The sequence below is a fragment of the Microbacterium sp. MYb45 genome (genome assembly GCF_002979655.1).
GTDB lineage: Bacteria > Actinomycetota > Actinomycetes > Actinomycetales > Microbacteriaceae > Microbacterium.
Map to the genome: position 1 here is coordinate 1,078,299 of NZ_PCPG01000001.1, position 56,980 is coordinate 1,135,278.

Consider the following 56,980-nt stretch of genomic DNA (forward strand, 5'->3'; position numbering starts at 1 on the left):
TCAGATGAGCCTCGAGTGCTTGCGGCCTGCCGCCGCGGACCACGGCGGTCTCGAACACCCCGTCGCCGCGATTGACGCCGAGGTCGGTCGCCCTGACGATCGGCTCACGCGGGTCGATGGGGTGGATGCTCTCCTCGACGGCGGACGTGCCCGACAGGTCGAGGCGAAACAGCAGCAGCGCACGCATGATGGTCCTCTCCGGAATGGGCGTCTCACCCGTGTGTGAGCGCGGGATCGCGGACGGTGGTGTCGGCGGAATCCCAGGTGCGGAACGCGGCCCGCTCGATCCGCTCCACGAGGACGTCGTGGCCGATGCCCGCTCCGCGAGGAACCTGCACCCTGCCCTCCACCGCGGTGACGGGTGGGGCGATGATGTCGTCGACGTAGTACTTGTCGGAACCGGAGACGTCCGACGGGAGGAGGAACCCGGGCAGTGCCGAGATCGCGACGTTCGCCGCCCGACCGATCCCGAACTCGTGCATGCCCCCGCACCAGACGGGGATGCCGGCGTCGACGGCGAGGTCGTGCGCCGCCTTCGCGACGGTGAGTCCCCCCATCCGCGACACCTTGATGTTGAGGATGCGCGCGGCGGAGAGCCTGATCATCGTGCGCAGATCGCCGAGCCCGATGACGGACTCGTCCAGGCACACCGCCGTTCCGATCCGGGCCTGGAGCGTCGCGTGCGCCACCATCTCCCGCGGGGCGAACGGCTGCTCGATCATGGTCAGACCCAGTGCGTCGAGCTGTGTGAACACGGCAGCGGAGTCGTCGTCGTCGGGATACGCGCCGTTCGCGTCGACGTGGAGGTCGAGGTCGGGGTGCGCGTCGCGCACCGCTCGCACCGGCTCCACGTCCCACCCGGGGGCGATCTTGAGCTTCACGCGCGGATATCCTGCGGCGCGCTGCAGCTCCACCTGGCCCAGGAGCTCGTCGATCGACGGCTCGATGCCGAGCGAGACTCCTGCCACCACCTCGTCACGGGTGCCCCCGAGCGCCGTCGCGAGGGAGAGCCCCCGGCGGCGGGCGAAGAGGTCCCACACCGCGCCGGAGAAGCCGGCTCGGGCGAACTCGTTGCCGCGTACCCGCGCCCACGTCATCTCCAGATCGGCAGGTTCCTCACCCTCGGCACCGACGAGGGCCGGCACGAGGTAGCGGGTGGCGATCTCCCACGCCGTCGTGGTCGTCTCCGCGCCGAAGTACGGGTCGCTGGGCGCGGCGATCTCTCCCCAGCCACGACGGCCTTCCTCGTCGGTGGCCTCGACGATGATGTGCTCGATGCCCGATTTGCGATGCGAACTGGTCTCGAAGCTGTGCCGCAGGTCCTGACGCACCGCGAACAGCCGGATGCGGGTGATCTTCACGTCTCCACCTCCTCGTCGACCTCGGGCCGCGAGGGATCCGAACTGTACAGTCCCAGTCGTGCGACGAGCCGATCGCGCTCGGCCAGGCGACGGCGGGCTCCCTTCGCGCTCGCCGTCGTCAGCGCACTCAGCAGGTGGCAGACGGCCGCGACCGGGGTGGGCGAGTCCGCGTAGGACGCCGACCCGGTGCGCACCCGGATGAGCGAGGTCGCGAGCGGCGCCAGCGGGGCGTCCTCGCTGTCGGTGATCACCACGAGCTGCCCGCCGGCCTCCCGGAACAGCTGCCCGAGCCGCACGGTCTCCTCGCGGTAGCGCCGGAGGGAGAAGGCGATGAGCACGTCGGAGGCCCGTACATCCGTCAGCACGGTCAGCGGCTGCAGCGCATGCCCGTCGACGAGGAAGACGTTGGACAGCGTCGCGGACAGGTCGGCGTTGAGCAGCTGCGCGTAGGCCGCCGCCTTCCCCTCACCCGCGACGTAGCGTCGTCGGGCGCCCAGCAGCAGCGCCGCGGCCTGCGGCACCTGGGCCGACGTGCTCAGCTCCTCGAACGTGAGCGCGAGCGTGCGCAGCTCGGTCTCGATGATGCGCGCCTGGATGCTCTCCGCCGAGAGGTTGGTCCGGATGCGCTCGCCGAAGCGGTCCCGCGGTGAAACGAGCTCGCGGTCCTCGTGCTGCTGGTCGCTCATGCGATGGCCTTCCCTGATGTGGCGCGGTAGACCGCGGTGTGCTCGTCGACACGGGAGGCCGCGACGAGCACGTCGCCTCGCCGGAACACCTCCGTCATCGCACTCTCCAGCTGCCGCCGCAGCGCCGGGCGCTCGCCGGGGGCGAGCTCATCCGCACGCGCGGGGATCGCGATCCAATCGGCGTCGCCGACGTGCACGACGCGCCCCCAGTCCTCCCTGCCCAGTCCCGCCGGAACGCCCGATCGCGGCGCCCGGGGTGCGGTCGTGGTCGCGGTCAGATCCCAGGAGACCACGAGCCGGTCGGTGTCGGGCCGGGCGTAGTAGTCGCGTTCGAACGCGATGCCGACCGCACCGAGCGAGCTGAGGTTGAAGTGCGCGTTCCGCGCCAGCAGCGGATCGAAGGTCCAGCGCATGGACTGCTGCCCCCACCGGAGCGCGACGTCGCGTTGGGCGAGCTTGAGCGCCTGACCGACTCCGCGGCCCTGCTGCGCGGCATCGACCGCGGCCGCCTGCGAGTAGTGGAAGTGGGTCCCGCTCGCATCGCAGCCCGCGAAGCCGTACGCGAACCCGATGAGCCCCCCGTCGTCTGCGAAGGCCCCCACCGCGGATCCGCCGTTACGTGCGAGCGCGGTGAGCAGATTGGCGTTGAGCGCGTACTCCTGCTCGGTGTACGCGAAGACGCGCGCATAGAGTGCCGCCGCCTCACGGAACTCGGAGTACTGGGTCAGTTCGCGGCAGTCGTAACCGACGCCCGCGTCGGCGGCCACCGAAGAGTGAGGCACGATACGTTTCCTAAGATCGAACGAGTGATGCAGCTGGGAGCGATGTTATCGGCGGCTTGCACCTCAATCAAGAGGCAGATACGGTTCGTAACTGTGACCACTTTCCCGGCAGCTCCCGGAGCGGACCACCCTTCAGACGACATCATCGCACTCGTGCGCGAACTTGTGACCCGCGAGTCGCCCACCCGCGATGCCGTGGCGAGCCGCAGCATCGCCGATCTCCTCACCGGATGGTTCGAGGGCGTCGGCGGGGAGGTCCGCCAGGAGCCGACCGCCGCGGGAACGGATCTCGTCATCGACGTCGCCGGAGCCGGCGATCCGTACCTCCTGATCGGTCACACCGACACCGTGTGGCCGGAGGGCACCCTCGACGGCGCGCTGCCCTGGTCTCAGCAGGGCGACGTCGTGCGCGGGCCCGGCGCCTACGACATGAAGGCCGGGATCGTGGTCATGCTCGAAGCCCTGCGGCGACTTCAGCCGCTCCCGCGCGAACGCCGCAGAGCCGTGCGCATCGTCCTGGTCGCCGACGAGGAGGTCGGCTCGCCCGAGTCGGGTCCCCTGCTCGCCGAACGCGCACGCGGAGCTGTCGCGGCCATCGGATTCGAGTCGCCACATCCGGACGGCGCCCTCAAGGTCGGCAGGCGCGGGAGCGCACGGGTCAGGATCGCGGTCACCGGGCGCGCCGCACACGCCGCCCTCGACCCCGAGCACGGCATCTCCGCCGTGGACGAGCTCGTCGATCAGTTGATGCGGGTGCGAGAGATCGTCGCGGATCCCGCCTTGCCGGGACCCGTGCTCTGCAATGTGGGGACGATCTCCGGTGGCGCCCGCGCCAACGTGATCCCCGCACGGGCAGAGGCGGAGATCGGTCTCCGCTTCACCGATCCGGTCACCGAGGAGCGGGTGATGCGGGCACTCGCCGCACTGCGGCCCGTCCGCGCCGGTGCGGAGATCGTCGTCGAGACCCTGAGCGCCCGCCCTGCCTGGGTCGCCTCCGCGCAGGACGCCGCGCTGGTGGCGGCCATCGAACGGTCCGCCGCCGGCATCGGACAGCGCATCGAGGCGCGTCCGGCGGCCGGCGCGGGCGACACCAATCTGCTGGGCGCCCTCGGGCTGCCGACGGTCGACGGATTCGGACCCCGCGGAGGCGGCGCGCATGCGGAGGACGAGCACTTCCTGCGCTCCTCCCTCGGCGAGCGCATCGCACTCCTGCGTGCCGTGCTCACCCTGCCCGCGGAGTGAGGATACGATTCCCGTTTGCGCCCTGATCACGCTGATCCGAGGGATACGTTCCGGATCTCAGGACGGAAATACCGCATCTTCGAACTCCCTTCGCGTGGGGCGCATCCTTGCATCCGCATGTTTCCGGGCTGTTACACCCGGAAAGCAACCTGCGCCCAGATGCCGACTAGCGAAAAATCTTCGACGATACGCAACGAATCCCTTGACCCGGAGGCAGACTTCCGCTTGCATGGTCTCCACCGACCCGGCTTCATCGTGGATCCGGGCGGTGCCCGAAGGGACTTCTTCTATGCGTCTTGCCCCCCGCTCCAGAACAGCACGAAGTCTGACCGCCGCTGCGATCGCCTCCGCGCTCCTCATCGCTGCTCCCGCCGGTGCCGCTCAGGCGCAGTCCGTGAGTGCCGCGACCGAATCCCCCGCCTCCGAGACCACGTTGCGCATCGCGACGTCCGGCTTCGTCGACACGTTCAACCCGTTCATCTCGATCTACCTGACGCCGACGAACATCATCCGCTACGTGTACGAGTCCCTCGTGCAGAACGACGCCGAGGACGGTTCCCCCACCAAGGGCCTCGCCGACTCCTGGGAGGCCAGCGACGGCGGCCAGACCTGGACCTTCACCCTGCAGGACGATCTCACCTGGTCGGACGGCGAGCCGATCACCTCGGCCGATGTGAAGTACACCTACGACCAGATGATGACCGTGCCGGCCCTCGGGACCGCGAACGGCAACCTCGTCTCCAACTTCGACTCGGTCGAGACCCCCGACGACAAGACCGTGGTGATCTCGCTCAAGACGCCGCAGGCACCCAACCCCGGCTCCGAGATCCCGATCGTCCCGCAGCACATCTGGGAGGCGGTCGACGACCCGACCACGTTCGCGAACGACTCCGAGGTGGTCGGCTCCGGCCCCTTCGTCCTGGACAGCTACTCGGCCAACCAGTCGATCGTGCTCAAGGCGAACAAGAACTTCTGGCGTGGTGCCCCCAAGATCGACGCGATCCAGTACGTGTACTACACCAACTCGGACGCCCAGGTGCAGGCGCTGAAGGCCGGCGACGTCGACCTCGTCTCGGGCCTCACCCCGACGCAGTTCGAGGCGCTCGACGGCGTCGAGGGCATCACGACCCATTCCGGGATCGGCCGCCGCTATCACTCGATCAGCATCAACCTGGGCCAGCAGACCCGCGAGAACGTGCCCTACGGCACCGGTAACGCGGCGCTGAAGGACCTCGAGGTCCGACAGGCGATCCGCCTCGGCACCGACACGGAGACGCTGCTCGACAAGGTGCTCTCCGGCGAGGGCGTGCAGGCCACCAGCTTCATCCCCGCGTCCTTCCCGAAGTGGCACCTCTCGGACGACGACGAGGTGATCGTCGGATTCGACCCCGACGCAGCGAAGGCGAAGCTCGACGACGCGGGCTGGGTGCCCGCTGCCGACGGCATCAGGGAGAAGGACGGACAGCGTCTGAGCCTGCGCCTGCTGACGGACGCCGACGACTCGAACGAGCAGTCCATCGCCGAGTTCTTCGTCCCGTGGATGAAGGACATCGGGATCGAGATCGCGGTCGAGTCGACCGACTCGGACACCATCAGCGCGAAGGCCACGTCCGGCGACTACGACCTGTACTTCAGCGGATGGTCCGTCAACCCCGACCCCGACTACCAGCTCGGCATCAACACCTGCATGAACCTGCCCACGGCGACAGACGGCACCGGCGGCACCACGCAGGACGGCTACTGCAACCCCGAGTTCGACGAGCTGTACGCCCAGCAGCGCTCGGAGACCGACGAGGAGAAGCGCCAGGAGATCGTGCACGACATGCTGGCACTGAACTACACCGACACGGCGCAGGTCGCCACCTGGTACGCCAACTCGCTCGAGGCCTACCGCTCCGACCGCTTCACCGGCTTCACCCTGCAGCCCAAGGACGGCGGCATCATCGCGAACCAGGCCGGCTACTGGGGCTACCTCACGGTAGAACCCGTCGAGGGCGCGACCGCCAGCGGCACCGGCACGAACACCGGACTCATCATCGGAGGCATCGTGGTGGGAGTGGTCCTCATCGGAGGACTGGTCTTCTTCCTGATCCGTCGTCGCAACATCGCCGACGTCGAATGACTCCAGCGAGACGCCGCGGGCGGCGGGCATCCGCCCCCGCGGCGTCTCCCGGTCCGCTGTAAGGAGACTTCATGTCGAACGCGGTTCCCCCATCCACATCCGCCATCGCCACCAGCGCCGCAGCCGAGGAGCAGCCGAGAGGTCTCGGCGGCCTCCGCTACTTCCTGGTCAAGCTGGGCGGCGCGGCCATCAGCATGGCGATGGTCATCCTCCTCGGATTCTTCGCCTTCAAGATCCTGCCCGGAGACCCGGTCGCATCGATCGCGCGCGAGCGCGGCATGAGCGCCGAACAGGTGGCGCAGCTGCGCGAGCAGCTCGGCCTGAACAAGCCCCTGTGGCAGCAGTTCTTCGACTACCTCGGCAACGTCTTCACGCTGAACTTCGGCACGAGCTACGTGTACCGCACCTCGGTCTCCGAACTCATCGGCATGTATTTCTGGAACACGATCCTCCTCACCGGCACCGCGGCGATCATCGCCATCGCCCTCGGCCTGTGGCTCGGGCAGAAGGCCGCGTGGAAGCACGGCTCCACCTTCGACCGCATCGTCTCGGGCACCTCGCTGGTGTTCTGGTCGGTCCCGACGTTCTGGCTCGCCCTGCTGCTGCTGATGATCTTCGGCGGCACGCTGCACTGGTTCCCCACCGGCGGGATGGTCTCCCCCAACCCGCCCACCGATCCCGTCGGCGCCGTCCTCGACGTGATCTCGCACATGGTCCTGCCCGTGATCACGATGGTCGCCGTCGTCTATGCGCAGTACCTGATGGTGATGCGCAGCTCGCTCCTGGAGGAGATGGGCGCCGACTATCTCACGACCGCGCGCGCGAAGGGACTACGGGAAGACCTCGTGCGCCGCCGCCACGCCGTCCCCAACGCCCTGCTCCCGACCGTCACCCTCGTCTTCATGCACATCGGCGGGCTGATCGCCGGGGCGGTGACGGTGGAGACCGTGTTCTCGTGGCCCGGACTGGGCAAGCTCACCTTCGAGGCCATCTCCGGTCCCGACCTGCCCCTCCTGCAGGGCACCTTCGTGGTGTTCTCCACGATCATCATCGTGATGAACCTCATCGCGGACCTCATCTACCGTCAGCTCGACCCGAGGGTGAGGCGCGCATGAGCACGGCATCCACTTCCATCCGCTCGCCCCGCGCGCTCGCCTGGCACCGCCGTGGGGCGGCGTTCGCCGACTTCTGCCGCCAGTTCACGCACCACCGCGCGGGCATGGTCGGTCTGATCTTCCTGGTCATCGTCGCGGCAGTGGCGATCCTGGCACCGGTGATCGCACCCTCGAGCATGCTCGACGTCACCAAGCTCGTCGACCCGGAGCGGTTCGCGCCGCCCTCGTGGCAGCACCCGCTCGGCACCGATCAACAGGGCCGCGAGATCTGGGTCCGCATGGTGTGGGGGGCGCGCGTCTCCCTTCTGGTCGGACTCGCGGCCACCGCCATGTCGATGGTCATCGGCACACTGGTCGGGCTCTCCGCCGGTCACTTCACCGGCTTCTTCGGCGGCCTGATGATGCGCATCATCGACTTCTTCCTCGTGCTGCCCTCGCTCATCCTCGCGATCGTGCTCTCCTCGGTGCTCAGCCGCGGTGTCTGGACGATCATCATCGCGATCGGGCTCACCTCCTGGGCGGGCACGGCGCGCGTGGTGCGGGCGCAGACCCTGTCGATCGAATCGCGCGACTACATCGAGCGCTCGCGGGCCCTCGGCGCCGGCCACTGGCACATCATCATCAAGCACCTCCTCCCCGGCGTGCTGCCTCTGGTGCTCGCCAACACCACGCTCACAGTGGGTTCGGCGATCATCTCCGAGTCCACGCTGGCGTTCCTCGGGCTCGGCGACACCACGCTGCAGTCCTGGGGCTCGATCCTGAAGAACGCGATGGACGTGTCCGCGGCGACCAGCGGCTACTGGTGGTACGTGCTCGTGCCCGGTATCGCGATCGTCCTGGTGGTGCTGTCGTTCACCCTGATGGGCCGCGCCGTCGAGAACATCACGAACCCGACGCTGAGGAGCCGATGACATGCCCGATCTGATCTTCGACGACGTCTCGATCACCTACCGCACCGCCGGGCGCGCCGGGCGGGACGAGGTCGCCGCCGTCCGCAACGTCTCACTGACGCTGCCGGCGGGCCAGACGCTCGGCATCGCCGGGGAGTCGGGGTCCGGTAAATCGACCCTGGCGATGAGCGTGCTGCGCCTGCTGCCCCACAACGCACGCCTGAGCGGCCGCGTGCTCCTGGGCGACCAGGACGTCGCGGAGCTCTCCTTCGGCCAGCTCCGCGCGGTGCGCTGGGCGCAGACCTCCATCGTGTTCCAGGGGGCGATGCACTCGCTGAACCCGGTACGGACCGTGGGCTGGCAGCTGCTCGAGGCCCTGGAGCTGCACGCGTCGGATCGCTGGAAGAGCGAGAAGGGCCGCAAGCAGCGCATGGCGGAGCTGCTGGATGTCGTCGACCTCCCGCAGCAGAAGTCCGAGTCGTACCCGCACGAACTCTCCGGCGGCCAGAAGCAGCGGGTGATGATCGCGATGGCCCTGGCGTGCGACCCCGAGGTCATCATCGCCGATGAGCCGACGACCGCTCTCGATGTCATCGTGCAGAAGCAGATCCTCGACATGATCTCGCGGCTCGTCTCCGAGCGCGGCATCTCGATGCTGATGATCAGCCACGACCTGTCGGTCCTCGCGACGGCGTGCCAGCGCATCGCCATCATGCGCGACGGCGAACTCGTCGAGGTCGGTGAGAGCTACGCCGTCTGCACGCGTCCGACGCAGGACTACACCCGGCAGCTGGCCGACGCCTTCCCCACCATCGGCGACCCGGCCTCCCGCCTGGCGCCGGTGACCCGGCACGGGCAGGACGCCGACGAGGTGCCGGACATCGCCCATGGCGACGAGGTGCTGCTGGAGGCCCGCGGGGTCAACGTCACTTATCGATCGGGTAGTCGGCCGGTGCACGCCGTGCGCGACGTCGACCTCACCGTGCGTCGAGGCGAGATCGTCGCGCTCGTCGGACAATCCGGTTCAGGGAAGTCGACACTCGCCAGGGCGCTCATGGGCCTGCAGCCCGCCGACCCCGGCTCCCGGATCCTCTTCGACGGCGCGGAGATGCCCACGAAGGGCCGCGACCTCGCGCACTTCCGCTCCCAGGTGCAGCTCGTGCTCCAGGACCCCTGGGCCGCGCTGAACCCGAAGCACAGCGTGTACGAGTCGGTCGCCGAAGGTCTACGGGTGCAGCGCTTCACAGGCGACGAACGCGAGCGCGTGGCCCAGAGCCTCACTGATGCCGAGATGACGCCGCCGGAGAGGTTCTTCAGCGCCATCCCGCAGGAGCTCAGCGGCGGGCAGCGCCAGCGCGTGGTGATCGCCGGTGCCCTCGCCGTGCAGCCGCAGATGCTCATCGCCGACGAACCCGTCGCTTCGCTCGACGCCTCGGTGCGGGGAGAGATCCTCGGCCTGCTGCTCGACCTGCGCCGGCGGCTCGGACTCTCCGCGCTCGTCATCACGCACGATTTGGGTCTCGCCTGGAACATCGCCCACAGCGTCGCCGTGATGTACCGCGGGGAGATCGTCGAACGGGGCACGACCGAGGAGGTCCTGTTGAATCCACAGCACGAGTACACCCGGCATCTGCTCTCCGCAGCACCGCGCATCGAGGAGCAGCCGGCATGACCCGCACGACCTCTCCTTACCTCGACTCCGCCCCGCTGCAGCCCGGAGACACCGTGGCGATCGTCTCGCCGTCCGGGCCGGGGAACGAGGAGAACACGCAGCGCGCGGTCGACTACTACGAGTCATGGGGTCTGCGGGTGCGGGTGGGCGACCACGTGCTCACCCCGCACCCGCGCGCGTCGTACCTCGCCGGTCCCGACGATGTGCGCCGCTCGGATCTCGTCGATGCGTGGATGGACCCGGACGTGGATGCCGTCGTGGCCGCCCGGGGCGGGTACGGGGCACTGCGACTGCTCGACGGCATCGACTGGGCGGAGATGCGCCGCGGAGCGCTGCGGCGCGACGGTCGCCCGAAGCTCCTCACCGGCTCCTCCGACATCACCGCGCTGCACGAGACCATGCGCGCGCACCTGGACCAGGCGACGCTGTTCTGCCCGATGGCGGGCAACAACGTCTTCCGCGACTCGGAACAGGTGCGCGCCGACGTGCAGCGGTGGTTGTTCGAGCCCTGGCGCGGACGCGAGCTGATCGGCCCGAAGACCGAGGTGATGACACCGGGGCGCGCGGTCGGGCGTTTCACCGGCGGCAATCTCAGCCTGCTCGCCGCCGGGCTCGGCGCCCCCGAGGCTGCCGTGCCGGCTCCCGGCATCCTTTTCCTCGAGGACATCACCGAGGAGCCCTACCGGCTGGACAGCTTCGTGACGCAGCTGCGGAGGGCGGGGCGACTCGCGCAGGCGAACGGGATCGTGCTGGGCTCCTGGCACGAATGCGGCGACCTCGAGCTCGTGCACGCCCTCATGCGCGACGAGTTCCAGGACACCGGCGTGCCCGTGCTGTGGGAGCAGGGCTTCGGGCACGACCCGCACGCCCTGACGATCCCCCTCGGCGTCGACGGCGTCCTCGACGCGATGACGGACGAGCCGCGACTCACGGTGGGAGTGCCCGGATGATCGCCGTGCCGACCCTCGATCCCCGTATCACCTGGTCGGTGCGGATGATCGACGCCGACAGCGGCGCCACCCTCGCCGAGCACGACCCACACGTGCAGTGCGAGACCGCCAGCATCGGCAAGATCTTCCTCCTGCTCGAAGTCGCGCGCCGACTCGAAGACGGCACGCTCGATCCGGATCAGCCGGTCGCCATCCCGGAGGGGCACCGCGTGGAGGACTCCGGTCTGCTCTACCGGATGCGCAATCAGGGTATCGGCGTGCACGACGCCGCCCTCCTCGTCGGCGCGGTGAGCGACAACCTCGCCACGAACGCCCTCATCCACCTGTGCGGCCTCGAGTCCGTGCGCGCCGTCGCGCCGGCCCTCGGATACACGCAGACCTCGCTGCACGACTACATCCGCAACGAGCGCACGCCCGACCTGCCCTGGACACCGTCGTACGGCACCGCGGCGGAACTGGCCGACCTGATGCGCCGCCTCGGTGCCGGTGAGGCCTTCTCCCCCGCGGTGAGCGCACGCGTGCTCGACTGGCTGGCCGCCGACACCGACACGTCCATGACCGCCGATGCCTTCCTGCTCGACCCGCTCGCCCACGTGGACGCCGAGTACCAGGGCATGGTCCTGCGGCACAAGACCGGCAGCGTCGGATTCGCCCGCGTCGACACCGGCCTGCTCCGCGGCCCCGTCGCGACCGTCGCCTACGCGGTGGCCGCGAACTGGAAGCAGAGTCCGACCGATCTGCGCGCGCCCGTCATCGACGGTATGAGAGACATCGGAGAGCGGATCCGACTGCATGTCACCGGGCTCGCGCGTGACGAGACGGGGCTCGCATGAGCGTCATCGGCGCGGAACTGCCTGCGGATCACGGCGCGGTGTGGTCCATCCTGGTGAAGGACATCGACACCGGCGAGGTGCTGCTGCAGCATGAGCCCGAGGCGGCGCTCGATACCGCGAGCGTCGGCAAGATCTTCCTGCTTCATCGGCTGCTCACCGAGGTCGATGCCGGGACGCGGAGCCTGGAAGAGCGCGTGACGCGCCGCCCCGTGGAGTCCATCGACGACTCCGGGCTCTGGTACCTGCTGCAAGCGGCGGAGCTGTCGCTCCACGACGTGGCCGCCCTCATCGGCGCGGTCAGCGACAACGCCGCGACGAACACCCTGGGCCGGGTGATCGGGATCCCCGTGGTCCAGGAGCACACGCGCGCCCTCGGCTACACCTCCTCCGCGCTGGACGACATCGTGCGATGGCCGATCCCGCCCGGCGCTCCGACGACGCTGTCGCATGCGAGCGCCACCGAACTGGTGCGATTCATGACGCGTCTCGCCGACGGGACCGACCTGACCCCGGCATCGGCCGACACCTTCCGACGCTGGCTCGGCGCGGGCATGGACCTGTCGATGGTCGCGTCCGCCTTCGACCTCGACCCGCTCGCACACTGGGGCTTCGACCGCGGCATCTGGCTGCTCAACAAGACCGGCACGATCTCCCGGGTGCGCGCCGACACGGGCATCGTGATGTCGCCGGATCGCCGGATCGCCTATGCGGTGCTGGCGAACTGGGACCGCGGCGCGGACGGGCGCGGACCGGTGCTGGCCGCGATGCGCACGATCGGCGAGGGCATCCGCAGCGCGCTCGCCGGGTGAGTCCACGGCTGTGCACGCGGGTCAGACGGCCCCGGCGCGGGCGAGACGCGCCCGGACCTCGTCGATGGGCACCGCACGCGCGGTCCGACCATCGGGGCCGACGGTCGTCTCGGCGGCGAGCACGGAGTTGATCAGGGCCTCCTCCACGGCATCCATCGTGGCGGCGAACAGCGGCGACAGCAGGTCGTCCGCCACCGGCCCTCCGAGCGCCGGATCGTGCACCGAGAACGCGATCGCGTAGTCGCCGCTGCCCTGCGCGTAGTCGGCGCCGACGCCCCGCATCGCGAACACCGCACGGGCGGCCACCCGCCCGAGCTGGCGTCCGTCGACGGGCGCATCCGTCGCGACGACGATCATGCACGAGTTGCCGACGGGTTGAGCTGCGGCCTCGGCCAGCAGCTCCTCCGCGGGAAGCGGTACTCCCGCGATCCGCAACGTCCCACTGAAGTTGGTCTGCACCAGGGCACCGACCGTGCGCATCCGTCCGGCGACGTCGACGAGTCGGGACGACGTGCCGATGCCGCCCTTGTAGCCGAGCGCGACCGTCCCCGCACCGGCCCCGACGCACCCCTCCACGACGGGGCCGGCGGCCGCCGCCTCCAACGCCTGGACCACCTGCTCCTCGCCGACGGCCCGGCGCCGGATGTCGGAGAGGAAGCCGTCGTTCGTCTCACCCACGACCGGGTTCAGCGTCATCGTCCGCGCGTGGGACGGGGTCGCCAGCAGGTGTCCGAGCAGCGCGTCGGCGACGCGGAAGACCGACAGGGTCGAGGTGAGGAGGATCGGGGTCTCCAGTGCGCCGAGCTCGCGGAGCTGCGTGGCACCGACGAGCTTGCCGTAGCCGTTGCCGACCGAGAGGTTCGCGGGGAGGCTGCGGCGCTCCCCGGTCAGGGCATCGGGCACGATCGCGGTGACCCCGGTGTGGAGACCATCGCCGTGCAGCGTGGCGTGCCCGACCCGGACACCGCCGACATCGGTGATCGCGTTCTCCGCACCGCGCGCGAACGCCCCCGACGGGACGCCGAGGTCGGCGAGGCGGGGACGGGAGGAGGCGGACGACAGCGGTGTCATGCTCCGATCCTTCCAGGGGCGGAGGTGCGAACATCCGCGCCGCGCCGGGCGACTCCGCCGTGTCCAGCCGGCCTTCCGCTCGCTCGGTAGACTGGTCCGCACACCCCACACTCAGGCACGCTCACACAGTGCCGCATACATCGCTCGAGGAGACCCCATGCCTGCTTCCGAATCGATTCCCACCGGGATTCCCGACAAGCCCGTACTCGAAGGTCTCGAGGCGAAGTGGGACGCCGCCTGGGCGGAGCAGGGCACCTACCTGTTCGACCGTCTGCGCGCGGCACAGGCCGGCCGTGAGGGCGTGTACTCGATCGACACCCCGCCGCCGACGGCATCCGGAAGCCTGCACATCGGGCACGTGTTCTCGTACACGCACACCGACGTGAAGGCCCGCTACGAGCGCATGCGCGGCAAGACCGTGTTCTACCCGATGGGCTGGGACGACAACGGCCTTCCCACGGAGCGCCGCGTACAGAACTACTACGGCGTGCGCTGCGATCCCTCGCTCCCCTACGACGCCGACTTCACGCCCCCGTTCGAGGGCGGCGACAACAAGTCGAGCCGCGCGGCCGACCAGCAGCCGATCAGCCGCCGCAACTTCATCGAGCTCTGCGAGCGCCTCACCATCGAGGACGAGAAGCAGTTCGAGGCGCTGTTCCGTCAGCTCGGACTGAGCGTGGACTGGACCCAGACCTACCGCACGATCTCGGACGACACGATCCGCCAGAGCCAGCTCGCATTCCTGCGCAACATCGAGCGCGGCGAGGCCTACCAGGCACTCGCACCGACCCTGTGGGACATCGACTTCCGCTCCGCCATCGCGCAGGCAGAGCTCGAGGACCGCGACCAGCAGGCCGCGTACCACACGATCGAATTCCCCTTCGCGGACGGCTCGGGATCGATCGCGATCGACACCACGCGACCGGAGCTGCTCCCCGCATGCATCGCCCTCGTGACGCACCCGGAGGGTCCGCACAAGCACCTCATCGGGAGGAAGGTGAAGACGCCGTTCTTCGGCGCCGAGATCGAGATCCACGGACACCACCTCGCCCAGCCCGACAAGGGCACGGGAGCGGCGATGGTCTGCACCTTCGGCGACGTGACCGACATCGTGTGGTGGCGAGAGCTGCGCACCACCGAGAACGAGCCCCTGCCGAACATGACCACGATCGGCCTCGACGGACGCTTCCTCCCCGAGGCGCCCTCGTCCGTCGAGAACCCGGAGGCGGTCTCCTGGTACGCCGAGGAGCTCGCGGGCAAGACCGTGTTCAGCGCGCGCAAGGCGATCGTCGAGAAGCTGCAGGAGACCGGCGACATGACGGCCGTCGGCAAGCCGTTCAACCACGCGGTGAAGTTCTTCGAGAAGGGCGACCGTCCGCTCGAGATCGTGTCGACCCGCCAGTGGTACATCCGCAACGGCGCCCGCGACGGCGAACTGCGCGACACGCTCATCGCCCACGGTCAGGAGCTCGCCTGGCACCCGGAGTTCATGCGCGTGCGCTACGAGAACTGGGTCGGCGGCCTCACCGGCGACTGGCTGGTGTCGCGCCAGCGGTTCTTCGGAGTGCCGATCCCGCTCTGGTACGCGCTCGACGAGAACGGCGAGCGCGACTACGACCGTGTGCTCGCCCCCGACGCGGCGACGCTCCCGATCGACCCGACGACCGATGTCCCCGCCGGATACACCGAGGACCAGCGCGGCGTGGCCGGCGGGTTCGACGCCGAGGCCGACATCCTCGACACCTGGGCGACGTCGTCCCTCACGCCGCAGCTCGCGGGTGGCTGGCAGCGCGACGAGGAACTCTGGAACCTCACCGCGCCGTTCGACCTGCGCCCGCAGGGTCAGGACATCATCCGCACGTGGCTGTTCTCGACCATGCTGCGCTCCACTCTCGAAGACGACCGGACCCCGTGGCGTAACGCCGCGATCTCCGGCTTCATCGTCGACCCCGACCGCAAGAAGATGTCGAAGTCCAAGGGCAACGTCGTCACCCCGGCCGATGTGCTCGAAGCTCACGGCTCAGACGCGGTGCGCTACTGGGCGGCATCGAGCCGACTCGGCATGGATGCGGCGTTCGACCCGCAGAACCCGACGCAGGTGAAGATCGGCCGTCGCCTCGCCATCAAGGTGCTGAACGCGGCCAAGTTCGTGCTGTCGTTCCCCGTGCCCGAGGGCGCGCAGGTGACGCATGCCCTGGATGCATCGATGCTGACCGCCCTCGACGGTGTGGTGACCGAGGTGACCAAGGCGTTCGATCGCTACGACGCCGCCCGCGCGCTCGAACTGACCGAGGCGTTCTTCTGGACCTTCTGCGACGACTACCTCGAGCTCGTGAAGGAGCGCGCCTACAACCAGGCCGACGTGGGTCAGGCTTCCGCCGCGCTCTCGCTGCGCCTGGCCCTCTCGACGCTCCTCCGCCTGCTGGCGCCGGTGCTGTCCTTCGCCACCGAGGAATCGTGGTCGTGGTTCGAGGAAGGGTCCGTGCACACGGCGGAGTGGCCCACGCCGCTCGGCATCGACGGCGACCCGGCCGTCCTCGCTGCCGCGAGTGAGGCGCTGATCGGCATCCGTCGGGCGAAGACCGAGGCGAAGGCGTCACAGAAGACTCCGGTCTCGCGCGCCGCGATCGCCGCTCCGGCTGCGAAGCTCGAGGCGCTCCGTGCCGCCGCCGATGACCTCCGCGCCGTCGGCCGCATCGCCGAGCTCGAGTTCAGCGAGGCCGAGGAGTTCGCGGTCACCGCGATCGATCTCGCACCGGTCGAGGGTTCCTGATGCAGCTCGGCACTCGATGGGCGGCCGGATCCGAGGCACCGGCCTCGGTCCCCGCATCGCTGCGTCCCGCGATCGCCGCGGTGGAGGCGAAGGGCCTCACCGGCCACTGGACCCTCACCTGGCTCGAGGGCCGCGCCATCGCGGAGCTCGACGCCGGCTGGGAGGTCTTCCAGGCCGCATCCGGCGAGGTCGTCGCCCGCCCCTTCACGGACTGAGCCCGCCCGCACGGAGAGACTTCGGGCTCGTTCAGAACCGTGGGATGTCGAGCTGCGCGAGCGCGCGGGTCAACGACTGCGGATCCTGTGTCGGTGTCTGCTGCTGCCGCAGTCTGTCGAGAACGCGCGCGTGCCGCTCGGCCCGGCGGGCGACGCGGCGAGCGACCCATGCGGTGAGAGTCTCGGCCAGCCGAAGCAGCCGAGCCTCGGTGTGGGTCGGAGCCATCAGGTGAAGCGTTGCGGTGGTCATGATTCCTCCTCCGAGTCGGTGGCGGGTGCGGATGACGCGGTCGACGGTGTCGACAGGTCGAAGAGCTCGGTTCGCAGCGACACCCGCCGCACGTCCGGGCCGGTCTGACCCCGGTAGCGCTCGATCGCGCCCTCGACAATCGCCTCGAGCTCATCGCGGAGCGACACCGCCTGCTCCGGCGTCAGATCCAGGTGCGTGGTCATGATGACGCCGGTGTCGCGCCACTCCTCCGGCACGTCCGCCTGAGGGCGATTGACGTAGGCCATGAGGGTCTCGTGACGAAGACGGAAGAACTCCGAGTTGACGATCTGGGCCGCCGCGCGATTGGCGGGCGAGGTCATCTCGTCGGGACCGGGAACGTCGATCCGTCCCTTCGGCCGTTCCCACCACCGCTCGCGGGCGGTGCCTCGCCCCTCGACCTCGCGGATGAGGTCGTGCGCGGCGAGTGCGCGAAGGTGGTAGCTCGTGGATCCGGAGGTCTCCCCCACGAGGGCCGCCAGCGAACTGGCGGTCTGCGGGCCGCGAGCCGCGAGCAGGTCGAAGATCTTCACCCGCAGCGGGTGCGCGAGCGCCTTGAGTGCCCCGGCATCGAGCGTCCGTACCTGCGTCCCGTTCGTCATGTATGCAAAGATACCTTTGCAAAGCTTTCTTTGCAAGTGTTTCTTTGCAAGACTCTCCTGACGATTCCTGAGCTCTGATAACCTCGGTGGATAGGCTCGGAAGATGACCGACGCCACGAATCCGCTCCTCCAGCCGTCGACTCTCCCCTTCGGGCTCCCCGATTACCCCGCGATCCGGCCCGAGCACTATCTCCCGGCATTCCAGGCCGGGTTCGAGGAGCAACTCCGCGAGGTCGCCCGCATCACGATGGTGCGATCGATGCCGACCTTCGAGAATACCCTCGAGACGCTCGAACGCTCGGGCGAGCTGCTCGACCGGGTCGCGCACGCCTTCTACACGGTCAGCTCCGCGGATGCGACGCCGGAGATCCAGGAGATCGACGAGCAGCTCGCACCCCTCATGGCCGCCCACCAGGACGCGATCACCCTCGACGCGCAGCTGTACTGGCGCGTGCAGCAGGTGTTCGAGCAGCGGGATGCTCTCGGTCTCGACGCCGAGCAGCGCTACCTGGTGGAGCGCCACCACCGCGAGATGACGCACGCGGGTGCCGGCCTCGACGACCAGGCCAAAGAACAGCTGACGGCGCTGAACCAGAAGCTCTCGACACTCACGAACACGTTCGAGCGCAACCTGCTGAACGACACGAACGACCTCGCCGTCGTGTTCGACACCCCCGCGGAGCTCGATGGTCTGAGCACCGGAGAGCTTTCGGCCGCGGCGCGTGCCGCGACGGACCGCGGGCTCGACGGCAAGCTGCTCATCACGCTGCCGCTGTTCACGGGACACCCCGCCCTGGCCCAGCTGCGAGTGCGGGAGTCGCGACGGCGCATCATGGCCGCCTCTCTCGCGCGCGGATCCCGCGACAACGCGAACGACAACCGCCCGGTCCTCCTCGAGATCGTGCGGCTGCGGGCGGAGCGTGCGGCTCTGCTCGGGTACGAGTCGCACGCGGCGTACGTCACCGCCGACGAGACGGCCGGGACTCCCGATGCCGTCGAGCAGATGCTGCGTCGGCTCGCCGCGCCCTCCGCACGTAATGCGACGGCCGAGCACACCGCTCTGCAGGCGATCGTCGACGAGACCGAATCCACGCCGTTCGCCGTGGAGGCCCACGACTGGGCGTACTACACCGAACGGGAGCGCACGGCGCGGTACGACATCGACTCCAGCGCCCTGCGCCCCTGGTTCGAGGCGGAGCGCGTGCTGCAGGACGGAGTCTTCTTCGCCGCGACGCAGCTGTACGGTGTGACGTTCGCGGAGCGCGAGGACCTGGTGGCTTACCACCCCGGGACTCGCGTGTTCGAGGTGCGCAACGACGACGGAACTCCCGTCGGCCTGTACGTCCTCGACCTGTACACGCGCGATTCGAAGCGCGGAGGGGCGTGGATGAACGCGATCGTGAGTCAGTCCCGCCTGCGCGGCACCGCACCGGTCGTCGTCAACAACCTCAACGTGCCGCTGCCCGGCGACGGCGAGCCCACACTGTTGACTCTCGACGAAGTCACCACGCTGTTCCACGAGTTCGGACATGCCCTCCACGGACTCTTCGCGACGGTGACCTACCCGCACTTCGCCGGGACGAACGTGTTCCGCGACTTCGTCGAGTTCCCGAGCCAGGTGAACGAGATGTGGATCCTCTGGCCGGAGGTCCTCGACAACTATGCCCGACACCACGAGACCGGCGCACCCCTCGACCCCGCCATCGTCGAGCGTCTGCGCGCGACCGAGACGTTCGATCAAGGCCACGCGACGAGCGAGTACCTGGCCGCCGCATGGCTGGACCAGGCGTGGCACCGCGTGGGCGTCGACGCGGAGATCGGCGACGTCGCCGCGTTCGAGGCCGCCGCCCTCGCCGACATCGGCCTCGACGACCCGGCTGTCCCCACCCGCTACTCGTCCACATACTTCGCGCACGTCTTCTCCGGCGGGTACAGCGCGGGCTACTACTCCTACATCTGGAGCGAGGTGCTCGACGCCGACACGGTCGACTGGTTCCGGGAGAACGGCGGGCTCACCCGCGCCAACGGTGACCGGTTCCGCGGGCGCTTGCTCGGGGTCGGCGGTTCGAAGGACCCCCTGGAGGCGTACCGCGACTTCCGGGGTCGCGACGCCGAGATCGAGCCGCTGTTGAAGCGCCGTGGTCTCGGCGGCTGAGTCGTGAGACCCTGAGGGCATGAACGCATTCCCCGACGCACCGTTCGGCCCGGCTGACCGTCTGGACCTCGACGCCGTTCCGCTCGCGGTGATCCGTCACAACGGCATCCGCATCGCCGACCTTTCCGACGCGTTCGACGCGGGCTACTCGGCGATCGCCCTGACGTTCGCCGGCGACGTGCTGACCCCGGCCGGCCCCGCGCTCGCGATCTACCACGGCGACCCGATGGACGTCTTCGATCTCGAACTCGGCTACCCCGTGGTCTCCCCGCCGGAGAATCCGATCCCCACGGCGAGCGGGAGTGTCATCATCGGCTCGGCCCTGCCGTCGGGGCCCGCTGTCGCGACGACCGTGTTCGGCTCCTACGAGGAACTCGGTGCCGGGTGGGCGGGTCTCGTCGAACGCGCCGGAGCGCAGGGATTCCGTACCGGAAGTGTCTGGATCGAGGTGTACGTGTCCGATCCGAGCACAACGCCGGCAGAGCTGCGCACCGACCTCATCTTGCCGCTGGCCTGATCGAGGTCACGCGCTCTTGCGCTTGCGCTCCATCACGATGGTGGGCGGCGCGCCTTCGTCGACGGCCGCGCGGGTCACGATGACCTTGGCGACGTCTTCTGCCGAGGGGATCTCGAACATGATCGGCCCGAGGACGTCTTCGAGGATGGCGCGGAGCCCACGGGCACCGGTCTTGCGCTCGACGGCGAGGTCGGCGATCGAACGCAGCGCGTCTTCTTCGAACTCGAGCTGCACGCCGTCGATCTCGAACATGCGCTGATATTGCTTCACCAGCGCGTTGCGCGGGCCGGTCAGGATGTCGATCAGCGCGGCCTGATCGAGCGGCGAGACCGACGTGACGACGGGAAGACGGCCGATGAACTCGGGGATCAGGCCGAACTTGTGCAGGTCTTCGGGGAGCACCTCGCTGAACAGGTCGAGGTCCTTGCCCTTGTCGTGCAGCGGCGCACCGAAGCCGATCCCGTGCTTGCCGACACGTGCGGACACGATGTCCTCGAGCCCGGCGAAAGCCCCGGCGACGATGAACAGCACGTTCGAGGTGTCGATCTGCAGGAACTCCTGGTGCGGGTGCTTGCGGCCACCCTGCGGCGGAACCGACGCGACCGTGCCCTCGATGATCTTCAGGAGCGCCTGCTGCACGCCCTCACCCGAGACGTCACGGGTGATCGACGGGTTCTCGGCCTTGCGGGCGATCTTGTCGACCTCGTCGATGTAGATGATGCCCTGCTCAGCGCGCTTGACGTCGTAGTCGGCGGCCTGGATGAGCTTGAGCAGGATGTTCTCGACGTCTTCGCCGACGTACCCTGCCTCGGTGAGCGCGGTGGCGTCGGCCACGGCGAAGGGCACGTTCAGGCGCTTGGCGAGCGTCTGCGCGAGGTAGGTCTTGCCGCAGCCCGTCGGACCGATGAGCAGGATGTTGCTCTTCGCGATCTCGACCTCTTCGGCCCGCTGCTCGGCGGACTGCAGAGTGCCGAGTGCACGAACGCGCTTGTAGTGGTTGTAGACGGCGACGGAGAGAGCGCGCTTGGCGGGCTCCTGACCGACGACGTACTCCTCGAGGAACGAGAAGATCTCACGCGGCTTGGGCAGCTCGAACTCCGCGACACCGTCGCCGGAGGACTCGGCCATCCGCTCTTCGATGATCTCGTTGCAGAGCTCGACGCACTCGTCGCAGATGTACACGCCGGGTCCGGCGATCAGCTGCTGGACCTGCTTCTGACTCTTTCCGCAGAATGAGCATTTGAACAGGTCAGCGCTTTCACCGATGCGGGCCATGCGCGTCCTCCTATGGGGGATCAGAGATCGTCCTTCGAGCCTAACCGCTGCATACGACACTGGGCCGCATTGGACCGTACTCGGCATCGGGTCGCGACACGTGAGGAGTCAGGAACCGCCGCTATCCCCGGTTCCGAGGCGGCGATTCCCGACCCCTCACGAGATCTGCAGAGCCGCGTCAGACCATGCTCTTGGTGTGCCAGACCGTCTTCACCTCGGTGAAGACGCCGATCCGCTCGGGAGAGGCGACGACCTCACCCGGAGTGAGCACACGCTTGAGGGTGTCGGCGGCCGCGATCTGCATGTCGACCCAGTCGAGGTCGCCGGCACCCGCGAGGTCGAGGGCGTTCACATCCTGGTGCGACGCCAGCCACGGGGCGACCTCCGCAGGCGAACCCGTCAGCACGTTGACGACGCCGCCCGGCACGTCACTCGTGGCCAGGACCTCGGCGAGGCTGATGGACGAGAGCGGATGCCGTTCGCTGGCCACCACCACGACCGTGTTGCCCGCCACGAGCGCCGGAGCGACGACCGAGACCAGCCCCAGCAGCGCGGAATCCTGCGGCGCGATGATCGCGACGACGCCCGTCGGCTCCGGAACCGAGATGTTGAAGTACGGGCCCGAGACCGGGTTCGCGTTACCCGCGACCTGGGCGTACTTGTCGCACCACCCGGCGTACCAGACCCAGAGATCGATGGCCTCGTCCACCTGCGTGGCCGCAGCGGAGGACGAGAGCCCCTGCTGGGCGACGATCTCGTCGATGAACTGCGCGCGCCGCCCCTCGAGCACCTCGGCGACGCGGTAGAGCACCTGGCCGCGGTTGTAGGCGGTCGCCCCGGACCAGCCCTTGACCGCGGCGCGCGCGGCCACCACGGCGTCACGGGCATCCTTGCGGGAACCCTTCGCGGCATTGGCGAGGAATTCACCCTTGGGCGAGAGCACCTCGTACGTGCGACCTGACTCGCTGCGCGGGAAAGCCCCGCCGATCGCGAGCTTGTACGTCTTCGGGACGGTCAGACGCTTGCTCATGCTGCAGCTCCCTTGAGGTAGGCGGTGAGACCCTGACGTCCGCCCTCGCGGCCGTATCCGGACTCCTTGTAACCGCCGAACGGGCTCGACGGATCGAAGCGGTTGAACGTGTTGGCCCAGATCACCCCGGCGCGGAGCCGGTCGGCCACCGCGAGGATGCGGGATCCCTTGTCGGACCAGATGCCCGCCGACAGCCCGTAGGGCGTGTTGTTCGCCTTCGCCACGGCCTCGGCCGGTGTGCGGAAGGTGAGCACCGAGAGCACGGGACCGAAGACCTCGTCACGCGCGATGCGGTGCGACGCCTCGACTCCGGTGAAGATGGTCGGAGCGAACCAGAACCCCTGCTCGGGGATCGCGCAGTCGGCCGTCCAGCGCTCCGCACCTTCGGCCTCGCCGATGTCACTCAGCTCGCGGATGCGGGCCAGCTGGGCGGCGGAGTTGATCGCACCGATGTCGGTGTTCTTGTCGAGCGGGTCGCCGAGGCGCAGAGTCGACAGGCGCGCCTTAAGCCGGTCGACGACCTCATCGTGGATCGACTCCTGCACCAGCAGGCGGCTCCCTGCGCAGCAGACGTGGCCCTGGTTGAAGAAGATGCCGTTGACGATACCCTCGACGGCCTGGTCGATCGGAGCATCGTCGAACACGATGTTCGCGGCCTTGCCGCCGAGTTCGAGGGTCACCTTCTTCTTGGTACCGGCCACCGCGCGCGCGATGTCGCGACCGACACCGGTCGAACCCGTGAAGGCAACCTTGTCCACATCGGGGTGACGCACGAGCGTCGAGCCCGTGGCTCCCGCTCCGGTGACGATGTTCACGACACCGGCCGGAAGGTCGGCCTGCTGCAGGATCTCGGCGAAGATCAGCGCCGTCAGCGGCGTGGTCTCGGCGGGCTTGAGCACGACCGTGTTCCCGGCGGCGAGAGCGGGCGCGATCTTCCACGCGAGCATGAGCAGCGGGAAGTTCCAGGGGATGATCTGTCCGGCGACGCCGAGAGCGCGGGGGTTCGCGCCGAGCCCGGCGTGATCGAGCTTGTCCGCCCAGCCCGCGTAGTAAAAGAACCAGGAGGCGACGAGCGGCACGTCGACGTCGCGACTCTCCTTGATCGGCTTGCCGTTGTCGAGGCTCTCCGCGACGGCGAGCTCGCGAGCACGCTCCTGCACGAGGCGGGCGATGCGGAAGAGGTACTTGCCGCGGTCGCGGCCGCTCATCCGCGACCAGGTCTTCTCGTAGGCGCGACGCGCCGCCTTGACCGCACGGTCCACGTCGTCGTCACTCGCGGAGGCGATCTCCGCGATGTGCTTCTCGGTCGCCGGGGAGATGGTGTTGAAGGGCGTGCCCGACCCGTCGACGAACTCGCCGTCGATGAACAGCCCGTAGCTGTTCTTGAGGTTCAGGACCGCAGTGGACTCCGGTGCGGGAGCGTATTCCAGAAATGACATGTTCGTCTTCCCGTCAGTCGATCGTGACGTAGTCGGGGCCCGAGTAGTGGCCGGAGCTGAGCTTCTGACGCTGCAGGAGCACATCGTTGAGAAGGCTGGACGCACCGAAGCGGAACAGGTGCGGCTGCAGCCACTCCTCCCCCACGGTCTCGGCCACCGTGACGAGGTACTTCACCGCGTCCTTCGAGGAGCGGATGCCGCCGGCCGGCTTCACGCCGATCTTCTCACCCGTGCCGCGGTGCCAGTCGCGGACCGTCTCGAGCATCAGCAGCGTGGTCGGCAGGGTCGCCGCCGGCTGCACTTTTCCGGTCGACGTCTTGATGAAGTCGCCTCCCGCCAGGATGCCGAGCCAGGAGGCACGCTTGATGTTGTCGTAGGTGTTCAGTTCACCGGTCTCGAGGATCACCTTGAGGGAGGCGGACGAACCGTCTTCGCGGCGGCAGGCTTCCTTCACCTGGGCAATCTGATCGAACACGAGGCCGTAGCGCCCGGAGAGGAAGGCTCCCCGATCGATGACCATGTCGATCTCGTCTGCGCCCGCGGCGACCGCCTCGGCGGTGTCGGCGAGCTTGATCGCGAGCGACGCACGGCCGCTCGGGAACGCCGTGGCCACTGCCGCGACCGAGATCAGACCGTCGTCGGGGTCGCCGTGCAGGCCGCCCAGGGCGGTGACCGCGTCGCCCACCATGTCGCCGTACACGCACACGGCCGCGACCCGAGGGGTCGAGGGGTCGGCGGCGTCCGGATTCTTCGCCTTCGCGACGAGCGATCGCACCTTGCCAGGAGTGTCCGCACCCTCGAGTGTGGTGAGGTCGATCAGCTTGATGATGGTGTCGAGGGCCCAGGCCTTCGACGTGGTCTTGATGGAGCGGGTGCCGAGGCCCGCAGCGCGCTGCTCCAGGCCGACCGCGTCGACGCCGGGGAGCCCGTGCAGGAAGCGACGGAGGGTGGCATCGTCCGGCTCACCGCCGAGGACATCCACCGCCGTCCTGCGGCTGATTTCTGTGGTCGTCACTGTTCCTCCAACAATGCTCGTGCTGTGGTCTCATCGGTCACCAGTACGCCGCACAGGCCACTGGTCACGACCGTACGTGCGATGTCGTGCTTGGCGGGGCCCGCCGTGACGAAGATCGCGTGGGCGGCTCCGCGCAGCCGGTCGAGCGACACGCCGACCGTCCGGGCATCGAGCTGCGAGTCGACGATGTTGCCCTCGGCATCGACGTAGCGGCCGAGAACGTCGCCGACCGCGCCGCGCCGCGCCAGCTCCTCGACCTCTTCGCCCGTGAGGTAGCCGTTCTCGACGTGGGCGGACGAGGCATCGCAAGGTCCCGCGGTGAACAGGAACGCCTGCGCCTCGGCAGCTTCTTCGAGAACCGCCGCGACCGTGCGGTCGGACTCGATGGCCTGTTTGGTCTCCACGCGCTCGAGGATCGCCGGGCTCGGCAGCAGCGACACCTGCCCGGAGGCGCGCTGGGCGATCGTCACGGCCAGCCCGGCCGCACCGCCGGAGCGGCGGTTCAGGCTGACGCCGCCGTTGAGCTGCACGACGGTGACGCCGTTGGCCCATCCGTCGGGGAGGGCTTCAGCGACGGCACGGAGCGTACGCCCCCAGCTCACGCCGAGGGTGCGCGGAACCGGACGCAGCGCGGTAAGGAAGTCGGCGGCAGCCTGCGCGACGCGCTCGAGCGTCCCGTCGTCGCCGTCCGGCGCGGGCACGACGACGGCATCGGTGAGGCCGAACCGCTCCACCAGCATCCGCTCCAGACCGAGCCGACGGGCACGCGGGTGCACGATCTCGATGCGCACGATGCCGCGGTCCTTGGCCTGGACCAGAAGTCGGCCGACCTTCCAGCGGGAGATCTTGAGGAGCCCGCCGATCTCGTCCTGGGTCTTGTCCTCGTCGTAGTAGAGCTCGGCGACGCGAACCATGAGCAGATCTTCTTCCACGGCATCCTCCTTCCTCACCCAGCGTAGGCCGGAAACTGCGTTCGCGCACGCAATTGCTCATATGAGCAGAACGCCCGCAGCGCGTGCACATTCGCCGGACACGGCGAAGGGGCGCCCGTCATGATGACGGACGCCCCTTCAGAACCGAACGGTCTCAGACCCGCTTGCGCGTGGTGAGCACCTGGTCGACGATGCCGTACTCCAGCGCCTGCGCGGCGGAGAGGATGTTGTCGCGATCGATGTCACGGTTCACCTGCTCCGGGGTGCGCTTGGTGTGCCCGGCCAGGGTCTCCTCGAGCCAGGTCCGCATACGGAGGATCTCCGCGGCCTGGATCTCGATGTCCGAAGCCTGGCCGTGGCCGGCCTCGCCCATCGCGGGCTGGTGGATCAGCACTCGGGCGTTCGGCAGCGCGAGACGCTTGCCGGGTGCGCCGGCCGCGAGCAGCACGGCCGCGGCGGATGCCGCCTGGCCGAGCACGACGGTCTGGATCTGCGGCGCGACGTACTGCATCGTGTCGTAGATCGCCGTCATCGCGGTGAACGAACCACCGGGCGAGTTGATGTACATCGTGATGTCACGCTCGGAGTCCTGGCTCTCCAGGACGAGGAGCTGCGCCATCACGTCGTCGGCCGACGCGTCGTCGACCTGCACGCCGAGGAAGATCACGCGGTCTTCGAACAGCTTGTTGTACGGGTCCTGACGCTTGAACCCGTAGGCCGTGCGCTCCTCGAACTGCGGGAGCACGTAGCGGCTGGAGGGCAGGTCACCGGCAGCGCGGAAGGTGGGTGTGTACATGAGCGTCCTTTCGCTTTCCGTTACTCGGTGTCCTGGTCGGTTCCGCCGCCGCCGATGACGTCGGAGGCCGATTCGCGGATGTGGTCGACGAAGCCGTACTCGAGCGCTTCCTCGGCGGTGAACCAGCGGTCGCGGTCACCGTCGGCGTTGATCTGCTCGACAGACTTGCCGGTCTGCGCTGCGGTGATCTCGGCGAGGCGGTTCTTCATCGACATGATGAGCTGCGCCTGGGTCTGGATGTCACTCGACGTACCGCCGAAGCCACCGTGCGGCTGGTGCAGCAGCACCCGGGCGTTGGGCGTGATGTAGCGCTTGCCCTTGGTGCCCGCGGTCAGCAGCAGCTGGCCCATCGAGGCTGCCATTCCGATGCCGACGGTGACGATGTCGTTCGGCACGAACTGCATCGTGTCGTAGATCGCCATACCCGCGGTGATCGAGCCACCCGGCGAGTTCACGTAGAGGTAGATGTCTCGCTCGGAGTCCTCTGCGGCGAGAAGAAGGATCTTCGCGCAGATCTCGTTCGCGTTCTCGTCTCGCACCTCCGAGCCGAGCCAGATGATGCGGTCCTTCAGCAACCTGTCGAAGACGCTCGTTGCGAGGAGGGGTTCTGCAGCCATGTCAGCTCCTGATTCCGTGTTTCAGTGATTCGAATCTACCGGCGACAACGCAGCACTCAGGCCGTGTTCGCCGTCGGCATATCAGGTGTCGATGCCGGCGATCTCGTGGGCGTAGGCCGTCATCGAGCGGTGGTACCGCGGGAGGTGCGGCACGAGGGCGAGCAACGCGACCGAGAGCCCCTGCGCCGGTCGCCCGGCACTCGCGAGGATGAGTGCGTGGACCGTCGCGACGGCGTCGCGATAGGGCCCATCAGCCGACAGCTCCTCCTCGGCACGGATGACGGCGAGAGCCTCGTCGTACTCCCCCAGGTTGCGCAGGGAGCTCGCCAGCTGGATCACGCACTGCGGGCGGTGCTCCTCGTCGAGACCGAGCTGCAGGGCGCGCCGGTACAGTTCCACGGCCTCGGCCGGCTTCCCCGCAGAGTCGCGCGCACCCGCACGTTCGAACTCCGCGCGTGCGTCGTCCGATCCGCGCTCGGCGGCCAGGGCATCGATCCGCGCGATCGTGTCGTCGCCGACCTCTTCGCCCGTCGCGTCCTCCCACACCTCGTCGATGCGCTCATCCCACGTCTTCATCGCTGCTCCCTCCCTGGATGGAAAAGAGGGCGGATGCCGCAGCACCCGCCCTCTTCACTGGATCGTGTCCGATCACTCAGCCTTGTCGGCAGCCTTCTTGGCCGGAGCCTTCTTGGCGGCGGGCTTCTTGGCAGCCGGCTTCTTCTCGGCGGTCTCGTCCGCAGCGTCGGCCTCGGCCTTCTTGGCCGGAGCCTTCTTGGCGGGAGCCTTCTTGGCCGGAGCCTTCTTGGCCGGCTTCTCCTCGGCTTCCGCCTCGGTCTCGGCCTCGTCGTCCGTGACGATGAAGTCGGAGAGGTCGACGGCCTTGCCATTGCTGTCGACGACCTTGACCTTGCCGAGCGCGATGGCGAGGGCCTTGTTCCGGGCCACCTCACCGACGAGCGCGGGCAGCTGGTTCGAGGACTGCAGCGCCTCGACGAACTCCTGCGGAGCCATCCCGTACTGCGCGGCAGACTGGATCAGGTACTGGCTCAGCTCTTCCTGCGAGACCTGCACGTCGGCCTGCTCGGCGATCGTGTCGAGCAGCACCTGCGTGCGGAACTGCTTCTCGCTCGCCTCGGTGACCTCGGCGCGGTGCACGTCGTCCTCGAGACGGCCTTCGCCCTCGAGGTGGTTGTGCACCTCGTCCTCGATGAGCTGCGGCGGAACCGGGATCTCGATCTTCTCGAGCAGCGCCTCGACGAGCTTGTCGCGCGCGGCGGAACCCTGCGTGAAGACGCCCTGCTGTGCGACGCGCTCAGCCAGGCTCTCGCGGAGCTCCGCGATGGTGTCGAACTCGCTCGCGATCTGCGCGAAGTCGTCGTCGGCCTCGGGAAGCTCGCGCTCCTTGACGGCCTTGACGGACACGGAGACTTCGGCCTCGGAGCCGGCGTGGTCGCCGCCCACGAGAGCCGAGCGGAACGTGGTGTCCTCACCGGCGGTGAGCGACTCGATCGCGTCGTCGATGCCCTCGAGCAGCTCGCCGGAGCCGATCTCGTAGGAGACGCCCTCGGCGCGGTCGATCTCTGCGCCGTCGATCGTCGCGACGAGGTCGAGTTCGACGAAGTCGCCCTTCGCTGCCGGACGGTCGACCGGCACCAGCGTGCCGAAGCGCGCACGCATGTTGTCGAGCTCGGCATCCAGTGCGGCCTCGTCGGCCTCGACGGCGTCGACCGTCACGGTGATGTCGTCGTAGGAGGGCAGCTCGATGTCGGGGCGGACGTCCACCTCGATGTCGACGAGCAGGTCACCGGAGAAGTCCTTCTCGTTCGGCCACTGCGTGATGTCGGCGGCCGGACGGCCGACGACGCGCAGCTTGTGCTCGACCGTGGCGTCACGGAAGAACTTGTCCAGGCCCTCGTTCACCGCGTGCTCGATGACCGCACCGCGGCCGATGCGCTGATCGATGATGGGCGCCGGGACCTTGCCCTTGCGGAAGCCGGGGATCTGCACGTCCTGAGCGATGTGCTCGTAGGCGTGCGCGATGCTGGGCTTGAGGTCGTCCGGGGTGACCGTGATGGTGAGCTTGACCCGGGTCGGGGTCAGCTTCTCGACGGTGCTGTTCGCCATGCTGGTGTGTTCTCCTTGTGATTTCCGCGCGGTATCGCGGCTGTAAGGTCCGTGGGGCCGTGTCGGGGCGACAGGAGTTGAACCTGCGACCTCCCGCTCCCAAAGCGGGCGCTCTACCAAGCTGAGCTACGCCCCGGGGAATCCGCACGCAGATTCAGCCCCACCGAGTCTAACGGACGAGAGCACCCCCGACTGTCCGGTATGATCGATGAGTCCGGAGATGCGACTCCGGCCCGTCCCCGAGATTCCGCGGGGATCCGGGGCTGTAGCTTAGTGGTAAAGCCTTAGTCTTCCAAACTAATGATGCGGGTTCGATTCCCGTCAGCCCCTCCGGATCAGAAGGCCCCCATCGGAAACGGTGGGGGCCTTCTCGCATGCTCGGCGGTCGGTCCAATACTCTGAAAGCATCGACTCTCGCAGTCTCCGACCGGAAGGCACCATCGAATGGGCACGACGTGACCGCCCCGCTTCCGTCCGGCCTGGAGGCTTCGATCCCCCTGACACGCGGGCCCCACGAGCTGCCGGCGCGCTTCTCCTCGAGTCCGAATCCGACCGCGCGTCCCCGTGCTCGCCGACGCCCGCATCAAGGCCTCCTCATCGGCGTTCTCGGCGGCGCCGCGGTGATCGCCGCCCTCGGCATCACCCAGCTGTCCGCGAACCTCGGCTACGACGCTGCCGCGGACCGATTCGCCGACACCCTGCGGACCGCGACGGCGATCACGTCGGAAACCGCTCACACCCGAGACGTGCTGACCCGGGCGACGGATGCCGGCCACGTCATCCTGGACGCGGGCAGCGCACAGATCGCCGTGCCGGAGGAGACCGTCTCTGCACTGTCGACCGCCGTCGCCGAGGGGGAAGAAGCCGGAAGGGTCGCGGAGAAGCTCCTCGCCACCGCCTTGCCGTCCCCCGAGGAGAAGCCGGTCTGGTTCTGGGAGCTGTTCGGAGCGTCCGCGGCGCTCGTCGAGGACGAGAGCGCGCTCGACGAACTGGCGCAGGAGCTCGAAACCGCGTCCGAGAGCGCCGTCGAAGCCGAGGAGGCCGTTCAGGAGAGTGGCCTGGGCGTGCTCACCGCAGCCGGTGAGGCGGCAGCGGGTTTCGAGACGGCACACCCCTCAGCCCGCAACGATGCCGTGATCGCGCTCCGGAGCGCCGCCGCGGATGCGCTGGCGGCGACGACCGTCGATGACGACGCGGCGACCACCTATGTCGCATTGCAGGACGCCGGCGCGCAGGTCATCGCGACCGAGTCCGAAGAGATGGCGGAGAAGTCGGGGCCGTTGCGAGGTGCTCGCCTGGAGATCGAGGCCTTCGCCCGCTCGCTCGCCCCCGGGGTGCTCCTCGAATTCGACTGGTCCCCCGTGGTCAACGGCGCGGGTTACAACGGCAGCATGGGCGGGTACACCACGTGGTGGTGGGATGACCCCGGCCGCGCCAACATCGAGCTGTCGAACTCGGTCGCCGAGCAGTGGCCGGCGGAGCGGAGCAAGGCACTGGTCGCGCACGAGGTCGGTCACGCGATCAGTGTCAAGTGCGAGGACATGTACGACGCGTCGACACAGGACAGCATCGAGAAATGGGCGACTGCGTGGGCCATCAGCATGGGATACACCGACGATGCCAACGGGGTCTGGGCCTACGGATACCCGCCTCAGGAGTACATCGACGCCGCAGCGGGCTGCCGCTGAGCCACGAAACAGACCCGGGAACGGAAGAAGCCGCCGTGATCGCTCACGGCGGCTTCTTCGATGTCAGCTCGAGGTCACTGTCCCCGACGCTCGCGCAGCTGCGTGAGTGCGTCGTCGAGAAGCTGGACGGCTTCCTCGTCGGTACGACGCTCCTTCACATACGCGAGGTGCGTCTTGTACGGCTCCGCCTTCGCGAGAGCAGGAGGGTTCTCCTTGTCACGCCCGGCCGGGAGACCCGACTGCGGGTGATCGATCGTCTCGGGGATCTCCTCTTCGGGGAGTCCCGCAGCGAAGTAGCGCACGGTCTCGTTGCCGAGTCCGTCCCAGTACGAGACCGCGATGCGGTCGGCGTGATAACCGTGATCCTGCTCGCCCATCGGGCCGGAGCCGACACGGGTGCCGCGGATGGCGTTTCCACCGGTAGCCATCAGATGACCTCGAATTTCGTGATGAGGCCCAGCGCGACGATGGCGACGAACCATGTCAATGCCAGGACGACGGTGAAGCGGTTCAGGTTCCGCTCCGCAAGACCGGAGGAGCCGACCGCAGAGGTCATGCCTCCACCGAACATGTCGGACAGTCCACCGCCCCGACCTTTGTGCAGGAGGATGAGGAGGGTCAGCAGAACGCTGGTGATGCCCAGCACGACCTGCAGGACGAACTCGAGAATTGCCACGAGAAAGAGCCTTTCGCTGGGGCCGGAACGCCCCCGTAACGGTCAAGTATACGGTGCAGCGGGGCCGCAGCCCCGCTGCACTCACACTCCGACGTGCTTCTCGAAGCGGATGATCGCTGCGAACTCGTCCACGACGAGGCTCGCCCCGCCGACCAGTGCGCCGTCCACATCGGGCTCGCGCATGAAGCTGGCGATGTTCGCCGCCTTCACGGAGCCGCCGTAGAGGATGCGCGTGCGCGCGGCTGCCTCGTCGCCCAGAACCTTCGCGACGACCGCACGCAGAGCGGCGCAGACATCCTGCGCCTGCTGCGGCGTCGCGGCCTGGCCGGAGCCGATCGCCCACACCGGCTCGTACGCCACCACGATCTCCGCCTTCGGGGACACGCCCTGAAGCGCGGCCTCGAGCTGCGACACCGGAACGGCGCTCGCACCGAACTTCTCCAGGTCGCCCGCGGTCTCACCGACGCAGATCACCGGCACGAGACCGTGCTTGAGCGATGCCTGCACCTTGGCCGCCACGACATCGTCGCCCTCGGCGTGGTATTCACGACGCTCCGAGTGGCCGATGATGACGTACTTCGCGTCGAGCTTCGCCAGGAAAGCACCGGAGACCTCACCAGTGTACGCACCGGAGTCGTGTGCCGACACATCCTGCGCACCGAGCGCGAACGGGATCTTGTCCGCGTCGATGAGCGTCTGCACGCTGCGAATGTCGGTGAACGGCGGGAAGACCGCGACCTCGACGGATCCGTCTTCGTGCTTGGCATCCTTCAACGTCCAGTGCAGCTTCTGCACGAACGCGACCGCCTGAAGGTGGTCGAGATTCATCTTCCAGTTTCCCGCGATCAGCGGGGTACGGGAGTTCACACCCATCCGAGGACCTCCAGCCCAGGTAGTTTCTTGCCCTCGAGGAACTCGAGGCTCGCGCCGCCGCCGGTCGAGATGTGACCGAACTGGTCGTCGGTGAATCCGAGCTGACGCACGGCCGCGGCGGAATCGCCGCCACCGACGACACTGAGGCCGTCGACCTCGGTGAGCGCCTGCGCGACGGTCTTGGTGCCGGCCGCGAACGCCGGGAACTCGAACACGCCCATCGGGCCGTTCCAGAACACGGTCTTCGATTCGCGGATGACGTCGGCGAAGCGTGCTGCCGTCTCCGGACCGATGTCGAGTCCGATGCCGGAGGCACCGAACGGCGTCGACTCGATCGCGTCCGCCGCGGCGACTTCGTGCGCGGCGTCCGCGCCGAACGATGCGGCGACGACGACATCGGTGGGGAGCACGAGCTCGACACCGCGTTCGGCCGCCTCGGCGATGTAGCCGCGAACCGTCTCGAGCTGATCCTCTTCCAGCAGGCTCGAAGCCACAGCGTGCCCCTGCGCCTTCAGGAAGGTGAAGAGCATTCCGCCACCGACGAGAATCCTGTCGACGCGCGGCAGCAGGTGCGAGATGACGCCGAGCTTGTCGCTGACCTTCGACCCGCCGAGCACGACCGCGTACGGGCGCTCGGGGTTCTCGGTCAGGCGGTCGAGCACGTCGAGCTCGGCCGCGATCAGCAGACCGGCCGCCGACGGGAGCAGCTCGGCGAGCTCGTAGACGCTCGCCTGCTTGCGGTGCACGACCCCGAATCCGTCGGAGACGAGCACGTCGCCGAGCTCGGCGAGCTCAGCCGCGAAGGCTGCGCGCACGGACTCGTCCTTCGCGGTCTCCCCCGGGTTGAACCGCAGGTTCTCGATGACGACGACCCCGCCGTCCTCGAGCGAGGCGACGGCCTCCTTCGCCGACTCGCCGACCGTGTCGCGTGCGAACGCGACCGGAGCGCCGAGCAGCTCGGACAGCCGCTGAGCCACCGGCTCCAGGCTGTACTGCGGGTCGGGCGCGCCATCCGGCCGTCCGAGGTGAGAGCACACGACGACGCGGGCGCCCGCGTTGATGAGTGCATTGAGGGTCGGCAGCGAGGCGCGGACACGGCCATCGTCCGTGATGATCCCGTCCCGGAGCGGGACGTTGAGATCACAACGGACGATGACGCGCTTGCCCTCGAGCGACCCCAGTGTGTCCAGGGTGCGCAGAGTCATGTTCCTGAGCTTAGAGGCGCTCGGCCACGTACTCGGTCAGGTCGACGAGACGGTTGGAGTAGCCCCACTCGTTGTCGTACCAGCTCGAGACCTTGATCAGGTTGCCGCTCACGTTGGTGAGCGTCGAGTCGAAGATCGACGAGTGCGGGTTGTGCACGATGTCGCTCGACACGATCGGGTCCTCGTTGTACTGGAGGTAGCCGGCGAGGCGACCCTCGGCAGCAGCCTTCTTGTACGCCTCGTTGACCTCGTCGACCGTGAGGTTCTCACGGTCGGTGATGAGGGTGAGGTCGACGATCGAACCGGTGGGAACCGGAACGCGGTACGACGAGCCGCTGAGCTTGCCCTGGAGCTCCGGGAGCACCTCGCCGATGGCCTTGGCAGCACCGGTGGAAGCCGGGGTGATGTTGATCGCGGCGGCGCGTGCACGACGGAGGTCGCTGTGCGGGCCGTCCTGCAGGTTCTGGTCGGCGGTGTACGCGTGCGCGGTCATCATGAAGCCGCGGTCGATGCCGAACGCGTCGTTGAAGACCTGCGCGAGCGGTGCGAGGCAGTTCGTGGTGCAAGATGCGTTGGAGATGATGTGATCCGTCTCCGGGTTGTACGTGTCCTCGTTCACGCCCATGACGAACGTGCCGTCGACACCGGTGCCCGGAGCCGAGATGAGGACCTTCTTCGCGCCGGCCTCGATGTGCTTCTTGGCGAGCTCGGCCTTGGTGAAGAAGCCGGTCGACTCGATGACGATGTCCACACCCAGCTCGCCCCATGGGAGGCCGGCGGGGTCGCGCTCGGCGAAGGCCTTGATGACCTTGCCGTTGACGGTGATGCTCTCGTCGTCGTAGCTGATCTCGGCGTCGAGGACGCCGCCCACCGAGTCGTACTTCAGCAGGTGCGCCAGGGTCTTGTTGTCGGTGAGGTCGTTGACGGCGACGATCTCAAGGTCCGCTCCCTGCGCGAGAGCCGCGCGGAAGTAGTTGCGTCCGATGCGGCCGAAGCCGTTGATACCGATCTTGACAGACACTCAGGTCTCCCTGTTTCTCGTGCGCTGCACACAGCTTTCCAGCATGTATGAAGCGCGGGGTTTTTTGGCTGAGAGGGCGTCCCGACGAGCCGTGGCCCGTCGGGACGCGACCCGATTACGACAGTACCAGCAGGCCGTTCGTCTGCTTGCGGGCGACCTCGAGGCGCTGGGCGACGTTCTCCCAGTTCGCGATGTTCCACGCGGCCTTGACGTAGTCCGCCTTGACGTTCAGGTAGTCGAGGTAGAACGCGTGCTCCCACATGTCGAGCTGGAACAGCGGGATGGTGCCCTGCGCCGTGTTCGACTGCTGGTCGAACAGCTGCTGGATGATCAGGCGCGAGCCGATCGAGTCCCAGCTGAGCACGGCCCAGCCGGAGCCCTGGATGCCGGTCGCCGCCGCGGTGAAGTGCGCCTGGAACTTCTCGAACGAGCCGAAGTACTCATCGATGGCCGCCTTCAGCTCGCCCTCGGGCTGGCCTCCGCCGTTCGGCGACAGGTTCGTCCAGAAGATCGAGTGGTTGACGTGGCCGCCGAGGTTGAAGGCGAGGTCCTTCTCGAGCTTGTTGACGTTCGCGAGGTTGCCGCTCTCGCGGGCTTCTGCGAGCTGGTCGAGCGCGGTGTTCGCGCCCGCGACGTACGTCGCGTGGTGCTTGTCATGGTGCAGTTCCATGATCTTGCCGCTGATGTGCGGCTCGAGGGCTGCGAAGTCGTAGGGAAGGTCGGGGAGCGTGTAAGTCGCCATATCGCTTTCATCCAATCCGCGCCGCGCCGCGGCGCTTGCCGATCCTCCGCGCCGCCGATGTGCGGCGTAGAGCGGACATCTTTCATCCTACTGACGACAACGCGGGTGCGCCCCGGAACCTTCCGCCATATGACGGTTCGGACCGGTCGACCCGGATCAGGCGTTCAGCCCCATCTGCGGGATGCCGAGGGCGAACGGACTGAGCACGAGCTTGCGACGGTCGACGTACATCAGCGAGTCTTGTCGGAGCGCCGCCGGATTCGGCGCCCCCGTAGCCACGATCTGCTCCAGGAGCGCGCCCGCGGCGATGGATGCGTTCTCGGAGATGGCGGGGAACGAGATCCGCTCTGCGTGCGCCTTCCCGCCCACCGGCATCACATGTATGTTCCCGGTCCCCGCCTTGAACGCGATGCTCAGCGAGGTCTTGCGACGCGCCGCCCAACGGTCGGCCCTGGCGAGGGCGTCATGTGCCGGTTCGGCGTACCAGACGTGCAGTTGCGCCTCGGAACGCCCGTCCCCCAGCGCGGCCGTCGCCTCGCACAGCGTGACGAGTGTCCGGGTCAGGACCGGAGCCAGCGCGTCGAAATCGTCGACGACCCGCTCCCCCGGCAGGTAGCTGCCGTCGGGGAGGAGGCCGATGTCATCCGCGCGCCACCGGTAGGGAAGAGCAGAGTCGGGCAGGGACTCGAAGTTCCGATACTCCTCGTCAGCGATGGCATCCATGTGCGCGACGAGGATCTGCGCACCGCCACTGCGCGACGGACGGACGGAGATCTGCCGCGCGCCGTCGTACCAGCGGACGAAAGGCCCCTCGGTGATCGTGGGAGCGACGCCGAGGACCGTGATCGCATCACGGATCGTCTCTGCGAACGGCGTCTCGACCGTCGCCTCACCGAACTCTGCACTGCGCCAGCCGAAGACACTCATGCAGGGATTCTCTCAGACGTCGAGTCCCACGGGCACGGCGGCCTCGGTGCCCGGAATACCCTCCTGCTGAGCGCGCTTGTCGGCCATCGCCAGCAGGCGGCGGATGCGGCCAGCGACGGCATCCTTCGTCAGCGGCGGGTCGGCGTGATGGCCGAGCTCGTCGAGGCTGGCATCCCGGTGAGCCAGACGCAGCTCTCCGGCGACCTTCAGATGATCGGGCACCTCGTCGGCCAGGATCTCGAGTGCGCGCTCCACACGCGCGCAGGCGGCGACCGCGGCCTGCGCCGAGCGGCGCAGGTTCGCGTCGTCGAAGTTCACGAGGCGGTTGACCCCGGCCCGGACCTCGCGGCGCTGACGGAGTTCTTCCCACGCGATGGCGGTCTTCTGCGCGCCCATCTCGTTGAGGATGGTGCGGATCGCCTCCCCTTCGCGCACGACGACACGCGGCATGCCGCGGACCTCGCGAGCCTTGGCGGCCACGCCGAGCCGGTGCGCGGCACCGACGAGGGCCATCGCCGCTTCCGACGACGGGCAGACGACCTCGAGCATGGCCGAACGGCCCGGCTCGCTCAGGGTGCCGGCGGCGAGGAACGCTCCGCGCCACAGGCCGGCGACCTCGGCCCGAGAACCGGTCGTGAGGCGGTTCGGGAGCCCGCGCACGGGACGCCGCCGCTGGTCGAGGAGCCCCGTCTGACGGGCGAGCGTCTCGCCCTGGGCGATCACCCGCACGGCCCACCGGGCACCGTCGTTCGCGGTGCTCGACTGCACCTGCGCGATCTCGGGACGCACGCCGTAGATCTCGGCGAGGTCACGTGCGACGCGGCGCGCGAGAGTCTCGGCGTCCACCTCGGCCTCCACGGCCACGCGGCCGGCGATCGAATGCAGACCACCGGCGAACCGGAGGATCGCGGTGACTTCCGCAACTCGCACCGTCGGGGGTGCATTGCGGATGCTGACCAGCTCGGCCTTGACGTCGGTGGTTAGTGCCACGACACTCCTTCACGTTCACGCGCCGGGTCGCGGCGCAAACGTCCAGCTTACTCGGCCGGGCGGACCGCTATTCTCGGCCGAGGTCTCGATGGCGGACGTTGACGGCGACGCCGGGGATCGCGGACAGCCTGCGCGCGAGCTCCTCCGACATCGCGACCGAACGGTGCTTTCCCCCCGTGCAACCGATCGCGATCGTGGAGTGGCTCTTGTTCTCTCGCTGATACCCCTCGAGGACCGGGACGAGGGCGGTCGAGTAGGCGTCCAGGAACTCCATCGCACCGGGCCGCGAGAGAACGTAGTCACGAACCGTCTCGTCCTGGCCGGTGAGGCCGCGGAGTTCTTCGTTCCAGAACGGGTTGGGCAGGAATCTCATGTCGGCGACGATGTCGACGTCGGTCGGCAGGCCGTACTTGAATCCGAAGCTGAGGAGCGTCACGCGGTGGCGCGCCGCGCCCTCCTCCGAGAAGATGTCCGAAACCTGCGTCGCCAGTTGATGGATGTTGAGCCGCGAGGTGTCGATGACCAGGTCGGCCGCCTCACGGATCGGTGCGAGTCTGGTGCGCTCGATGCGGATCCCGTCGAGGAGCGTCCCATCCCCCTGGAGCGGATGCGGCCGTCGGACGGACTCGAAGCGCCGCACGAGGACGTCGTCGGAGGCGTCGAGGAACAGGACGCGGACAGACCCTCGAGACCGGAGAGCGCGCGCGACGCCGGGGAAGTCGTCAAAGAGGTTGCGCCCCCGGACATCGACCACGGCGGCGACCTTGGGAAGCGCATTGCCACCCATATCGGTCAGATCCAGCAGCGGCCGGAGGATCTGGGGCGGGAGGTTGTCGACGACGTACCAGCCGAGATCCTCCAGCGCATTCGCCACCGTGGTCCGACCCGCGCCGGACATTCCCGTGACGATGAGGAACTCGCCCTTTTCCTCGTCAGACATTGCTCAGTGCTCCCTCTCCCCCTCGGCCTCCAGCCTAGCGAGTGGACAGGTGCGAATGGATGTTCTGGGCGAGCACGGGCCCGATTCCCTGCACTTCTTCGATCTGTCCCGGTTCGGCTGCGCGCAGCGCCGTCACCGAGCCGAAGTGCTTGAGCAGCACCTTGATGCGGGATGCCCCGAGCCCCGGCACCTCGGCGAGCACGGAGGAGATGTCGTTGCGCCGTCGCTTGCGCTGGTGCGTGATCGCGAAGCGGTGCGCCTCGTCACGAAGACGCTGCAGCAGATAGAGCGCCTCGCTGGTACGCGGCAGGATCACCGGGAAATCGTCACCCGGGAGCCACACTTCCTCCAAACGCTTCGCGATTCCGCAGACCGCGATCTCAGTGTGCCCGGCGTCACGGAGGGCCCGGGCCGCTGCTTCCACCTGCGGTTGCCCACCATCGACGAGCAGGAGCTGCGGCGGGTAGGCGAATCGCGGCTTTCGCCGCGCGGTCGCCTCTCCCACGTCTTCTCCGACGACTGCCTCGGTCGTCGGATCGATGACCTCCGGTTCCTCGGGACGATCGAGGTAGGCGAGCCGACGACGAAGCACCTGGTACATCGAGTCAGTGTCATCCGTCGTCTCGGCGATGTTGAAGGAGCGGTACTGGTCCTTGCGGGGAAGACCGTCCTCGAACACGACCATCGATGCCACGACGTTCGTTCCGCCGAGGTGCGAGATGTCGAAGCACTCGATGCGCAGCGGGGCCTCGGACATCCCGAGAGCCTCCTGCAGGTCGGTGAGCGCCTGCGTGCGGGCGACGTAGTCGCTCGTGCGCCGGGTCTTGTAGCGGATCAACGCCTGCTGCGCGTTCAACGTCGCGGTGCGCATGAGGTCTGCCCGCTGCCCGCGCTGCGCGACCGCGATCTCGACTTTCTTGCCGCGACGTTCGCGCAGCCAGACTTCGAGCTCGGCAGCGTCGTCCGGAAGGGTCGGGACGAGGATTCGGCGAGGGACGTCCTGCGCCTCGCCGTATGCCTGCTGCAGCACCTGTTCGACGAGATCACCACTCGAGATGTCGATCTCTTTCTCGATGGTCAGCGCACGCACACCGCGTACCCTGCCGCCGCGGATCACGAAATGCTGCACAGCTGCCGCCAGCTCATCCTCGGCGATGCCGAAGAGATCGGCGTCCTCGTCGGCCGGGAGCACGAGCGCGCTCTTGCCCAGAACTGCTTCGATCGCCGAGAGCTTGTCCCGGTACTTCGCCGCCGCCTCGTAGTCCATCGCCGCCGAGGCAGCCAGCATCCGCTTGGTGAGCTCCCGGGTGAAGCGCTCATCACCGCCGGCCATGAACGCCACGAAGTCATCGACCATGGCCCGGTGCTCCTCGATGCTCACCGTCATAGAGCAGGGGCCGCCGCACTTGCCGATCTGCCCGGGGAAACAGGGCCTGCCGGTCTGCATCGCGCGCTTGTAGCTGGAATCGCTGCAGGTGCGGATCGGGAACGCCTTGATCATCAGATCGATGGTCTCGTGCACCGCCCACACCTTCGGGAACGGGCCGAAGTACCGCGCACCGGGGATCTTGCGATTGCGTGTGACGATCACCCTGGGCGCTTCGTCGGCGAGCGTCACCGCCATGAAGGGATACGACTTGTCGTCTTTGTAGCGCACGTTGAACGGCGGATCGAACTCCTTGATCCACATGTACTCCAGCTGCAGCGAGTCGACGTCCGTCGACACGACCGTCCATTCGACGGATGCCGCTGTCGTGACCATGCGCCGGGTGCGCTCGTGGAGCGTACGCAGCGGGGCGAAGTAGTTCGACAGGCGCTGACGCAGGTTCTTCGCCTTGCCGACATAAAGCACCCGCCCGGACGCATCACGGAAGCGGTACACGCCGGGATCGGTCGGGATCTCCCCCGGCCGCGGCTTGTACGGCAGCACGTCGGCCATCAGCTGGCCTTCCGCGCGGCGCGCCCCTCACCCAGGATCTCGCCGAGGAACAGCCCGGTGTGGCTCGCCTCGACGCGTGCGATCTGCTCCGGGGTGCCGGTGGCGACGATCTGGCCGCCGCCGGAACCGCCCTCGGGGCCGAGATCGATCACCCAGTCGGCCGACTTGATCACATCGAGGTTGTGCTCGATGACGATCACGGTGTTCCCCTTGTCGACCAGTCCGTTCAGCACCTCGAGGAGCTTGCGGACGTCTTCGAAGTGCAGACCTGTCGTCGGCTCGTCCAGCACGTAGATGCTGCGTCCGTTGCTACGACGCTGAAGCTCGGTGGCGAGCTTGACGCGCTGCGCTTCACCGCCGGAGAGCGTCGTCGCCGACTGTCCGAGTCGGACGTAGCCGAGCCCGACGTCGACGAGCGTCTTCATGTAACGGTGGATCGCCTGGATCGGCTCGAAGAACTCCGCGGCCTCCTCGATCGGCATCTCGAGCACCTCGGCGATGTTCTTGCCCTTGTAGTGCACGGCCAGCGTGTCGCGGTTGTACCGCTTACCGTGGCAGACCTCGCAGTCGACGTACACATCGGGCAGGAAGTTCATCTCGATCTTGATCGTGCCGTCGCCGGAGCATGCCTCGCAGCGGCCACCCTTGACGTTGAAGCTGAAGCGACCGGGCTGATAGCCGCGGACCTTCGCCTCCGGTGTCTCGCTGAAGAGTGTGCGGATGCGATCGAACACGCCCGTGTACGTGGCGGGGTTCGACCGCGGGGTGCGGCCGATCGGCGCCTGGTCGACGTGGACGACCTTGTCGAGGTTGTCGAGTCCGGTCACACGCGTGTGCTTGCCGGGGACCGTGCGAGCCCCGTTCAGCCGCGACGCGAGCACCTGGTACAGGATGTCGTTCACGAGCGAGGACTTGCCGGAGCCGCTGACACCGGTGACGGCGGTGAGCACACCCAGCGGGAAGTCGGCCGTGACGTTGCGGAGGTTGTTGGCCCGAGCGCCGACGACGCTCAGCATCCGCTTCTTGTCGATCTTTCGGCGCTTCGTCGGCATGGGGATCTCACGGCGACCCGAGAGGTACTCCCCCGTCATCGAGTCGCTGTCGTCGAGCAGAGCCGAATACGGACCCGAATGCACGACCTCGCCACCGTTGACGCCGGCGCCGGGGCCGATGTCGACCACCCAGTCGGCCGCTTCGATCGTCTCCTCGTCGTGCTCGACGACGATGAGGGTGTTGCCGAGGTCGCGCAGCTTCAGCAGCGTGTCGATGAGGCGCCGGTTGTCACGCTGGTGGAGTCCGATCGACGGCTCGTCGAGCACGTAGAGGACACCGGTGAGGCCGGAGCCGATCTGCGTGGCCAGGCGGATGCGCTGCGCCTCTCCACCGGACAGGGATCCGGCCGAGCGGCTGAGGTTGAGGTAGGAGAGTCCGACCTGGAGCAGGAAGTCGAGGCGCAGGCGGATCTCGCGCAGCACCTGAGCGGCGATCTTGGCCTCACGGTCGGTGAGCGTGAGCGTCTCCATGAACGCGCGGGCGTCGGCGAGGCTGAGGTGCGAGACTTCGGCGATGGAGTGTCCGTGCACCTGCACGGCCAGCACCTCGGGCTTCAGACGATTGCCGTCGCAGACCGGGCACGGCACTTCGCGGAGGTACTCGCCCCACCGGCTGCGCTGGTTGTCGGACTCCGCCTGCAGATACTGCCGCTCGATGTAGGGGACCACGCCCTCGAAGCCGGAGGCGTAGCGCATCTCGCGTCCGTAGCGGTTCTTCCACTTGACGGTCACCTTGTAGTTCTCGCCGCGCAGGATCGCGTTCTGCACATCGGAGTGCAGCTTGCGCCACGGGGTGTCCAGCGAGAAGTCAAGATCGCGGGAGAGTCCCTCGAGCAGGCGCTCGTAGTACTGGAAGAGGCCCTTGCCCTGAGTGGTCCAGGGGATGATGACGCCCTCGCGGATCGAGAGATCTTCGTCGCCCAGCATCAGGTCGACGTCGACCGACATGCGGGTGCCGAGCCCGGAGCAAGCCGGGCACGCACCGAACGGCGCGTTGAACGAGAACGTGCGGGGCTCGATCTCGGTGAGCGTGAGCGCGTGCCCGTTCGGGCAGGCCAGCTTCTCGGAGAACGTCTGCCATGCGTCGTCGCCCTCGCCGTCGACGTAGTTGATCTGCACCACTCCGCCGGCGAGACCGAGCGCGGTCTCGACCGAATCGGTCACGCGGCCGAGGATGTCATCAGACGCCACGAGGCGGTCGACGACCACCGCGATGTCGTGCTTGTAGCTCTTCTTGAGCGTCGGCGGCTCGGCGAGTTGGACGAGATCTCCGTCGACGATGGCACGCGAGTAGCCCTTCGCACCCAGTTCGCGGAACAGGTCGACGAACTCGCCCTTCTTCTGGGAGACGATCGGTGCGACGACCTGGTAGCGGGTGCGCTCCGGAAGTTCCATGAGCTGATCGGCGATCTGCTGCACGGTCTGACGCTGGATGCGTTCACCGCATTCGGGACAGTGCGGGATACCGATGCGCGCCCAGAGCAGGCGCATGTAGTCGTAGATCTCGGTGATCGTGCCGACGGTGGACCGCGGGTTGCGGTTGGTCGACTTCTGGTCGATCGAGACGGCCGGGCTGAGGCCCTCGATGAAATCGACGTCGGGGCGGTCGACCTGCCCGAGGAACTGGCGCGCGTACGCGCTCAGCGATTCGACGTAGCGACGCTGCCCCTCGGCGAAGATCGTGTCGAACGCGAGACTCGACTTGCCCGACCCTGACAGGCCGGTGAACACGACCAGCGAGTCGCGGGGGATGTCGATGTCGACGTTCTTGAGATTGTGGACGCGGGCACCGCGGACACTGAGTTTTCCTGGGGAAGCAACGGGGACGATGGGCACCGAACAAGTCTACGAGGGACCACGGACATCGGCTCCGACTCCGGCATCCACTCCGGCCTCTCCCCCGCCCGAGGCCGCGTGCGCCGGATCGCCGTCCGACCGCTTCGCCGCCCGCAGAGCGAGGAGCACGCCCATGACCAGGGCCGCGGCCGCGACCGGCGCGAGCCACTCCGTTCCACGGTCGACACCGCTCGGAGCGAGCAGCCACATCGCGAACACCAGCGGCTGCGACAGGAGCTGCACGATGCCGAAACGCAGGAAGGTCGGCCGGAGCACCCGCACCGCGAGGCGCGACCTCAGCGGCACGACCAGGCTCAGCGCGGCGAGGACGTGGATCGCGTGCACGAGTAGGAGCGCAAGAGCCGTCCGCCCCGGGGACGGCTCCGTGAGGATCACCCCGAACGGGAGGCATGCCGCAGCCGCCCACGCCGCGAGTGTGCGCGGGATGACGACGGCGACGACGACCGCGACCACGGCGATCGCCTGCCAGAGCGGGAACGGGACCAGCGTCACCGCCCCGACCGCGACCACGCCGACCAGCAGCAACCGGACCGTGACCCCGGGTACGGCACCCGGCACCCGAATCTGCCGGATCGCGCGACTCATCGTCGCACCGCCCTCATCCGCTGCTGGCGCAGGTCCGCCAATCGCATGGCGGCATCGACGTCGGGCGCCGCCCACGACACCACCTCGATGCCCGCATGGCGCAGCTCGGTCAGGATGTCGGTGCGCTCCGCGAGGACGGTGCGCAACGCGATGTGCTGCTCCCGAGTGAGGCGTGACGCGTCCGGCGTCGGAAGGACGTCCACCGCGACGACGGCGTGGCCGGACGCTCGCCATCGGGTCGCCAGCTGGGCAGCCACCCCGTCGAAGAAGGTCGAGAGCACGAACACGATGGAGCCGGAGGGGACGACGGGTGATCGGCGATAGGGCGAGCCGTCGGTACTCGGACCGGTCGCGGCGATGACATCGCGCACCCGGGCGAGGTGTCGTGCTCCTCCGCCCGAAGGGATGCTCCGCCCGCCGCTCGACAGCGCGTGGTAGGCGATCCTGTCGCCCGCGCCGACGGCCGTGGTCGCGATCGACAAAGCCGCTTCTCGGGCGAGGTCCAGCGAGGTCACGCCGGACCGGTCGGGGTCGGCGGCGCCCCAGCCCGCGACCACGACACCGAGATCCTCTGCCGTGTCCACCGCGATGACGACCGACGAATCGCTCAGGGTGTTGTTCCGTCGCACGAGGAGCTCGCCGGGCCGCTGGGCAGCCCGGGCAGTGGCCCGCCAGTCGACGCGGCGCAGCTCGTCGCCCGGCGCGAACGGATGGATGTCGCGGAAGTCGCCACCCTGCCCCGGGCGTCCGCCCTCATGAGCGCCATGAAGCCCGGTGAGTCGCGGTGCCACGGGGAGTCCAGCGAGGCGAAGTGCGCGCGGCGGCGTGTTCCACCGGATACCGGCGGCCGGAGCCTCCTCCGTGATCCAGGCGCCGTCCTGCGCCACGCACCGCGCCGTCACGCTCAACAGATCCAAGGGGCCGGAATGCTGAAGGCGTGTCCTCGTGGTGAGCACGGAGCGACCGACGCCGACGTCTGCGAGTCGCTGCGGTCCTTTATCCTGTGTGACAGAGAGCTGCACCCAATCCGCATCGACGTGGATGTCGACGTCGCCCCGCGCCTCCGCCTGCTCACCGCCCACGCCGGCCTGCGCGCGCAGTTCGACCCGCAGATCGGCCGTCGCAGGCCGGCGCACCAGCATCCAGGCCGTCGTCAGCGCGAGAGGCAGGCCGATGCCGATGATGTCCGGCCGCGAGAAGGCGAGCCCCGCCGCGACGAGCAGCGCCGCCCCGGCCACACCGATCGCGACGACGGGGGTCCGCCGCCAGCGGAGAGTCGTGCGCTCGGAGACGCGGATCGGATCGGTCATCGCACCGCGGAGACGGTCGGCGGCACCGACGTCTTCGCGACGACCGCCGCGACGACCGCTCGGGGATCCACGCCCTGCGCCCAGGCCTGCGGGGTGAGGGTGAGGCGGTGCGCGAGCACGGGCTCCGCGATGCGCTTGATGTCGTCCGGTCGCACATACGCACGTCCGTCCAGTGCCGCGAGAGCGCGTCCGAGCAGCACCAGGGACTGCGAGCCGCGTGGAGAGGCGCCCACCGAGACGTTCACCGCCTCGCGTGTGGCGCGGACCAGCTCGACGCAGTAGCGGGCGACATCCGCGTCGACGTGGATCCGTTCGACCGCTCGCTGGATCGCCAGCAAGCCGTCGCCGTCGACGACCGGTTCGACGGACACGTCGGGCGACTGTCGTCGCACCCGGTCCAGGATGATGCGAGTCTCGTCGTCCGCGTCCGGATATCCGACCGAGAGTCGCACCATGAAGCGGTCGAGCTGGGCCTCGGGAAGCGCGTAGGTCCCCTCGTACTCGATCGGATTCGATGTGGCGATGACGTGGAACGGCCGGGGCAGTGGGAAGCTGTTGCCCTCGACGGTGACCTGACGCTCGGCCATCGCCTCGAGCATCGCCGACTGCGTCTTGGGGGTGGTGCGGTTGATCTCGTCCGCCAGCAGCAGTCCGGTGAAGATGGGCCCCGGCCGGAACGGGAACTCGCCCGTCGCCGGCGCGTACACGTACGACCCTGTGACGTCACCGGGGAGCATGTCGGGAGTGCACTGCAATCGCCGGAAGTCCAGGCCCAGCGCAGAGGCCAGGCTCCGCGCTGCGAGTGTCTTGCCGAGTCCCGGGACGTCTTCGAACAGCACGTGACCACCGGCGAAGATCGCGGCCAGGGCGATCGTGACCGGCTCGTCCATGCCGACGACGACTGCGCCGACGCTCTCCCGCACTCGACGCCCGAGGGCGGCGATCTGTGTGACGTCTTCCGTGTTCATCGGTTCTCCTCTGTGCCGACTTTCGCGGCGGTCTGGGGGTCTGAGTTCGCGGGGACCTCGGTGGTGATGCGCTCGACCGCGTCGAGGACCCGCTCGAGATCGGCAGCCTGAACCTCGCGATTGTGCAGAGAGTCACGTACTCCCGGCCCGAGGAGCGCGTCGATCGCCGCGTGTTGAGCGGGGTCGTCGAGGTCGAGCCCCCGGTGGGCCAGTCGTCGCCGCAGCACGTTCTGCACCCGACGGACGACCACGTGCCCGGCGACACCGGTGCGCGAGTTGATCGACCAGGCGAGCCGAGACACCTCGGAGCCGCGCTCCGCACGTCGGCGTCGCTCCGGGGGCCAGAGGGAGGCTTCGTCGAAGAAGACCTGACGGCTCACGAGCGCGATCGTCAGCACGATCAGCAGCCAGGACGCGGCGAACAGCGTCGGCACGCCGAGTGCGCCGAGCAGCACGAGGACCACGGCCGCGACAGCCGCCCCGACTCCCAGGAGAATCAGCCGTCCCTTCATCGCCACCCCGCCTGGATGCCACGTAGACACGCTGCTGCCGTGGCGCGGTCGCGTTCCTCCGCGACGAGACCGCCGAAACGGACCTGTTCGTACAGTCCGAGCAGCGCGACGACGTCAGCCGCGATTCCCGCGCGGCGTCCGATGATCCGGACCGTGAACTCGGACGGCGTCTCGTGCGGGGCCCGACCGGCACCGGCATCCGTCGCCGATTCCTCCAGACCGACCCACGCGGCGACGATGCTGTCACCCGGCGCCGGGTCGACATCGATCGTCCGCAGCGCTTCGTCGATCCCTCTTCGGATGATCGCGGCGTCGGGCTCGGCATCCGTCCCGGCGATGACCACGCTCATCGCGTCGACGGCGGCCGCCTCGCGCCTCTCGAGCGGTCGATCTCGCCAGAGTCCGCGCAGGTAGCGGACCAGCATGCGCGCGCCGAAGAACAGCAGCGTCAGCACCGCGATCGCGACGAGGACCGCCAGGATCACCTTGAACAGTGGCGATTCCTCGGTCTGTTCCATCGGCCCGGGCGTCATCTCGGCGGGCGCCGGCTCGGAGGTCCCGACGTCGACGAGTTCCGTTCCACCGCCCGGCAGCGGGCGGAACTGCGGAAGGCCCTGCTGCGCTGCTACGAACATGACGACGGCGAAGAAACCCGCGACTGCGACGAGAGGCAGCAGAACCCGGAGCACGCGCGAGCCGCCGACGCGCCGGTCCCCGGAAACCGGGGCTTCGTGGCGCGACATGACTCCACCCTAGGACGCGACTCCCGAGGAATCCGTCGTCGGGACGCGAGCCGCGCTCGGCGGAGTCGGTCGGACTCAGCCGAGATCGGGACGCCGCCCGGCGAACGGACCGAGGCCGTCGCGGAGTGCGGCGACCTCATCGATACCCATGCCGACCGCCGCCATGACCCGGTGCGGAACGTCTACAGCCCGTTCGCGCAGCGCCGCGCCCGCCGCGGTCAGGGTGATCTCCAGACGCCGCTCGTCCTCACTGCTTCGCTGTCGGGCCACGAAGCCTTCTGCTTCGAGCCGCTTGACCAGGGGCGATGCCGTCGCGGGTTCCAGAGCGAGATCCAGAGCGAGATCGTTCAGCGTCCGCGGCGCCCGCTCCCACAGGGCGAGCATCACGAGGTACTGCGGGTGCGTGAGACCCAGAGGCTCGAGGATCGGGCGGTAGAGGGCGACGACGTTGCGCGCCGCGGTCACCAGGGCGAAGCACAGCTGGTTCTCCAGCTTGAGCAGGTCGTCTGTAGCCGTCACAACCTCGACTATACATCTGCACTAATCATTAGTACACTAAGCAACATGGCACAGGACCCGGACCGCCCACCCCTTCGCACCCGCATTCGCGAAGCAGGTGGCCTCTATTCCTGGGTGAACACCAATCTCATCCGGCTCGCCGGTCCTGCCTCCGTCGGCCCGTATGAGAAGACTCCCCCACCGAGCGCCGCAGAACGCGCCGAACGCGCGTGCCCGCTGTGCGGCGCCCCGATGACGCAGCACGAGATCGACCGCTCGGGTCCCAAGCCTCTGATGCACTGCCCGTAGGGTCAGTCCTGGTTGGATCCATCGGTCGCCGAGCCGGAGGACTCGCGCGCGACGTCGAGCCAGAACATCAGACCGCCGTCGTCCTCGATGACCTCGGGCGAGACGTCGAGCCATCCGGATCCCATCGTGCGCGAGCCCATCACCGCCCGGGCGACACCCGTGCGCGTCACGAGCGCCGCTCCGTTCTCGTCGTCGACACGCACCAGAAGCACGCCGCCCGGCCGCGCTCCGAGAAGGATGCGCCCGTCGTCGAGGAAAGCCCGGGTTCCGAACATCCGCCGCTCCTCGATTCCGACGTCGGCGCTCAGCAGCGCCCGGATCCGATCGGCCAGCTCGTTCCCCGCAGCATCCATGGTCCGAGTCGCGCCTTACGCGTGCCCCGCGCGTTCCATCGCCCGCAGCTCCTTCTTGAGGTCTTGCACCTCGTCGCGCAGGCGTCCGGCGAGCTCGAATTTCAACTCCGCGGCTGCCGCAAGCATCTGGTCGGATAGATCCTGGATCGTGGCTTCGAGCTGTTGCGCTCCCTCGGCCGCGATGCCCGTGCGACGCAGGTTGGGCGTCGGCGACTTGCCCTTGCCCGATGCGCGACCACGGCCCGACATCATCTCCGCCGTGTCTGCGCCTTCGCGGGCGAGCACCTCGGTGATGTCCGCGATGCGTTTGCGGAGGGGCTGCGGGTCGATGCCGTGCTCCTTGTTGTACGCGACCTGCTTCTCGCGGCGACGATCCGTCTCCTCGATCGCCTTCGCCATCGAGTCGGTCATCTTGTCGGCGTACATGTGCACTTCGCCCGAGACGTTTCGGGCGGCGCGACCGATGGTCTGGATGAGTGAGGTCCCCGACCGCAGGAAGCCCTCCTTGTCGGCATCCAGGATCGCCACGAGCGAGACCTCCGGAAGATCGAGACCTTCACGCAGCAGGTTGATGCCGACCAGCACGTCGTACACGCCGGCACGCAGCTCACTGAGGAGTTCGACACGACGCAGCGTGTCGACATCGGAGTGCAGGTAGCGCACGCGCACACCGTGCTCCCCGAGGAAGTCGGTCAGCTCTTCGGCCATCTTCTTCGTGAGGGTCGTGACGAGAACCCGCTCGTCCCGCTCGACGCGGACGCGGATCTCCTCCAGCAGGTCGTCGATCTGCCCCTTCGACGGTTTGACGACGATGTGCGGGTCGACCAGACCGGTGGGACGGATGATCTGCTCGACGATGCCGTCGGCGATCCCCATCTCGTATTTGCCGGGCGTGGCCGACAGATAGACGGTCTGTCCGATCCGGTTCTTGAACTCGTCCCATCGCAGCGGACGGTTGTCCATCGCGCTCGGCAGCCGGAAACCGTGATCGACGAGGGTGCGCTTGCGGGACGCGTCTCCCTCGTACATCGCGCCGATCTGGGGCACGGTGACGTGCGACTCGTCGATGACCAGCAGGAAGTCGTCGGGGAAGAAGTCGAGCAGCGTGTGCGGCGGCTCCCCCGGCATGCGCCCGTCCATGTGACGCGAGTAGTTCTCGATCCCCGAGCAGAAGCCCAACTGCTGCAGCATCTCGAGATCGAACGTGGTGCGCATGCGCAGACGCTGCGCCTCGAGGAGCTTGCCCTGCCGCTCGAACTCGGCCAGGCGCTCTTCCAGCTCGTGCTCGATGGTGCCGATGGAACGCTGGATCACATCGGTGCCGGCAACGTAGTGAGACGCAGGGAAGATCGGGACGGCGTCAAGTTTCTCGATCACCTCGCCCGTGAGCGGGTGGAGCGAGTACAGGGCCTCGATCTCGTCGCCGAACAGCTCGATACGGATGGCGTGCTCTTCGTAGACGGGGATGATCTCGATCGTGTCGCCGCGTACCCGGAAGTTGCCCCGTGAGAAGTCGACGTCGTTGCGGTTGTACTGCATCGCGATGAACTGGCGGATCAGCGCGTCGCGGTCGTATCGCTCCCCCACCTGCAGGGCCACCATGGCGCGCAGATACTCTTCGGGAGCGCCGAGTCCGTAGATGCAGGAGACGGTCGAGACCACGATCACGTCGCGACGGCTCAGCAGCGAGTTCGTCGTCGAATGCCGCAGCCGCTCGACCTCGGAGTTGATCGACGAGTCCTTCTCGATGAAGGTGTCTGTCTGTGGAACGTAGGCCTCAGGCTGGTAGTAGTCGTAGTACGAGACGAAGTACTCGACGGCGTTGTTCGGCATGAGCTCGCGGAATTCGTTGGCCAATTGGGCCGCGAGCGTCTTGTTGTGCGCGAGCACGAGCGTCGGTCGCTGCACCTGCTCGACGAGCCAGGCCGTGGTCGCCGACTTTCCGGTGCCCGTCGCGCCGAGCAGCACGACGTCGGTCTCGCCCGCATTGATCCGCGCCGCCAGATCGGCGATCGCCGCCGGCTGGTCGCCGGCGGGCGCGTACTCGCTGATGACCTCGAAGGGGCGGACACTGCGCGTGGGTTGCATACCTCCAGCGTATGCCGCCCCTCCGACATCGAGGCCGTCAGGCGACGATGGTCGCCGTCTTCACGTGCCCGGGTAAGATCACTGCTGCCGGAGCCGCCCCCAGAGCGCGTCGGTCTGCTCGTACGTGCGCTCCAGGGTTCCTGCCGTGTCGATCACGACATCCGCGATGGCGAGCCGCCTCTCGTCGGAGACCTGAGCGTCCACCCTCTCCTGCGCCGCTTTCTCTTCCATGCTCCGCAGCTCGGTCAGCCGCTGGAGCCGCACCGCCGCGGGGGCGTGCGCGACCACGATCAGGTCCCACGGATCGTCGACTCTGGCCTCCACCAGCAGGGGGACGTCGTAGACGACCACGGCATCCGCATCAGTAGTGAACGCCGCATCGAATCGGCGCTGCGACTCCTCCCGAACGGCGGGGTGCACGATCGCGTTCAGCTGAGCGAGCAGCTCGGGGTCTCCGAAGACCTTCGCACCCAGGGCTGCGCGGTCGAGCGCGCCCTCGCCGTCGATCATCGATGCTCCGAACGTCTCCGCTATTCGCTCCAGCACCGGCGAGCCCGGCGCCTGCACGTCGCGGACGATCTGGTCGGCGTCGACGATCACCGCACCGTGCTCCGCCAGTCGCCGGGCGATGGTCGATTTCCCCGAGGCGATGCCGCCGGTGAGCGCGATGAGTGGCATGTCGCCAGTCTATGTTTCGATCCGATTGATGCTCAGCGGGCGAGCAGCTGGCGCCGCGAGCTGATCACGCCGGTGTCGAACCCGGCGAGGTGCAGACCGCCGTGGAATCGCGCGTGTTCGATCTTGATGCAACGATCCATCACCACCGACATCCCTGCCGCCTCGGCGACCGCCGCAGCGTCTTCATTCCATGAGCCGAGCTGCAGCCAGAGCGTCTGCGCGCCCGCCTCGATTGCCTCCTGCGCGACACCCGGAAGGTCGTCGTGCCGGCGGAACACATCCACGATGTCGGGGACGACGGGAAGGTCGCTCAGCGACGCGTAGACCGGCTGCCCGAGGATCTCGGTCTCGCGCGGGTTGACGAGATAGACGTCGTAGCCGGTGCTGGAGAGGAGGTAGGTCGTCACGAAGTACGACGCCCTCGCCGGGTTGTTCGACGCCCCCACGATCGCGATGGATTTGGCCCGCCGGAGCAGTCCGAAGCGCTCCTGTTGGCTCGGGCCGACCCAGCTCCGCTCGGGATGAGCTGCGGGCGCACCGGGCAGCGCACAGGCCACCCCGTCCGACACCGCCGGAACAGCGCAGGACTCTGCGGTGGCCGTCTGCGTCTCGCTCATCGGTTCGCTCCTGTCGCGGTCGTGAGGGCCTGGTCGAGATCCCAGATGATGTCTTCGGCGTCTTCGAGACCCACCGAGATGCGGATCAGGTCGGGGCGCACGCCGGCGGCGACGAGCTGCGCCTCGGTGAGTTGGCGATGCGTCGTCGAGGCCGGGTGGATCACGAGGGTGCGAGCGTCGCCGATGTTGGCGAGATGCGAGGCGAGCTGCAGGTTCTCGATCAGCGTCTCCCCCGCTTTCCGGCCATCTTCCGCCGCGACGCCGAACGCGAACACCGAACCGGGGCCGAGCGGCAGGTACTTCGCCGCCCGATCGTGGTGCGGATGCTCTTCGAGACCCGCCCACGTCACGTAGGCGACCCGCGGATCGGAGGCGAGCCAGTCGGCGACGATGCGTGCATTCGCGAGGTGAGCATCGATGCGCTGCGGAAGCGTCTCGATGCCTTGGAGAAGATTGAAGGCCGACTGCGGGCTGAGTGCCGGGCCGATGTCGCGCAGTTGCTCCGAGCGAAGCTTGGTGAGGAATCCGTACTCCCCGAAGTTGTCCCACCATTTGATGCCGCCGTAGGAGTCCACGGGCTCGGTCATCTGCGGGAACTTGCCATTGCCCCAGTCGAAGGTGCCCTTCTCGATGACGACGCCGCCGAGGGTGGTGCCGTGTCCGCCCAGGAACTTCGTCACGGAGTGGATCACGATGTCGGCGCCGTGCTCGAGCGGCCGTGCCAGGTAGGGCGTGGCGAGAGTCGCGTCCACCACGAGGGGAACCCCGGCCTCGTGGGCGACGGCGGCCAGTCCTTCGATGTCGGCGATCTCCCCGGACGGGTTGCCGATCATCTCGACGTAGACGACCTTGGTCTCCGGACGGATGGCCGCCGCATAGTCGGCAGGGTCGGAGGACGCGACGAACGTCGTCTCCACGCCGAACCGTCGCAGCGTCACGTCGAGTTGCGTCACGGTCCCGCCGTAGAGCTGAGCCGCAGCGACGACGTGGTCGCCGGCCCCGACGAGGGCCGCGAACGTGATGAACTCGGCGCTCATGCCCGATGCGGTCGCGACGGCGCCGATGCCGCCTTCAAGCGATGCCAGGCGCTCCTCCAGTGCGGCGACCGTGGGGTTGCCGATCCGCGAGTAGATGTTGCCGTACTTCTGCAGGGCGAACAGGTTCCCCGCATCCGCCGCATCCTCGAAGACGAACGAGGTCGTCTGGTAGATCGGCACCGCTCGGGCACCGGTCGCCGCGTCGGGCGTGCCACCGGCGTGCAGGGCTCTGGTGCGAAATCCGAAGCGGTGTTCTTCCGTCATGCTGTCCTCAGTTCGGCGGCGGCGAGCACGTCGGCGATGTCGTCGACGGCCCAGGGGTTCTGCAGCGATGTGGTGTCCCCGAGGGGGCCGGGGTCGCGGCCGGCTCTGCGATCCTGCTCGGCCTCCCACAACTGTGCCAGGAGTCTGCGCATGATCTTGCCCGAGCGGGTCTTCGGCAGGTCGGGCACGATCACGATGTGCTTCGGCTTGGCGACGGGGCCGATGGATCGTGCGACCTGGGTGCGCAGGTCGGATGGGGTGATCTCTGCCCGGCCGGACGGGGTGACGAAGGCGACGACGGCCTGTCCGGTGACCGGATCGGACACGCCGGCGGACCCGGCCTCCCCCACGGTGTCGTGTGCGACCAGAGCCGATTCGATCTCGATCGTGGAGAGTCGGTGTCCCGAGACGTTCACGACGTCGTCGAGTCGGCCGAGGATCCAGATGTATCCGTCGGCGTCCCTGGTCGCTCCGTCACCTGCCACGTAGAACCCGCCGTGGTCACCCCTACCTGCGAACGTCGACCAGTAGGCGTCGCGATACCGAGTGGGGTCGCCCCACACGGTCCTGGCCATTCCCGGCCAGGGTCTGCGGACGACGAGGGTGCCCGAGCGGCCGGGCGCGACCTCGTCGCCCCGCTCGTCCACCACCGCCGCATCGATGCCCGGGAGCGGGACCGAGGCAGAGCCCGGCTTGAGGGCGGTGACTCCCGGGAGCGGGGCGATCATCGCCGCGCCGGTCTCGGATTGCCACCAGGTGTCGATGACGGGCAGTTCGTCGCGGCCGAAGTTGCGTCGGAACCACACCCAGGCTTCCGGGTTGATCGCCTCCCCGACGGTGCCGAGCAGTCGCAGGGTGGAGAGGTCGTGGCCCTGTGGCAGCTCTGCACCGAACCAGGTCATGAACGTGCGGATCAGAGTGGGCGCCGTGTAGTAGACGGTCACCCCGTAGCGCTCGATGATCTCGAGGTGGCGTTCCCGGTGCGGTGCGTCGGGAGTTCCCTCGTAGACGACTTGCGTGAGTCCATTCGACAGCGGACCGTAGATCTCGTAGGTGTGCGCCGTGACCCACGCGAGGTCTGCGGTACACCAGTGCACGTCGTCGGGCTTCGCGTCGAAATGGGCCCAGTGCGCCCAGCTCGCGTGCGTCAGGTACCCGCCGGACGTGTGCACCAGCCCCTTCGGCTTCCCCGTCGTACCGGACGTGTAGATGATGAAGAGCGGATGCTCGGCGTCGAAGGATTCCGCTTCGTGCTCCGGCGACGCCGTGTCGACGACGTCATGCCACCACACGTCGCGACCGTCCGTCCACGGGACGTCCTGACCGGTGCGGCGCAGGACGAGGACGTGCTCGAGATCGGGAAGATCCGTCGCGGCGACATCGGCCGTCGACTTCACCTCGGTGGCGGTGCCGCGGCGATACTGACCGTCACTCGTGACGAGCAGCTTCGCGCCGGTGTCGTCGAGACGGAACCGCACGGCTTCGGCCGAGAAGCCACCGAAGACGAGCGAATGCACGGCGCCGATCCGCGCACAGGCGAGAGTGATCACGATCGTCTCGACGAGCACGGGGAGGTAGATCACGACGCGGTCCCCGGGACGGATGCCGAGAGCTGTGAGCGCGTTGGCGGCCTGCGACACGCGGCGCTGCAGATCGGCGTAAGTGACCGAGAGGCGGTCGCCCGGCTCCCCCTCGAAATGCAGGGCCACCTTGTCGCCGCGTCCGGCGTCGACGTGACGGTCCACGCAGTTGACCGCGACGTTGAGTCTGCCGCCGACGAACCAGCGCGCCGCCGGAACGGCATCGCCGACCGGCGGATCCCATTCGTGGGCGGTGTTCCACGGCTCGGACCAGTCCAGGCGGCGCGCGGCCTCTTCCCAGAACGCGATCGGATCCGCGGCGGCGCGCGCATACGCCTCCGCGGTGACGTTCGCGTCGCTGAATCCGCCGCCGGGCGCGTACACACGCGACTCCTGCAGTCGAGCCTCGGTCACCCTCACACCCACCGACGGAGCAGGTATTTCTCGACCAGCACGAGGATCCCGTTGGTGAGCGTGCCCAGAAGTGCGAGCAGCACGATCGAGAGCAGGATGCGGTCCACGCGCCCGCTGCTCTGCGACTCGGTCAGCAGGAAGCCCAGGCCCATGGACGCTGCGATGAGTTCTGCGGCGACGAGGAACAGCCACGCTTGCGCGAGTGCCAGACGCAGCCCGGACACGACGGACGGCACCACCGCCGGCAGCTGCACGATGCGGAACAGCGACCAGCCGCGCAGGCTGAACGAACGCCCGGCTTCGACGAGCTGCGGATCGACGTGTCGGAGCGCCGACGAGACCGTCGTATACACCGGGAAGAACGCACCGATCGCGATCAGAGTGACCTTCGACTCCTCGCCGATCTGCATCCAGAGGATGAGGAGCGGCACCCAGGCCAGCGACGGCACGGCGCGGACTGCGGTGAGTGTCGGACTGAGAAGCACCTCTCCCAGCCGGGAGAGCCCGACGATGCCGGCCGCGGCCAAGCCGATGACGGATCCGATCGCGAAACCGAGCAGCACGCGCTGCACCGAGATCGCGATGTGCGTCCAGAGCTGTCCGGTCTCGGCCAGCTCCACACCGGCCTGGAACACCGACGCCGGTGTGGGCAGGCGGTACGGCGGCACCATCCCGCTCGTCGTCACCACCTGCCAGGCCGTCAGGATGATCACGGGCAGCAGGAGACCGGCGATGATCCGCACGACCGGCCGGTCCCACGAGCGCCGCGTAGCCCCGCTCCGGGGCTGGGACGTGCCCTTCGCGAAGTCGAGCGCGTCCCGAGACTCCTCGGGAACGATCAGTCGGTCGGGAATGGTCACTCGCCGTCGACCGCCTTCTTCGCGAACGTGTCGTTCACGATCGATGAGAGCGCCTTGTCGACGGAGTCCTTGCCGCCCTGCACGTCACCGGACTCGACGAGAACGGGCGCGATCTTCTCGAGCACCGCGATCTGGTCGTCACCGGGGACGCCGCTCACGTCGAGGTTCGAGCGCTCCTCGATCACAGTGGTGGCGACTTCGGGGTCGATGCCGGCGACCTCGGCGAGCAGCGCGGCAGTCTCCTCGGGGTTCTCGAGCGCCCACTCTCGCGCCTGCTCGTACGCGTCGACGACAGCCTGTGCGAGGTCGGGATGGTTCGTGATGAAGTCCTCGGTGGCGTTGAGGAAGCCGTACGTGTTGAAGTCGACATTGCGGTAGATGAGCTGGTCACCCGACTCCACCTCGGCCGCGGCCATGATCGGGTCGAGTCCCGCCCAGGCGTCCACGGAGCCACCGTCGAGCGCGGCTCGGCCGTCGGCGTGCTGCAGGTTCTGCACCTCGACGTCGGAGAGCGACAGGCCGCCCTCCTCGAGTGCCTGCAGGAGGAAGAAGTAGGGGTCGGTGCCCTTGGTGGCGGCGACGGACGCACCCTTGAGGTCTTCGAGGCCGGTGATGTCGCTGTCCGGGCCTACGACGATGGCAGACCACTCGGGCTGCGAGTAGATGTCGATGACCTGGATGGGCGAGCCGTTCGCCCGAGCGAGCAGTGCGGCCGATCCTGCCGTCGAGCCGACATCGACGGAGCCGGAGCGCAGCAGTTCGTTGGCCTTGTTCGAGCCGGCGGACTGCACCCACTCGACCTCGACGTCATCGCCGAGGATCTCCTCGAGGATGCCCTGGTCCTTGACGACCAGACTCAGCGGGTTGTAGGTGGCGAAGTCGATCGACAGGGTGTCCGCCGACCACTCGGTCGTGCCCGGTGTGCTCTCGGTGTCCGATGCCTTGGCATTCTCTCCGGCCACG

At 68.2% G+C, this 56,980-nt stretch carries 55 protein-coding genes and 2 tRNA genes (2 of these 57 only partly in view); 15 read left to right on the plus strand and 42 right to left on the minus strand.

The features are described from left to right. The 4 genes in view from CQ034_RS05160 to CQ034_RS05175 are tightly spaced (at most 25 nt apart) and all read right to left on the minus strand, a layout consistent with a single transcriptional unit that may run on beyond the window. Positions 1-187, minus strand: the 5' portion of a protein-coding gene (locus tag CQ034_RS05160) for an aminotransferase class IV (protein WP_105710135.1). 704 nt of this gene lie to the left of the window's left edge; only the first 187 of its 891 coding nucleotides appear in the window; the start codon lies at positions 185-187; the stop codon falls past the left edge of the window. A 25-nt stretch (positions 188-212) separates the two neighbouring features. Further along, positions 213-1,361 (minus strand): o-succinylbenzoate synthase, encoded by a 1,149-nt coding sequence (gene menC / locus CQ034_RS05165; protein WP_105710136.1) that lies wholly within the window; start codon positions 1,359-1,361, stop codon positions 213-215. Next, positions 1,358-2,047: a MurR/RpiR family transcriptional regulator gene (locus tag CQ034_RS05170; protein WP_105710137.1), complete on the minus strand. Its 690-nt coding sequence runs from the start codon at positions 2,045-2,047 to the stop codon at positions 1,358-1,360. The genes menC and CQ034_RS05170 overlap by 4 nt, the downstream gene beginning before the upstream one ends. Continuing rightward, on the minus strand, positions 2,044-2,829 hold the full coding sequence (locus CQ034_RS05175; RefSeq protein WP_146114799.1) for a GNAT family N-acetyltransferase: 786 nt from the start codon (positions 2,827-2,829) through the stop codon (positions 2,044-2,046). Before CQ034_RS05175 ends, CQ034_RS05170 begins: the two co-directional genes overlap by 4 nt. A 93-nt stretch (positions 2,830-2,922) precedes the next feature. Between CQ034_RS05175 and CQ034_RS05180 the strand changes: the two genes are divergently transcribed. From CQ034_RS05180 to CQ034_RS05215, 8 genes are all read left to right on the plus strand, one after another. Then, positions 2,923-4,071, plus strand: coding sequence for a M20/M25/M40 family metallo-hydrolase (locus CQ034_RS05180; protein WP_105710139.1), 1,149 nt, complete (start codon positions 2,923-2,925; stop codon positions 4,069-4,071). A 289-nt stretch (positions 4,072-4,360) separates the two neighbouring features. Continuing rightward, complete coding sequence (locus tag CQ034_RS05185; protein WP_105710140.1) at positions 4,361-6,193, plus strand: ABC transporter substrate-binding protein; 1,833 nt, start codon at positions 4,361-4,363, stop codon at positions 6,191-6,193. Between the two features lie 71 nt (positions 6,194-6,264). Then, positions 6,265-7,308 (plus strand): ABC transporter permease, encoded by a 1,044-nt coding sequence (locus CQ034_RS05190; protein ID WP_105710141.1) that lies wholly within the window; start codon positions 6,265-6,267, stop codon positions 7,306-7,308. Then, the gene (locus CQ034_RS05195; RefSeq protein WP_091037101.1) at positions 7,305-8,219 is read left to right on the plus strand and encodes an ABC transporter permease; all 915 of its coding nucleotides are present in this window, start codon (positions 7,305-7,307) and stop codon (positions 8,217-8,219) included. The genes CQ034_RS05190 and CQ034_RS05195 overlap by 4 nt, the downstream gene beginning before the upstream one ends. A gap of 1 nt (position 8,220) precedes the next feature. After that, positions 8,221-9,870 (plus strand): ABC transporter ATP-binding protein, encoded by a 1,650-nt coding sequence (locus CQ034_RS05200; RefSeq protein ID WP_105710142.1) that lies wholly within the window; start codon positions 8,221-8,223, stop codon positions 9,868-9,870. Continuing rightward, positions 9,867-10,820 carry an LD-carboxypeptidase gene (locus CQ034_RS05205; protein ID WP_105710143.1) on the plus strand — a complete coding sequence of 318 codons (954 nt, stop codon included), beginning with the start codon at positions 9,867-9,869 and terminating at the stop codon, positions 10,818-10,820. The genes CQ034_RS05200 and CQ034_RS05205 overlap by 4 nt, the downstream gene beginning before the upstream one ends. After that, positions 10,817-11,653 (plus strand): serine hydrolase, encoded by an 837-nt coding sequence (locus CQ034_RS05210; RefSeq protein WP_105710144.1) that lies wholly within the window; start codon positions 10,817-10,819, stop codon positions 11,651-11,653. The genes CQ034_RS05205 and CQ034_RS05210 overlap by 4 nt, the downstream gene beginning before the upstream one ends. Then, a complete protein-coding gene (locus tag CQ034_RS05215) occupies positions 11,650-12,462 on the plus strand; it encodes a serine hydrolase (protein ID WP_105710145.1) in 813 nt (270 codons plus the stop codon). Before CQ034_RS05210 ends, CQ034_RS05215 begins: the two co-directional genes overlap by 4 nt. A 21-nt stretch (positions 12,463-12,483) precedes the next feature. Here CQ034_RS05215 and CQ034_RS05220 read toward each other — a convergent pair whose 3' ends face one another. Further along, positions 12,484-13,533, minus strand: coding sequence for a P1 family peptidase (locus tag CQ034_RS05220; protein WP_105710146.1), 1,050 nt, complete (start codon positions 13,531-13,533; stop codon positions 12,484-12,486). Positions 13,534-13,690: 157 nt separating this feature from the next. Between CQ034_RS05220 and valS the strand changes: the two genes are divergently transcribed. Together valS and CQ034_RS05230 are read left to right on the plus strand one after the other, a co-directional pair. Next, positions 13,691-16,306 carry a valine--tRNA ligase gene (valS, locus tag CQ034_RS05225; RefSeq protein WP_105710147.1) on the plus strand — a complete coding sequence of 872 codons (2,616 nt, stop codon included), beginning with the start codon at positions 13,691-13,693 and terminating at the stop codon, positions 16,304-16,306. Beyond that, positions 16,306-16,521, plus strand: a complete 216-nt coding sequence (locus CQ034_RS05230; RefSeq protein WP_105710148.1) for a hypothetical protein — start codon at positions 16,306-16,308, stop codon at positions 16,519-16,521. Before valS ends, CQ034_RS05230 begins: the two co-directional genes overlap by 1 nt. A 31-nt stretch (positions 16,522-16,552) precedes the next feature. On the opposite strand, the gene CQ034_RS05235 is transcribed toward CQ034_RS05230, so the two are convergent. Continuing rightward, a complete protein-coding gene (locus tag CQ034_RS05235; RefSeq protein ID WP_029261636.1) occupies positions 16,553-16,771 on the minus strand; it encodes a hypothetical protein in 219 nt (72 codons plus the stop codon). Beyond that, on the minus strand, positions 16,768-17,391 hold the full coding sequence (locus CQ034_RS05240; protein ID WP_105710149.1) for a transcriptional regulator: 624 nt from the start codon (positions 17,389-17,391) through the stop codon (positions 16,768-16,770). Before CQ034_RS05240 ends, CQ034_RS05235 begins: the two co-directional genes overlap by 4 nt. A gap of 103 nt (positions 17,392-17,494) precedes the next feature. On the opposite strand from CQ034_RS05240, the gene CQ034_RS05245 reads away from it, so the two are divergent. After that, positions 17,495-19,546, plus strand: coding sequence for a M3 family metallopeptidase (locus CQ034_RS05245; RefSeq protein WP_105710150.1), 2,052 nt, complete (start codon positions 17,495-17,497; stop codon positions 19,544-19,546). Positions 19,547-19,565: 19 nt separating this feature from the next. Further along, positions 19,566-20,063 (plus strand): GyrI-like domain-containing protein, encoded by a 498-nt coding sequence (locus CQ034_RS05250; protein WP_105710151.1) that lies wholly within the window; start codon positions 19,566-19,568, stop codon positions 20,061-20,063. A 6-nt stretch (positions 20,064-20,069) separates the two neighbouring features. Here CQ034_RS05250 and clpX read toward each other — a convergent pair whose 3' ends face one another. The 10 genes from clpX to CQ034_RS05300 form a co-directional block, all read right to left on the minus strand. Next, positions 20,070-21,338 (minus strand): ATP-dependent Clp protease ATP-binding subunit ClpX, encoded by a 1,269-nt coding sequence (gene clpX / locus CQ034_RS05255; RefSeq protein ID WP_029261632.1) that lies wholly within the window; start codon positions 21,336-21,338, stop codon positions 20,070-20,072. A gap of 178 nt (positions 21,339-21,516) precedes the next feature. After that, a complete protein-coding gene (locus CQ034_RS05260) occupies positions 21,517-22,368 on the minus strand; it encodes an aldehyde dehydrogenase family protein (RefSeq protein WP_105710152.1) in 852 nt (283 codons plus the stop codon). Continuing rightward, positions 22,365-23,807 (minus strand): aldehyde dehydrogenase family protein, encoded by a 1,443-nt coding sequence (locus tag CQ034_RS05265; protein WP_105710153.1) that lies wholly within the window; start codon positions 23,805-23,807, stop codon positions 22,365-22,367. Before CQ034_RS05265 ends, CQ034_RS05260 begins: the two co-directional genes overlap by 4 nt. Before the next feature lie 13 nt (positions 23,808-23,820). Then, positions 23,821-24,822 (minus strand): deoxyribose-phosphate aldolase, encoded by a 1,002-nt coding sequence (deoC, locus tag CQ034_RS05270; RefSeq protein ID WP_029261629.1) that lies wholly within the window; start codon positions 24,820-24,822, stop codon positions 23,821-23,823. After that, positions 24,819-25,754 carry a sugar-binding transcriptional regulator gene (locus CQ034_RS05275; RefSeq protein WP_029261628.1) on the minus strand — a complete coding sequence of 312 codons (936 nt, stop codon included), beginning with the start codon at positions 25,752-25,754 and terminating at the stop codon, positions 24,819-24,821. The genes deoC and CQ034_RS05275 overlap by 4 nt, the downstream gene beginning before the upstream one ends. A 154-nt stretch (positions 25,755-25,908) precedes the next feature. After that, positions 25,909-26,550, minus strand: a complete 642-nt coding sequence (locus CQ034_RS05280) for an ATP-dependent Clp protease proteolytic subunit (RefSeq protein ID WP_029261627.1) — start codon at positions 26,548-26,550, stop codon at positions 25,909-25,911. 20 nt (positions 26,551-26,570) lie between these two features. After that, positions 26,571-27,167 carry an ATP-dependent Clp protease proteolytic subunit gene (locus CQ034_RS05285; protein WP_017830295.1) on the minus strand — a complete coding sequence of 199 codons (597 nt, stop codon included), beginning with the start codon at positions 27,165-27,167 and terminating at the stop codon, positions 26,571-26,573. A gap of 81 nt (positions 27,168-27,248) precedes the next feature. Further along, entirely contained in the window at positions 27,249-27,743 is a 495-nt protein-coding gene (locus CQ034_RS05290; protein WP_105710154.1) for a tetratricopeptide repeat protein, read from the minus strand. Between the two features lie 72 nt (positions 27,744-27,815). Then, positions 27,816-29,291 carry a trigger factor gene (tig, locus tag CQ034_RS05295; protein WP_105710155.1) on the minus strand — a complete coding sequence of 492 codons (1,476 nt, stop codon included), beginning with the start codon at positions 29,289-29,291 and terminating at the stop codon, positions 27,816-27,818. 62 nt (positions 29,292-29,353) lie between these two features. Continuing rightward, positions 29,354-29,427: transfer RNA gene (locus CQ034_RS05300), tRNA-Pro, on the minus strand. Between the two features lie 123 nt (positions 29,428-29,550). Between CQ034_RS05300 and CQ034_RS05305 the strand changes: the two genes are divergently transcribed. Beyond that, positions 29,551-29,621, plus strand: a tRNA-Gly gene (locus CQ034_RS05305). A gap of 125 nt (positions 29,622-29,746) precedes the next feature. Beyond that, the gene (locus CQ034_RS05310) at positions 29,747-30,979 is read left to right on the plus strand and encodes a hypothetical protein (RefSeq protein WP_105710156.1); all 1,233 of its coding nucleotides are present in this window, start codon (positions 29,747-29,749) and stop codon (positions 30,977-30,979) included. 74 nt (positions 30,980-31,053) lie between these two features. Here the strand turns inward: CQ034_RS05310 and CQ034_RS05315 are convergent, their stop codons facing one another. The 17 genes from CQ034_RS05315 to CQ034_RS05395 form a co-directional block, all read right to left on the minus strand. Further along, positions 31,054-31,407 (minus strand): RNA polymerase-binding protein RbpA, encoded by a 354-nt coding sequence (locus tag CQ034_RS05315; RefSeq protein WP_017830291.1) that lies wholly within the window; start codon positions 31,405-31,407, stop codon positions 31,054-31,056. After that, positions 31,407-31,655 (minus strand): preprotein translocase subunit SecG, encoded by a 249-nt coding sequence (gene secG, locus CQ034_RS05320; protein ID WP_029261623.1) that lies wholly within the window; start codon positions 31,653-31,655, stop codon positions 31,407-31,409. The genes CQ034_RS05315 and secG overlap by 1 nt, the downstream gene beginning before the upstream one ends. An 81-nt stretch (positions 31,656-31,736) precedes the next feature. Then, entirely contained in the window at positions 31,737-32,528 is a 792-nt protein-coding gene (gene tpiA, locus CQ034_RS05325; RefSeq protein WP_105710157.1) for a triose-phosphate isomerase, read from the minus strand. Further along, a complete protein-coding gene (locus CQ034_RS05330) occupies positions 32,519-33,733 on the minus strand; it encodes a phosphoglycerate kinase (protein ID WP_105710158.1) in 1,215 nt (404 codons plus the stop codon). The genes tpiA and CQ034_RS05330 overlap by 10 nt, the downstream gene beginning before the upstream one ends. Positions 33,734-33,743: 10 nt before the next feature. Further along, complete coding sequence (gene gap / locus CQ034_RS05335; protein WP_105710159.1) at positions 33,744-34,754, minus strand: type I glyceraldehyde-3-phosphate dehydrogenase; 1,011 nt, start codon at positions 34,752-34,754, stop codon at positions 33,744-33,746. A 115-nt stretch (positions 34,755-34,869) separates the two neighbouring features. Further along, entirely contained in the window at positions 34,870-35,496 is a 627-nt protein-coding gene (locus tag CQ034_RS05340; protein ID WP_029261619.1) for a superoxide dismutase, read from the minus strand. 156 nt (positions 35,497-35,652) lie between these two features. Next, the gene (locus CQ034_RS05345; RefSeq protein ID WP_105710160.1) at positions 35,653-36,423 is read right to left on the minus strand and encodes a hypothetical protein; all 771 of its coding nucleotides are present in this window, start codon (positions 36,421-36,423) and stop codon (positions 35,653-35,655) included. Positions 36,424-36,435: 12 nt separating this feature from the next. Further along, positions 36,436-37,413: a DNA-binding protein WhiA gene (whiA, locus tag CQ034_RS05350; RefSeq protein ID WP_017202788.1), complete on the minus strand. Its 978-nt coding sequence runs from the start codon at positions 37,411-37,413 to the stop codon at positions 36,436-36,438. 67 nt (positions 37,414-37,480) lie between these two features. After that, on the minus strand, positions 37,481-38,353 hold the full coding sequence (gene rapZ / locus CQ034_RS05355; protein ID WP_029261617.1) for an RNase adapter RapZ: 873 nt from the start codon (positions 38,351-38,353) through the stop codon (positions 37,481-37,483). A gap of 34 nt (positions 38,354-38,387) precedes the next feature. Then, the gene (uvrC, locus tag CQ034_RS05360) at positions 38,388-40,292 is read right to left on the minus strand and encodes an excinuclease ABC subunit UvrC (RefSeq protein ID WP_029261616.1); all 1,905 of its coding nucleotides are present in this window, start codon (positions 40,290-40,292) and stop codon (positions 38,388-38,390) included. After that, positions 40,292-43,180, minus strand: coding sequence for an excinuclease ABC subunit UvrA (uvrA, locus tag CQ034_RS05365; protein WP_029261615.1), 2,889 nt, complete (start codon positions 43,178-43,180; stop codon positions 40,292-40,294). The genes uvrC and uvrA overlap by 1 nt, the downstream gene beginning before the upstream one ends. A 9-nt stretch (positions 43,181-43,189) precedes the next feature. Continuing rightward, positions 43,190-43,786, minus strand: a complete 597-nt coding sequence (locus tag CQ034_RS05370; RefSeq protein WP_105710161.1) for a hypothetical protein — start codon at positions 43,784-43,786, stop codon at positions 43,190-43,192. Further along, positions 43,783-45,096, minus strand: coding sequence for a DUF58 domain-containing protein (locus CQ034_RS05375; protein ID WP_105710162.1), 1,314 nt, complete (start codon positions 45,094-45,096; stop codon positions 43,783-43,785). Before CQ034_RS05375 ends, CQ034_RS05370 begins: the two co-directional genes overlap by 4 nt. Continuing rightward, positions 45,093-46,064: a MoxR family ATPase gene (locus CQ034_RS05380; protein ID WP_029261612.1), complete on the minus strand. Its 972-nt coding sequence runs from the start codon at positions 46,062-46,064 to the stop codon at positions 45,093-45,095. The genes CQ034_RS05375 and CQ034_RS05380 overlap by 4 nt, the downstream gene beginning before the upstream one ends. Continuing rightward, positions 46,061-46,576 (minus strand): hypothetical protein, encoded by a 516-nt coding sequence (locus tag CQ034_RS05385; RefSeq protein ID WP_258134067.1) that lies wholly within the window; start codon positions 46,574-46,576, stop codon positions 46,061-46,063. Before CQ034_RS05385 ends, CQ034_RS05380 begins: the two co-directional genes overlap by 4 nt. Then, a complete protein-coding gene (locus CQ034_RS05390) occupies positions 46,573-47,319 on the minus strand; it encodes a DUF4129 domain-containing protein (RefSeq protein WP_029261610.1) in 747 nt (248 codons plus the stop codon). Before CQ034_RS05390 ends, CQ034_RS05385 begins: the two co-directional genes overlap by 4 nt. Before the next feature lie 75 nt (positions 47,320-47,394). Then, on the minus strand, positions 47,395-47,838 hold the full coding sequence (locus CQ034_RS05395; RefSeq protein ID WP_105710164.1) for a MarR family winged helix-turn-helix transcriptional regulator: 444 nt from the start codon (positions 47,836-47,838) through the stop codon (positions 47,395-47,397). Between the two features lie 45 nt (positions 47,839-47,883). Here CQ034_RS05395 and CQ034_RS19730 point away from each other — a divergent pair, with 45 nt between their 5' ends. After that, entirely contained in the window at positions 47,884-48,126 is a 243-nt protein-coding gene (locus CQ034_RS19730) for a hypothetical protein (RefSeq protein WP_081859978.1), read from the plus strand. Between the two features lie 2 nt (positions 48,127-48,128). Here CQ034_RS19730 and CQ034_RS05405 read toward each other — a convergent pair whose 3' ends face one another. From CQ034_RS05405 to CQ034_RS05440, 8 genes are all read right to left on the minus strand, one after another. Continuing rightward, positions 48,129-48,479: a TfoX/Sxy family protein gene (locus CQ034_RS05405; protein WP_029261608.1), complete on the minus strand. Its 351-nt coding sequence runs from the start codon at positions 48,477-48,479 to the stop codon at positions 48,129-48,131. A gap of 15 nt (positions 48,480-48,494) precedes the next feature. Then, positions 48,495-50,567: an excinuclease ABC subunit UvrB gene (gene uvrB, locus CQ034_RS05410; RefSeq protein ID WP_029261607.1), complete on the minus strand. Its 2,073-nt coding sequence runs from the start codon at positions 50,565-50,567 to the stop codon at positions 48,495-48,497. 78 nt (positions 50,568-50,645) lie between these two features. Continuing rightward, positions 50,646-51,245, minus strand: a complete 600-nt coding sequence (gene coaE / locus CQ034_RS05415; protein WP_105710165.1) for a dephospho-CoA kinase — start codon at positions 51,243-51,245, stop codon at positions 50,646-50,648. 32 nt (positions 51,246-51,277) lie between these two features. Beyond that, complete coding sequence (locus tag CQ034_RS05420) at positions 51,278-51,862, minus strand: CoA-binding protein (RefSeq protein WP_258134069.1); 585 nt, start codon at positions 51,860-51,862, stop codon at positions 51,278-51,280. Next, positions 51,859-53,163 carry an O-acetylhomoserine aminocarboxypropyltransferase/cysteine synthase family protein gene (locus CQ034_RS05425; RefSeq protein WP_105710166.1) on the minus strand — a complete coding sequence of 435 codons (1,305 nt, stop codon included), beginning with the start codon at positions 53,161-53,163 and terminating at the stop codon, positions 51,859-51,861. Before CQ034_RS05425 ends, CQ034_RS05420 begins: the two co-directional genes overlap by 4 nt. Further along, positions 53,160-55,163: an acetate--CoA ligase gene (gene acs, locus CQ034_RS05430; protein ID WP_374956810.1), complete on the minus strand. Its 2,004-nt coding sequence runs from the start codon at positions 55,161-55,163 to the stop codon at positions 53,160-53,162. The genes CQ034_RS05425 and acs overlap by 4 nt, the downstream gene beginning before the upstream one ends. After that, positions 55,160-56,017, minus strand: a complete 858-nt coding sequence (locus CQ034_RS05435) for an ABC transporter permease (RefSeq protein ID WP_258134072.1) — start codon at positions 56,015-56,017, stop codon at positions 55,160-55,162. Before CQ034_RS05435 ends, acs begins: the two co-directional genes overlap by 4 nt. After that, positions 56,014-56,980, minus strand: the 3' portion of a protein-coding gene (locus tag CQ034_RS05440; protein ID WP_105710168.1) for an aliphatic sulfonate ABC transporter substrate-binding protein. The gene runs 74 nt beyond the window's last position; only the last 967 of its 1,041 coding nucleotides appear in the window; its start codon lies off the right edge, out of view; it ends in the stop codon at positions 56,014-56,016. The genes CQ034_RS05435 and CQ034_RS05440 overlap by 4 nt, the downstream gene beginning before the upstream one ends.

Excerpts from the sequence above, each read along its gene's own strand:
- CQ034_RS05170 (WP_105710137.1), bottom strand. The coding sequence starts at position 2,047 with ATGAGCGACCAGCAGCACGAGGACCGCGAGCTCGTTTCACCGCGGGAC.
- CQ034_RS05185 (WP_105710140.1), top strand. The coding sequence starts at position 4,361 with ATGCGTCTTGCCCCCCGCTCCAGAACAGCACGAAGTCTGACCGCCGCT.
- CQ034_RS05190 (WP_105710141.1), top strand. The coding sequence starts at position 6,265 with ATGTCGAACGCGGTTCCCCCATCCACATCCGCCATCGCCACCAGCGCC.
- CQ034_RS05195 (WP_091037101.1), top strand. The coding sequence starts at position 7,305 with ATGAGCACGGCATCCACTTCCATCCGCTCGCCCCGCGCGCTCGCCTGG.
- CQ034_RS05200 (WP_105710142.1), top strand. The coding sequence starts at position 8,221 with ATGCCCGATCTGATCTTCGACGACGTCTCGATCACCTACCGCACCGCC.
- CQ034_RS05205 (WP_105710143.1), top strand. The coding sequence starts at position 9,867 with ATGACCCGCACGACCTCTCCTTACCTCGACTCCGCCCCGCTGCAGCCC.
- CQ034_RS05210 (WP_105710144.1), top strand. The coding sequence starts at position 10,817 with ATGATCGCCGTGCCGACCCTCGATCCCCGTATCACCTGGTCGGTGCGG.
- CQ034_RS05215 (WP_105710145.1), top strand. The coding sequence starts at position 11,650 with ATGAGCGTCATCGGCGCGGAACTGCCTGCGGATCACGGCGCGGTGTGG.
- CQ034_RS05220 (WP_105710146.1), bottom strand. The coding sequence starts at position 13,533 with ATGACACCGCTGTCGTCCGCCTCCTCCCGTCCCCGCCTCGCCGACCTC.
- valS (WP_105710147.1), top strand. The coding sequence starts at position 13,691 with ATGCCTGCTTCCGAATCGATTCCCACCGGGATTCCCGACAAGCCCGTA.
- CQ034_RS05230 (WP_105710148.1), top strand. The coding sequence starts at position 16,306 with ATGCAGCTCGGCACTCGATGGGCGGCCGGATCCGAGGCACCGGCCTCG.
- CQ034_RS05235 (WP_029261636.1), bottom strand. The coding sequence starts at position 16,771 with ATGACCACCGCAACGCTTCACCTGATGGCTCCGACCCACACCGAGGCT.
- CQ034_RS05240 (WP_105710149.1), bottom strand. The coding sequence starts at position 17,391 with ATGACGAACGGGACGCAGGTACGGACGCTCGATGCCGGGGCACTCAAG.
- CQ034_RS05245 (WP_105710150.1), top strand. The coding sequence starts at position 17,495 with ATGACCGACGCCACGAATCCGCTCCTCCAGCCGTCGACTCTCCCCTTC.
- CQ034_RS05250 (WP_105710151.1), top strand. The coding sequence starts at position 19,566 with ATGAACGCATTCCCCGACGCACCGTTCGGCCCGGCTGACCGTCTGGAC.
- clpX (WP_029261632.1), bottom strand. The coding sequence starts at position 21,338 with ATGGCCCGCATCGGTGAAAGCGCTGACCTGTTCAAATGCTCATTCTGC.
- CQ034_RS05260 (WP_105710152.1), bottom strand. The coding sequence starts at position 22,368 with ATGAGCAAGCGTCTGACCGTCCCGAAGACGTACAAGCTCGCGATCGGC.
- CQ034_RS05265 (WP_105710153.1), bottom strand. The coding sequence starts at position 23,807 with ATGTCATTTCTGGAATACGCTCCCGCACCGGAGTCCACTGCGGTCCTG.
- CQ034_RS05280 (WP_029261627.1), bottom strand. The coding sequence starts at position 26,550 with ATGTACACACCCACCTTCCGCGCTGCCGGTGACCTGCCCTCCAGCCGC.
- CQ034_RS05285 (WP_017830295.1), bottom strand. The coding sequence starts at position 27,167 with ATGGCTGCAGAACCCCTCCTCGCAACGAGCGTCTTCGACAGGTTGCTG.
- CQ034_RS05290 (WP_105710154.1), bottom strand. The coding sequence starts at position 27,743 with ATGAAGACGTGGGATGAGCGCATCGACGAGGTGTGGGAGGACGCGACG.
- tig (WP_105710155.1), bottom strand. The coding sequence starts at position 29,291 with ATGGCGAACAGCACCGTCGAGAAGCTGACCCCGACCCGGGTCAAGCTC.
- CQ034_RS05315 (WP_017830291.1), bottom strand. The coding sequence starts at position 31,407 with ATGGCTACCGGTGGAAACGCCATCCGCGGCACCCGTGTCGGCTCCGGC.
- tpiA (WP_105710157.1), bottom strand. The coding sequence starts at position 32,528 with ATGGGTGTGAACTCCCGTACCCCGCTGATCGCGGGAAACTGGAAGATG.
- CQ034_RS05330 (WP_105710158.1), bottom strand. The coding sequence starts at position 33,733 with ATGACTCTGCGCACCCTGGACACACTGGGGTCGCTCGAGGGCAAGCGC.
- CQ034_RS05340 (WP_029261619.1), bottom strand. The coding sequence starts at position 35,496 with ATGGCGACTTACACGCTCCCCGACCTTCCCTACGACTTCGCAGCCCTC.
- CQ034_RS05345 (WP_105710160.1), bottom strand. The coding sequence starts at position 36,423 with ATGAGTGTCTTCGGCTGGCGCAGTGCAGAGTTCGGTGAGGCGACGGTC.
- rapZ (WP_029261617.1), bottom strand. The coding sequence starts at position 38,353 with ATGTCTGACGAGGAAAAGGGCGAGTTCCTCATCGTCACGGGAATGTCC.
- uvrC (WP_029261616.1), bottom strand. The coding sequence starts at position 40,292 with ATGGCCGACGTGCTGCCGTACAAGCCGCGGCCGGGGGAGATCCCGACC.
- CQ034_RS05370 (WP_105710161.1), bottom strand. The coding sequence starts at position 43,786 with ATGAGTCGCGCGATCCGGCAGATTCGGGTGCCGGGTGCCGTACCCGGG.
- CQ034_RS05375 (WP_105710162.1), bottom strand. The coding sequence starts at position 45,096 with ATGACCGATCCGATCCGCGTCTCCGAGCGCACGACTCTCCGCTGGCGG.
- CQ034_RS05380 (WP_029261612.1), bottom strand. The coding sequence starts at position 46,064 with ATGAACACGGAAGACGTCACACAGATCGCCGCCCTCGGGCGTCGAGTG.
- CQ034_RS05385 (WP_258134067.1), bottom strand. The coding sequence starts at position 46,576 with ATGAAGGGACGGCTGATTCTCCTGGGAGTCGGGGCGGCTGTCGCGGCC.
- CQ034_RS05390 (WP_029261610.1), bottom strand. The coding sequence starts at position 47,319 with ATGTCGCGCCACGAAGCCCCGGTTTCCGGGGACCGGCGCGTCGGCGGC.
- CQ034_RS19730 (WP_081859978.1), top strand. The coding sequence starts at position 47,884 with ATGGCACAGGACCCGGACCGCCCACCCCTTCGCACCCGCATTCGCGAA.
- CQ034_RS05405 (WP_029261608.1), bottom strand. The coding sequence starts at position 48,479 with ATGGATGCTGCGGGGAACGAGCTGGCCGATCGGATCCGGGCGCTGCTG.
- uvrB (WP_029261607.1), bottom strand. The coding sequence starts at position 50,567 with ATGCAACCCACGCGCAGTGTCCGCCCCTTCGAGGTCATCAGCGAGTAC.
- coaE (WP_105710165.1), bottom strand. The coding sequence starts at position 51,245 with ATGCCACTCATCGCGCTCACCGGCGGCATCGCCTCGGGGAAATCGACC.
- CQ034_RS05420 (WP_258134069.1), bottom strand. The coding sequence starts at position 51,862 with ATGAGCGAGACGCAGACGGCCACCGCAGAGTCCTGCGCTGTTCCGGCG.
- CQ034_RS05425 (WP_105710166.1), bottom strand. The coding sequence starts at position 53,163 with ATGACGGAAGAACACCGCTTCGGATTTCGCACCAGAGCCCTGCACGCC.